The 57,671-nt window shown below is 37.4% G+C and carries 44 protein-coding genes and 1 tRNA gene (2 of these 45 running past the window's edge); 29 read left to right on the top strand and 16 right to left on the bottom strand.

The features are described 5' to 3' along the window. A protein-coding gene (locus tag ASE92_RS12830; protein WP_235527365.1) for a DUF5916 domain-containing protein crosses the window boundary here: on the top strand, positions 1-1,573 show its 3' portion. 608 nt of this gene lie to the left of the window's left edge; only the last 1,573 of its 2,181 coding nucleotides appear in the window; its start codon lies off the left edge, out of view; the stop codon is at positions 1,571-1,573. A 4-nt stretch (positions 1,574-1,577) separates the two neighbouring features. Here the strand turns inward: ASE92_RS12830 and ASE92_RS12825 are convergent, their stop codons facing one another. Then, on the bottom strand, positions 1,578-2,567 hold the full coding sequence (locus ASE92_RS12825) for a helix-turn-helix transcriptional regulator (protein ID WP_056850514.1): 990 nt from the start codon (positions 2,565-2,567) through the stop codon (positions 1,578-1,580). A gap of 99 nt (positions 2,568-2,666) precedes the next feature. Here ASE92_RS12825 and ASE92_RS12820 point away from each other — a divergent pair, with 99 nt between their 5' ends. After that, complete coding sequence (locus ASE92_RS12820; RefSeq protein ID WP_056850513.1) at positions 2,667-3,398, top strand: siderophore-interacting protein; 732 nt, start codon at positions 2,667-2,669, stop codon at positions 3,396-3,398. Here ASE92_RS12820 and ASE92_RS12815 read toward each other — a convergent pair whose 3' ends face one another. From ASE92_RS12815 to ruvX, 7 genes are all read right to left on the bottom strand, one after another. Further along, positions 3,399-4,400 (bottom strand): DUF3078 domain-containing protein, encoded by a 1,002-nt coding sequence (locus ASE92_RS12815; protein ID WP_056850512.1) that lies wholly within the window; start codon positions 4,398-4,400, stop codon positions 3,399-3,401. 96 nt (positions 4,401-4,496) lie between these two features. After that, entirely contained in the window at positions 4,497-4,817 is a 321-nt protein-coding gene (locus tag ASE92_RS12810) for a hypothetical protein (RefSeq protein WP_200926416.1), read from the bottom strand. Beyond that, on the bottom strand, positions 4,814-5,566 hold the full coding sequence (locus tag ASE92_RS12805; RefSeq protein ID WP_056850511.1) for a hypothetical protein: 753 nt from the start codon (positions 5,564-5,566) through the stop codon (positions 4,814-4,816). Before ASE92_RS12805 ends, ASE92_RS12810 begins: the two co-directional genes overlap by 4 nt. 48 nt (positions 5,567-5,614) lie before the next feature. Beyond that, positions 5,615-6,457: a glucosaminidase domain-containing protein gene (locus ASE92_RS12800; RefSeq protein ID WP_056850510.1), complete on the bottom strand. Its 843-nt coding sequence runs from the start codon at positions 6,455-6,457 to the stop codon at positions 5,615-5,617. Positions 6,458-6,522: 65 nt separating this feature from the next. After that, positions 6,523-7,194, bottom strand: coding sequence for a glucosaminidase domain-containing protein (locus ASE92_RS12795; RefSeq protein ID WP_056850886.1), 672 nt, complete (start codon positions 7,192-7,194; stop codon positions 6,523-6,525). A 162-nt stretch (positions 7,195-7,356) separates the two neighbouring features. Continuing rightward, entirely contained in the window at positions 7,357-7,992 is a 636-nt protein-coding gene (locus ASE92_RS12790; protein ID WP_056850509.1) for an O-methyltransferase, read from the bottom strand. Between the two features lie 8 nt (positions 7,993-8,000). Beyond that, on the bottom strand, positions 8,001-8,417 hold the full coding sequence (gene ruvX / locus ASE92_RS12785; protein ID WP_056850508.1) for a Holliday junction resolvase RuvX: 417 nt from the start codon (positions 8,415-8,417) through the stop codon (positions 8,001-8,003). A 313-nt stretch (positions 8,418-8,730) separates the two neighbouring features. On the opposite strand from ruvX, the gene ASE92_RS12775 reads away from it, so the two are divergent. Genes ASE92_RS12775 through ASE92_RS12765 form a run of 3 tightly spaced genes read left to right on the top strand, consistent with a single transcriptional unit; the run spans position 8,731 to position 11,863 of the window. After that, a complete protein-coding gene (locus ASE92_RS12775; RefSeq protein WP_056850506.1) occupies positions 8,731-9,879 on the top strand; it encodes a DNA polymerase III subunit gamma/tau in 1,149 nt (382 codons plus the stop codon). Positions 9,880-9,882: 3 nt separating this feature from the next. Continuing rightward, entirely contained in the window at positions 9,883-11,403 is a 1,521-nt protein-coding gene (gene ricT / locus ASE92_RS12770; protein WP_082455058.1) for a regulatory iron-sulfur-containing complex subunit RicT, read from the top strand. Further along, entirely contained in the window at positions 11,372-11,863 is a 492-nt protein-coding gene (locus ASE92_RS12765) for a gliding motility lipoprotein GldH (RefSeq protein ID WP_056850505.1), read from the top strand. The genes ricT and ASE92_RS12765 overlap by 32 nt, the downstream gene beginning before the upstream one ends. Before the next feature lie 371 nt (positions 11,864-12,234). Here ASE92_RS12765 and murF read toward each other — a convergent pair whose 3' ends face one another. Further along, complete coding sequence (murF, locus tag ASE92_RS12760; protein WP_200926415.1) at positions 12,235-13,536, bottom strand: UDP-N-acetylmuramoyl-tripeptide--D-alanyl-D-alanine ligase; 1,302 nt, start codon at positions 13,534-13,536, stop codon at positions 12,235-12,237. A gap of 87 nt (positions 13,537-13,623) precedes the next feature. Here murF and ASE92_RS12755 point away from each other — a divergent pair, with 87 nt between their 5' ends. From ASE92_RS12755 to ASE92_RS12715, 9 genes are all read left to right on the top strand, one after another. After that, entirely contained in the window at positions 13,624-16,119 is a 2,496-nt protein-coding gene (locus ASE92_RS12755; RefSeq protein WP_235527364.1) for a M14 family metallopeptidase, read from the top strand. A 354-nt stretch (positions 16,120-16,473) separates the two neighbouring features. Next, positions 16,474-19,638, top strand: coding sequence for a SusC/RagA family TonB-linked outer membrane protein (locus ASE92_RS12750; protein WP_082455057.1), 3,165 nt, complete (start codon positions 16,474-16,476; stop codon positions 19,636-19,638). 20 nt (positions 19,639-19,658) lie between these two features. After that, positions 19,659-21,212 carry a SusD/RagB family nutrient-binding outer membrane lipoprotein gene (locus ASE92_RS12745; protein WP_056850502.1) on the top strand — a complete coding sequence of 518 codons (1,554 nt, stop codon included), beginning with the start codon at positions 19,659-19,661 and terminating at the stop codon, positions 21,210-21,212. 469 nt (positions 21,213-21,681) lie between these two features. Beyond that, positions 21,682-24,654 carry a TonB-dependent receptor gene (locus tag ASE92_RS12740; protein WP_056850501.1) on the top strand — a complete coding sequence of 991 codons (2,973 nt, stop codon included), beginning with the start codon at positions 21,682-21,684 and terminating at the stop codon, positions 24,652-24,654. A 10-nt stretch (positions 24,655-24,664) separates the two neighbouring features. Further along, positions 24,665-26,077 (top strand): RagB/SusD family nutrient uptake outer membrane protein, encoded by a 1,413-nt coding sequence (locus ASE92_RS12735; protein WP_157255741.1) that lies wholly within the window; start codon positions 24,665-24,667, stop codon positions 26,075-26,077. A 207-nt stretch (positions 26,078-26,284) separates the two neighbouring features. Then, on the top strand, positions 26,285-29,458 hold the full coding sequence (locus tag ASE92_RS12730; RefSeq protein WP_056850499.1) for a SusC/RagA family TonB-linked outer membrane protein: 3,174 nt from the start codon (positions 26,285-26,287) through the stop codon (positions 29,456-29,458). A gap of 25 nt (positions 29,459-29,483) precedes the next feature. Beyond that, positions 29,484-30,995 carry a RagB/SusD family nutrient uptake outer membrane protein gene (locus ASE92_RS12725; RefSeq protein WP_082455056.1) on the top strand — a complete coding sequence of 504 codons (1,512 nt, stop codon included), beginning with the start codon at positions 29,484-29,486 and terminating at the stop codon, positions 30,993-30,995. Positions 30,996-31,427: 432 nt separating this feature from the next. Continuing rightward, positions 31,428-34,574, top strand: coding sequence for a TonB-dependent receptor (locus ASE92_RS12720; RefSeq protein WP_056850497.1), 3,147 nt, complete (start codon positions 31,428-31,430; stop codon positions 34,572-34,574). Positions 34,575-34,586: 12 nt separating this feature from the next. Then, positions 34,587-36,038 (top strand): RagB/SusD family nutrient uptake outer membrane protein, encoded by a 1,452-nt coding sequence (locus ASE92_RS12715; RefSeq protein ID WP_056850496.1) that lies wholly within the window; start codon positions 34,587-34,589, stop codon positions 36,036-36,038. Between the two features lie 63 nt (positions 36,039-36,101). On the opposite strand, the gene ASE92_RS12710 is transcribed toward ASE92_RS12715, so the two are convergent. Both ASE92_RS12710 and ASE92_RS12705 read right to left on the bottom strand, forming a co-directional pair. Continuing rightward, the gene (locus tag ASE92_RS12710; protein WP_056850495.1) at positions 36,102-36,509 is read right to left on the bottom strand and encodes a DoxX family protein; all 408 of its coding nucleotides are present in this window, start codon (positions 36,507-36,509) and stop codon (positions 36,102-36,104) included. Position 36,510: 1 nt separating this feature from the next. After that, positions 36,511-37,410, bottom strand: a complete 900-nt coding sequence (locus tag ASE92_RS12705; RefSeq protein ID WP_056850494.1) for an LD-carboxypeptidase — start codon at positions 37,408-37,410, stop codon at positions 36,511-36,513. Positions 37,411-37,450: 40 nt separating this feature from the next. On the opposite strand from ASE92_RS12705, the gene metG reads away from it, so the two are divergent. Beyond that, positions 37,451-39,559, top strand: a complete 2,109-nt coding sequence (gene metG / locus ASE92_RS12700; protein ID WP_157255740.1) for a methionine--tRNA ligase — start codon at positions 37,451-37,453, stop codon at positions 39,557-39,559. A 235-nt stretch (positions 39,560-39,794) separates the two neighbouring features. Further along, the gene (locus tag ASE92_RS12695) at positions 39,795-40,400 is read left to right on the top strand and encodes an FMN-dependent NADH-azoreductase (RefSeq protein WP_056850493.1); all 606 of its coding nucleotides are present in this window, start codon (positions 39,795-39,797) and stop codon (positions 40,398-40,400) included. A gap of 113 nt (positions 40,401-40,513) precedes the next feature. On the opposite strand, the gene ASE92_RS12690 is transcribed toward ASE92_RS12695, so the two are convergent. The 3 genes from ASE92_RS12690 to ASE92_RS12680 form a co-directional block, all read right to left on the bottom strand. Next, complete coding sequence (locus ASE92_RS12690) at positions 40,514-41,665, bottom strand: two-component regulator propeller domain-containing protein (RefSeq protein WP_056850492.1); 1,152 nt, start codon at positions 41,663-41,665, stop codon at positions 40,514-40,516. 15 nt (positions 41,666-41,680) lie between these two features. Continuing rightward, positions 41,681-42,529, bottom strand: coding sequence for a prolyl oligopeptidase family serine peptidase (locus tag ASE92_RS12685; protein ID WP_056850491.1), 849 nt, complete (start codon positions 42,527-42,529; stop codon positions 41,681-41,683). 401 nt (positions 42,530-42,930) lie between these two features. After that, positions 42,931-43,323, bottom strand: coding sequence for a VOC family protein (locus ASE92_RS12680; RefSeq protein ID WP_056850490.1), 393 nt, complete (start codon positions 43,321-43,323; stop codon positions 42,931-42,933). Positions 43,324-43,461: 138 nt separating this feature from the next. On the opposite strand from ASE92_RS12680, the gene ASE92_RS12675 reads away from it, so the two are divergent. The 11 genes from ASE92_RS12675 to ASE92_RS12610 all read left to right on the top strand — a co-directional run bounded on the left by ASE92_RS12675 (position 43,462) and on the right by ASE92_RS12610 (position 53,619). Further along, positions 43,462-43,533 (top strand) — tRNA-Arg (locus ASE92_RS12675). Positions 43,534-43,834: 301 nt separating this feature from the next. Continuing rightward, positions 43,835-44,554 (top strand): AAA family ATPase, encoded by a 720-nt coding sequence (locus ASE92_RS12670; protein WP_235527362.1) that lies wholly within the window; start codon positions 43,835-43,837, stop codon positions 44,552-44,554. Between the two features lie 409 nt (positions 44,555-44,963). Next, positions 44,964-46,328: an O-antigen ligase gene (locus ASE92_RS20955; RefSeq protein ID WP_162237762.1), complete on the top strand. Its 1,365-nt coding sequence runs from the start codon at positions 44,964-44,966 to the stop codon at positions 46,326-46,328. A gap of 11 nt (positions 46,329-46,339) precedes the next feature. Continuing rightward, positions 46,340-46,678 (top strand): hypothetical protein, encoded by a 339-nt coding sequence (locus ASE92_RS12650; protein WP_056850485.1) that lies wholly within the window; start codon positions 46,340-46,342, stop codon positions 46,676-46,678. 169 nt (positions 46,679-46,847) lie between these two features. After that, on the top strand, positions 46,848-48,182 hold the full coding sequence (locus ASE92_RS12645) for a hypothetical protein (RefSeq protein WP_157255739.1): 1,335 nt from the start codon (positions 46,848-46,850) through the stop codon (positions 48,180-48,182). Between the two features lie 862 nt (positions 48,183-49,044). Next, the gene (locus tag ASE92_RS12635; protein ID WP_056850482.1) at positions 49,045-49,344 is read left to right on the top strand and encodes a helix-turn-helix domain-containing protein; all 300 of its coding nucleotides are present in this window, start codon (positions 49,045-49,047) and stop codon (positions 49,342-49,344) included. After that, positions 49,341-50,522 (top strand): AAA family ATPase, encoded by a 1,182-nt coding sequence (locus tag ASE92_RS12630; RefSeq protein ID WP_056850481.1) that lies wholly within the window; start codon positions 49,341-49,343, stop codon positions 50,520-50,522. Before ASE92_RS12635 ends, ASE92_RS12630 begins: the two co-directional genes overlap by 4 nt. Before the next feature lie 98 nt (positions 50,523-50,620). Further along, positions 50,621-51,541: a BT4734/BF3469 family protein gene (locus ASE92_RS12625; RefSeq protein WP_056850480.1), complete on the top strand. Its 921-nt coding sequence runs from the start codon at positions 50,621-50,623 to the stop codon at positions 51,539-51,541. Between the two features lie 147 nt (positions 51,542-51,688). Continuing rightward, entirely contained in the window at positions 51,689-52,048 is a 360-nt protein-coding gene (gene mobC, locus ASE92_RS12620; protein ID WP_157255738.1) for a plasmid mobilization relaxosome protein MobC, read from the top strand. Continuing rightward, positions 52,045-52,989 carry a relaxase/mobilization nuclease domain-containing protein gene (locus ASE92_RS12615; protein WP_056850478.1) on the top strand — a complete coding sequence of 315 codons (945 nt, stop codon included), beginning with the start codon at positions 52,045-52,047 and terminating at the stop codon, positions 52,987-52,989. The genes mobC and ASE92_RS12615 overlap by 4 nt, the downstream gene beginning before the upstream one ends. A 21-nt stretch (positions 52,990-53,010) precedes the next feature. After that, positions 53,011-53,619, top strand: coding sequence for a hypothetical protein (locus ASE92_RS12610; RefSeq protein WP_056850477.1), 609 nt, complete (start codon positions 53,011-53,013; stop codon positions 53,617-53,619). A gap of 131 nt (positions 53,620-53,750) precedes the next feature. Here the strand turns inward: ASE92_RS12610 and ASE92_RS12605 are convergent, their stop codons facing one another. Both ASE92_RS12605 and ASE92_RS21505 read right to left on the bottom strand, forming a co-directional pair. Continuing rightward, a complete protein-coding gene (locus ASE92_RS12605; protein WP_056850476.1) occupies positions 53,751-55,043 on the bottom strand; it encodes a hypothetical protein in 1,293 nt (430 codons plus the stop codon). Further along, positions 55,036-55,725, bottom strand: a complete 690-nt coding sequence (locus tag ASE92_RS21505) for a HEPN domain-containing protein (protein WP_235527361.1) — start codon at positions 55,723-55,725, stop codon at positions 55,036-55,038. Before ASE92_RS21505 ends, ASE92_RS12605 begins: the two co-directional genes overlap by 8 nt. A 313-nt stretch (positions 55,726-56,038) precedes the next feature. On the opposite strand from ASE92_RS21505, the gene ASE92_RS12595 reads away from it, so the two are divergent. Together ASE92_RS12595 and ASE92_RS12585 are read left to right on the top strand one after the other, a co-directional pair. Next, positions 56,039-56,437, top strand: a complete 399-nt coding sequence (locus tag ASE92_RS12595) for a helix-turn-helix domain-containing protein (protein ID WP_056850474.1) — start codon at positions 56,039-56,041, stop codon at positions 56,435-56,437. Between the two features lie 214 nt (positions 56,438-56,651). After that, positions 56,652-57,671: the start of a class I SAM-dependent DNA methyltransferase gene (locus ASE92_RS12585; RefSeq protein ID WP_056850472.1), read on the top strand. The gene runs 1,305 nt beyond the window's last position; 1,020 of the gene's 2,325 nt are visible here — the first part of the coding sequence; it begins with the start codon at positions 56,652-56,654; its stop codon lies off the right edge, out of view.

Below are 57,671 nucleotides of genomic sequence, written 5' to 3'. Positions count from 1 at the left end.
TTTTGGGCAGGTGCAATCTGACAATCGCATTTTAAACCTCACGCCGTTTGAGGTAAAATTTAACGAAAACCGGCAATTTTTTACCGAAGGAACAGAACTTTTTAATAAGGGTGATCTGTTTTATTCCAAACGAATTGGCTCTATTCCCGCCTACTCTAACTATTCTGGCGTAACGGAAAGCGACAAAATTATTAGAGATCAAACCGAAGCAAAAGTATTAAATGCAACCAAAATATCTGGGCGTACGGCAAAGGGTTTAGGCATTGGTATTTTTAACGCCATTACTAACAGTATGCAAACCGAAGTAGAAGATGCAGCAGGAAATGTTCGGAACGTAGAAACACAACCGCTTACCAACTATAACATTTTGGTTTTCGATCAATCGTTAAAAAACAACAGTTCCGCAACATTTATCAACACTAATGTCTTGCGCCGGGGCAGTGCTTATGATGCCAATGTGAGTGCTTTGCTTTTTAACTTAAACAATGAAAACAACAAATATTTTATTAATGGCGGAGCTAAAATGAGCTACTTACGTGGCGAGGAAAGCAGCACAGGCTATAGTTATACTTTGCGTTTGGGGAAACAAAGCGGCAATTTTACCTGGAATTATAATCAGGTTTATGCCGACAATCAATTTGATCCTTCAGATCTGGGTTTCTTTACCAACAATAATTTTTTAGATCAAAAAATAGGGCTTGGTTACAATATCTTTAAGCCGAGTAAGTGGTTTAATGAAATGCAAAGTTGGCTAAATGTTACCTATTCAAGAAGGGTAAATCCCGGCGATTACCAAAATACGATAGCAAATGGAGGTGCTTATGTACGTTTCAAAAATTTATGGTCGGCAGAGATAGATATGAGCTATAATGCGAAGGGTAACGATTTCTATGAAGCACGGAACGGACAAATTTATAAAGCACCAGAAAGTTATGGTATAGGACTATATATTAATCCAAATCGGGCTAAAGCGTATAATTTTGGTGGAAATGTTCGCTTTTTCGAACAACAACTTTTCGGGGGCAAAGAGTATAACTTCTACCTGTTTCAAAATTTCCGTCTAAATGATAAAATCGCCTTTGGTTTGGATTTGAATTTCAACCCAAATTATAACTATGTAAACTGGGTAACATCACAAGGTAGCCAGGCAATTTTTTCTAAATATGATAGACGTACAGTAGAAAACTCTTTTGATGCAAAGTACACCTTTACTAACTTAATGGGGGTTACCGTGGTGTTAAGGCATTATTGGAGCGACAGAAGAAACAAAGAATTTTACTTATTAAAGCCAGATGGTAATTTAACCGATTACCAGGGCCCCGCTTTAACGGGGACGGACAGAAACTATAATGTTTTTAATATCGACTTAATTTATACCTGGCAGTTCGCCCCAGGCAGTACATTATCACTTTCGTATAAAGATGCAGCCGAAACCTACGATTCGTATTTTACGCAACGTTACAACCGCAATTTGGCCGGTATTCTTGCTGCACCTCAAAACAATAGTTTATCTGTTAAAGTATTGTACTTTGTAGATTATCTGGATCTTAAGAAAAAAAGAAAAAAGGTTTAATATATTATCTCGCCTTGCCTGGGCTTACGCCAAATTTTTTACTAAAAGCGTTACTGAAATGTTGAACTGAAGAGTAACCAAGATCATTTGCAATGTGCTTAATATCTTTTGATTTATCCGATAAAAGATCTTTTGCTTTTGATAACCGATAATCGCTTAAATGGCCAAATACAGTATCGTTAAATACTTCTTTAAAGCCCTGCTTCAATTTAAATTCATTTATTCCGGCAACTTTCGCAAGTTCGGGTAGCGATGGGGGGCAACTGGCATGCTGAATCAAATATTCTCTTGCATAGTAAATCCGATCCTGATCATAAACTGTCTTTAGTTTTGGTTTCTCTACTTTTTTCGCCGCAATTTCAAATGCTTGTGCCTGCATAGCCAGCAGTTCCACACATTTAGATTGTAAAAACAGCAATTTCAACCCTCCCGAAAACTGACAGTTCATAATATCCTTAATACAGTTATGCATGGCAAAACTGATTGGTAAATGTTCTTCCGATAACTCTACAGATTTATTGTTCATAATATTCTCTGCAAAGTTTTTCAATAAAGTACTGCTGTCGCTAGTCAAATCTACAAAGCGTTCTTTCTGAAAATGAATTTCAAAAAACTTATACTTACCTGTTTCATCGAAGTCGGCTGTTCCATCAAAATTAGGAGTGTAAAGGATGTTATGATGATTTGATTTTATGCTGATGCTCCTATTTGTAATGTGGTTATTCATAATGCCATTACCACTTATCGAAAAGTGTAATTCTACCAAATCCGGTTCATCCAACGATTTAATCTTTAATCGATTTTCTTTCATCACCATATCACCATAAACAATTGATATCCCAGAAAAAATGATCTGTACCATTTCTGCATCGCCAAATGGAAAACTTAACTTTTCGCGGGTTTCTCTAACTAAGGGTTGGTTGAATTCAATTTCATTGAAGACGTTACCTACAATGTAATGACGATCTGAGCTATCATAAATGTTTAAGGCCATAAAAAAATCCTTTTAATATAAATTTTTCTCCTTTTGATGTAAAAGGAAGCATTTTTTAGACCATTACTTTTGCTCAAAGTTACTAAACAAATTTAAACAATGCCGAAGTTACCATCATGGCTGGCTAATACAGTAGAGAAATTAATCAGCAATAAAATAGTTCAGGTTGAGGTTTTAGAAGCCAAAATGTTAAGCCACAATATCAAAAGCGTAACCTTTAAAGGAGATTTTTATGAAACTGAATTTATTCCGGGAATGGAAATTCTTTTCAGGGTAAATGCCAACGAATACAGGCATTATACGGTCTCAAGATTTAACAGGGAAGATCAAACCTGTGAAGTGATTTTTTATTTAAACAGGCGTGGACCAGGCAATACCTTTGCTGAAAATATACAGTGCGGAGATCAGTTAAAACTAATTATAGATAAAGCGAGGGTGAAGTATAATAATGGTTCAAGTCAGCATTTCTTTTTTGGTGATGAAACCAGCATCGGTTTGTATGAATCGCTCGGAAAAAAAGCAGTTGAAATGGATGAAGAATATTTTGGGATCCTGGAACTTGATGAAGAAAACTTCGAAGCCTTGAATTGCATCAAGCTTTTGATAGACGCTGTGCCAGTAGATAAAAATACCCCTGCCGAAAGAGCCATTCAATGGATGGAAAACATGCATCCGAAATGTTGGGAAATGTGGCAGTATGCAACCTTTTATTTAACTGGCCGGGCAAAATCGGTTCAGCAGTTTAAAAAATACCTGAAACAAAGAGGCGTAGGTTTCAATCAGATTGTTACCATGCCCTACTGGGAAATTGGTAAAATAGGTGGTGCTTAATTACCTTGGGAAAACAAAAGCAAAACCAAGCGCTAAAGTTTGGCTGGCCTGAACTTTAGCATCCGTATCAGTATCATACAAAATTACGCCTGTTAAACTGGTATTCATGAAACGGTTAATTTTTGCGGTTAAAGCTACATCTAATCTATGGTCGATGCGTTTTACTGCAATATCCTCGTAAGGAATAAACATGGCATAACGAGCCTTAAGGTTGGTGTTTTTGAAAATGTCTTTATCAAAAGCACTTACTACCTGAAAAGCAAGTTCGTTTCTGAAATGTTTGCCTTTATCTACCCCGAAAACGTTCGCTTTGTTATCATATACGGCAGTATCTAACACAAAAGTTTGACGGGCTGTACCCGTACCAATTCTAGTTGAAAAATATTTATTTGGCTTGTACTCAAAACCGATTGATTCAGTTAAGTAACCAGGAGACATAAATCTGGAGATTAACACTTGCTGTTCTTCGCCATTTCCATCTCTGAAGTAACGATACCCACTATCAAATTGTGATTCAAAGTTAACAGATCCGAAAAAGAACCAGTTTTTTGATAACTGAAACGAGGCCTTGTTATCCCAGAAAATACGGTCGTTGGTTTTCTTTTGCAGCTGATCTTTATTTTTGATTTTACCGTACTGCAAAATTACCTCACTTACATAACTGTAGTTGTTTTTATTGTATTCGGCTTTCCAGTTCAGTAATCCGCCTACGGCTACGGAATTTACACCCCCACCTTTCCAGTTATCACTAAATTGCGCCTGATTTACGTTAATACCAACAGCTGTTTTGGTTTTCCAATAATTAACCTTTGCATTTACAATAAATGGAGGAATTTTTACGGGCTCGAAATTTAACGGTCCCTGTCTGCTAGGTAGCGGACTACGTTTAAGCTTAATGTTCAGGTCTTTGGTATTGATCGGAACGGTATCAATTACCTGTGCAAATAATTTTGTAGAGCAGATACTTAGAATAAGGATTAGGGCGGCTAAACAATTCTTCATGGGTTACAAAGAAAAACAAAAATTCTATAGATAAAAAGGTTTTACCAAAATGAATGTCTGGTAGACAATTATGAAACGACTAAAAATGAAGCGTTATTACCATTTAATCCAACCATACCAGCTATTGTTTTTAAGGTATTTTAAATCTGCATCATGCCGGTAGGCTTCCTGTTCAAATATGATTTTGCGGTAAGCCAAATCATGCTTTTTATAAATAATTAAATTAAACAGGTAATTGATTAAATAAAGAATGTAAAACGGTAAAATCAATAGTTCCAGCTGTTGCCTTAAATGAATTTTCTCATGGTTGATGATTTCCATATCGGACTTAAGTTTTTCCGACTTCAGCAAAATGAAGGGAAAAATTGCCATTCCTGCTGCAGGCAAATGCTTAACAATCAAGATTGGTGCTTTCACAATTTCTCGATAGTTAATTTAGGCAGTGGTGGTAACTGTAATGCTTTGGGGTTCATCCGATAGCTTCTGTAAGCATTGCGGATGAAGATGTTAAACGCATAGTCATCCGCATCGAGCACGAATTGATAAGTTGGGCGATATTGTTGCATAAACTCTTCCAATTCCGTATCCTTTATGCCTAGAACCTGTTGAACCAGAGATGCTTTAAAACGATAATCTATTAAATCTTCCCGATAATCTTTTTCCAGTATTTTTTGTAGATGGCGGGCATTTCTTCCTTGCCGGCTCAATAAATTATAAATCGCATCAATGCCCAAACCAACTCCGCCGGTGCCTAAATTCAAAAGGTCTTTACTACTGCCCTTCATGGTTTGGTAGCGGAATTCTTTTATCGATTTTTCGTATTGCTGCTGAGGGGTTAATCTCTTTTGGGCAATTACCACATCTCGAAGTCTGATTCCCAGCGATTTCAGCTGAAAGTAAGCTGCAGTTTGCCCTTTGAAGATAATTGTATCTACTCCGTAGCCCGAAAGTGCAGCTACTAGTGTATCGCCGGGATTGGCATAGGTGCTAAATTCACCTTTAGTGTTGTTATACAAACCCTCTTTACTGCGCACATTGTAAATGTAAACTTTGGCTAATCGCTGCTTGGTTTCCTTATCAATAACAATACCCTGCACCGGTTTAGTTTGTGCATGTAGTACAATTGTGAAGCAAAAAAGAAAAGCAAGCGTTGCAAAAAGTTTCATGTGTTTACAAAACTACAAATATCTGTTGCGCAATGTTTAGTATTAACATTATTTAACCTTAAGCACCTGACCAAGTTTAATGCCATCTGTAGTCATTTCGTTCAGCATTTTCAGTTCATCAACCGATAGATTGAAACGTTTAGCAATATTATAAAGCGTATCGCCTTTTACAACCGTGTAAGTTCCGTCGGCAATAATTGGTTTCGCTCCTGGCGGCGGGGTATCAACAGGTGTAAATTTCTTTTTTTCCTGCGGGATATTTTGGTTGATTTCTGCAAAAACGCGATCCTCACGAGCTATTTTCTGCTTCTCGCTTTCTGATTGATCGTATTGATAAAGCTGATATTTTTCGATCATGTTAATCAGCAGGTCAGGATATTTTGGATTGGTGGCGTAGCCAGCAGTCTTTAAACCTTGAGCCCAGCTTTTGTAATCATTTTTATCCAGTTGGAACAAGAAACTATAACGCTTACGCTTCAAAAATTCAGAGTGATCTCTGAAAGATTCGCGGGCATCTTTATAAACTCTGAAACAATCATTTTTTTGATCGTCATCACGAAAATAATTTTTTCCTCTCCAGTCTGAAGTGCATTTTATCCCGAAGTGATTATTTGCATATTTCGCTAAATCGCTGTTTCCGCTACCCGATTCCAGAATTCCCTGTGCTAAAGTAATACTCGCTGGAATACCGTCCGAATTCATTTCCTCAATGGCTACTGCTTTAAACTCATCGATATAGCTTAAAGTGTTGTAGCTTTTGTAACTATTGTTATTGGCTTTGTTAGCGGCTTTTTCAATTTGCTTGTTGTTTTTCGAAAACTTCCGCGAACTGCAAGAACTAGCCAAAACGATGAGGAGAAATAGAAACGATAAGCGATAGGATGAATGCATTATATGGTAAATTGTTGAAATTATTTAATCGATTAATTGAAATGGAATTATTGGCATCTAAATACTTAAAACTTAATTCGCTGCCCGGGTTTTAAGTTCGCTCTTTTCATCCCATTTTTTTTCATCAGTGTTTTTACTGTTGTACCTTTCTTTTTTGCAATGGCACCAAGGTTGTCGCCGGCTTTTACAATATAAATTCTTGAGGTAGATCTTTTTTTGCGATGATAAACTGGTGCTTTATATACAGGCGCTACATAATCTTCAGGTCGTTCATCATATTGATAAAGATCGTATTTATCTACCATGGCAATAACCTGGCTTGCCCAAGTTCGGCTTTGGGCATAGCCCGATCTCTGTATTCCTCTAGCCCAGCCTTTATAATCGTATTGATCGTATTTTCCAAATAAGCCGTTAAAAGGCGCTCGGGTTTCCATCAATTCTACAAAGTGATTATAAGATTCTTCGTCGCTTTCATAATCGCGGTAGGCAGAACGAATATCAGCGTTATTATTTGGCCCTTTAACGCCAAAATGGTTATTTAGATGCTGAGCAATCCGGCTGTTTCCAGCAGCAGATTCATGGATGGCAACCGCTAAAATAATGCTCGCCGGAATTTTATGATCACGCATTAACTCTTGCGCAACTTCTACATGTTCGGCAATATAATCTTCCGTGTCTTGTGCTTTGGTGGTAATTACACTTAAAAGTAAAAGGCAAAAAGTAAATATATTTTTCATCAGTGTATAATTTGTTTTTATGGGCGATGAAGCTATCATGATTTTATTCATTTGATCTGATTTGGAAAAATCATAATGGTTTCAATTTTTTCATTTTTTCGTCATTGCGAGGCACGAAGCAATCTCATTCAACGGATTGCTTCGTGCCTCGCAATGACGAGTTTATTTTTTCCGAATCACAAACAATCCATCTCTAACCGGTAAAATTAATTTCTCAACCCGTTCATCTGCAGCAATTTTATCATTAAAACTAGTAATATTCCTGGTGTCTTTGTCTTGTTTCTCCTGAAGTACTTTTCCACTCCATAGCACATTATCAACAATGATAATTCCGCCTAGGCGAACGCGATCGAAAATCAAATCGTAATAGGTACCGTTGTTTTTCTTATCCGCATCAATAAAAACGATATCAAAAACTTCATCCAGTTGATTTACTGTTTCGGTTGCATCACCTATAATATATTGGATCTTATCATTTAGCGGCGATTTGGCAAAATTGTTTCTAACCAGATCTTCCAATTCGGCATTAATATCCAGGGTGTAAATCAAGCCTTCGGGCGTTAATCCTTCTGCCAAACAAAGCGTAGCATAACCCGTAAAAGTTCCTATTTCTAAAATACTTTTTGGAGATACCATTTTACTCAACATACTCAAAACCCGGCCTTGGTAGTGGCCAGAAAGCATTCTTGGCATTAAAACTTTAAGATTGGTTTCGCGATCAATGTGTTGAAGCAACTCACTTTCGGGTTCGCAATAATTAAAAAGTAGTTGTTGTAAATCGTCGTTTATTAAGCTCATGTATTCGGTTATAAACGGTTGGTTTCCATAAAATATTGTAAAATAATGGTGGCGGCGATGGTATCAACCCGATCCTTATCTCTCCGGTCCATCTTTTTTAAGCCGCTTTGCATAATGGCTTGTTGTGCCATTTTGGAAGTAAAACGCTCATCAACCCAATGCTGGGGTACAGTTGGAAAAGATTTCTTAAGTAGCGTAGAAAAGCCTTTAACATATTGTTTTGATTCAGAGTCTGACCCGTCCATTTGCTTTGGATCTCCTAAAACAAATGCCTCCACCTGCTCTGCTAACATATATTTTTTGATATAGTTGATAATGTCTTTTGGATGAACGGTGTCCAAGCCTGTAGCAATAATCTGAAAGGGATCGGTTACGGCAATGCCGATACGTTTGGTTCCATAATCAAAAGCGAGAATTCTTGCCATATAGTGTTTTGCCTGTGGCGCAATGCTTTCACCATTGCGAAAATTAAAAGCCCCAAAGGTAAGGTTTTTTGGTAAATGGGTTTTTGGGGCGAAAAAGCGACCTCACTTGCTCTCTAAACCCTATTGCAGCGGCATTACCAAATTGGTACAATTTGGGAGAAAGCGGAAAGAGGGACCGAACGGAACAAAAGCGTTACCGGAGCTTGCTTTTCTAATCAAAAAAATGTCGTTTTAATTTAAAAAATGCAGCTCCTGAAAGAAGATCAGAATAACAAAGCTTCAATTCTCATATCTATTTCTTATTTTGCACCAAATGCAGTTTAAAGAAATCATCGGACAAGGCAAAATTAAGCAACAATTGGTGCAAACGGTTAAGGAAAACCGGGTGAGCCATGCGCAGCTTTTTTTATCGCCGGTTGGTTCTGGCGCTGTGCCACTGGCAATTGCCTATGCGCAATATATTAACTGCCAAAATAAAATGGAAAATGATAGCTGCGGAGAATGCTCAAGCTGTCGAAAGTATGAGCGGCTGATTCACCCCGACTTACATTTTTCTTATCCATTTTTTGCATCTGCCAGTACAAAAACCGCCGTAGATGTGCTGGAAGAATGGCGCAGTATGGTGGTGCATGATCCGTATTTTGATATGGATATCTGGCGATCGAAACTCGATGCTGCCAACAAACAAGCCAACATTCCAATTGCTGAATGCCACGATATTATTAAAAAACTAAGCTATAAAGCTTTCGAAGCCGAAACAAAGGTTTTGATTATGTGGCTGCCCGAGTATTTGGATAAAGCTGGAAATGCTTTGCTGAAACTGATTGAAGAACCGCCTGCAAATACACTGTTTATTTTGATTGCACAAAGTCAGGATCAAATTTTAACTACCATATTATCGAGAACGCAAATTGTTAAAATACCAAAACTTACCGGAACAGAAGTTACTGGTTATTTGCTGAATTCAGGAAGTTTAACTGAACATCAGGCGATAGACTACGCTTTTTTGGCGGATGGAAATTTAATTGAGGCTAAAGCCTTAGCCGCCGATACGCAAAATGATAGCTCGGGTACGTTTACCAGTTGGCTTAGAAATGGTTTTAGTAACAAAGTGCCCGAATTGATAGATTTCACCGACGAAGCGGCCAAGTGGGGAAGGGAAAATCAAAAGAATTTTTTAAAGTACGGTGTAAATTATTTACGCGAATGTTGCCTAATTTTAAGTGGAGCGGAAGACCTGGTAAAACTGCCTCCGTTAACGCTTGAAACCGCAAAAAAGCTCAGCACACATGTACTTACGTTACCAATGGCCGAAGCAATAATTGGTGAGTTGGAGAAAGCACATTACCATATCGAAAGGAATGCAAATCCTAAAATTCTGTTTTTAGATGTATCTTTACAGTTGGTAAAAATTATAAAGTTTAAAACGCTCCCTCAGGGGACTCAATATATATACAATTAGATTATGGGATGTGGAAGTTGTTCAACAGGTGGTGGTTGCACCCCTAATGGATGCAAAAGTAATGGCTCATGCGGTACCGGTGGGTGCCAGACAATGGAAGTTCACGATTGGCTATCCAACCTGGATATGCCCTCAAGTTATAAACCTTTTCAGGTTACAGAAATAAAATTTAAAGGTTCAAGAAAAGAATTTTTCCTTAATACGGATAATATTTATTTGGAAATTGGCGAGCTTGTTGCCGTTGAAGGACCAACCGGAGGTTTTGATGTTGGTCATGTTTCATTAACAGGCGAATTGGTTCGTGTGCAAATGAAACGACGAAAAACTTCGTTAGATCAGGTAGTCAAAAAAATCTATCGCAAAGCAACTGAAGCGGATGTAGAAAAATGGAATGCCGCCAAAGAGATGGAATGGGAAACCATGCACAAAGCCCGTAAACTGGCTTTAGATCTTCGTTTGCAAATGAAAATTAGTGATGTGGATTACCAGGCGGATAAAACAAAAGCAACTTTCTTTTATACTGCTGATGGTCGTGTTGATTTTCGCGAGCTGATTAAAAAAATGGCTGAGAGTTTCCGGATTCGGATTGAAATGCGCCAAATTGGAATGCGCCAGGAAGCGGGTCGTTTAGGTGGAATTGGTTCATGCGGACGCGAATTGTGCTGTTCTACCTGGTTAACCAATTTTAAAACGGTTTCTACAGCTGCTGCCCGTTATCAAAACCTTTCTTTAAATACATTGAAACTTGCCGGCCAGTGCGGCAAATTGAAATGTTGTTTAAATTATGAGCTGGATACTTATTTAGATGCGCTGAAGGATATTCCTGATCGCATTGAGAATTTAGATACTGAAGCGGGTTATGCCCGTCACCAGAAAACCGATATTTTCAAAAAAATAATGTGGTTTAGTTATCAGGGTGATGAAAACTGGATTCCGGTTAAAGCCGCTCGTGTTAAAGAAATCATGGTGATGAACAAGGCTGGTAAAAAAGCGCCAAACCTTAAAGAAGAAGCTGTTCAAATTGCGGCTCCGGTAGTGGTTGAAAAATCATTCGATTACGAAAACGTGGTTGGCCAGGATAGTTTAACCCGTTTGGATGAACGTTCGAGAGGGAAAAACAATCCAAATAGAAATTCGAAAAACCGCAATAATAAAAACGATAACAGAAGAGAGCGTGTTCCGGTTGGCGAAAAAAGTAATGAACCTAGCAATAGGTCGCAGCAGAATGCTCAGAAACCTCAGCAAGGTGCTAGGCCTCAAAATGCGGGTGCAAAACCTCAGCATGCCAATCAAAAAAACCAACAGCAAGCGGTGCCAAAACCTGCTCATGTTAACGGACCAAAACCCCAAAATGCCGGGCCGAAACCTCAGCAGCAGAAACCCGTAGTGAAGGCAGAAGGGACTCAAAGTGTTGAAGGTGCAAAGCCTGAGCAAAGTAAAAACAAGAACAGAAATAACCGTAGAAAAAATAATAACCGCCGAAACAATACAAATGGCTCAGAGAATAAACCTGCTTCTGAATAAAACAGCTTTTTTATTGAGCTTTCTTTTGGTCGCATCGTTTTTTACAGGATGTACGTCGAGTGTTATTGATAGCAATGTAGAAATTCCTGATCGCAAATGGACTTATCGCAATCATATTACTACAGCATTTGAAATAAAAGATAATACAAAAGCCTATAATGTTTATTTTAAGTTGAGGCATACCGCTGAGTATAAATATTCGAACATTTTTATTTTGGCTCATTTTAAAGATGGAAAAGCAATGGTCAATCAACGGTTTGAATTTCAATTGGCTAAAAAAGATGGCGAATGGTTAGGTAGTGGATCGGGAAATCTATTCAATTACACTTTACCATTGCTAGAAAACCATCGTTTCCCGAGAAATGGAAAGTTTGAAATTGAAATCGAACAAAATATGCGTGATAACCCCTTAGTGGAAGTTAGCGACGTTGGGATTTTGGTGGAGGAGGCTCAGAAATAAAAAACATCTGTAAGCTTATTGCCTAATGGTAAGCTAAGTGATTAATATACGCTAGGCGAAGCCTTATGTTTTAGCATTAATTTAATTCGAAGTTGAGACGGACTTTAGTCGGCTCCAATTGTCACAGGTCCGAACAAAGTCCGAAGCAAATGCGTCTTACGTCCATCGCAATAGTTAGCATTTCAACATCTTTTCTTCTCTCCAATATGAGTATCTACTAAATTATATTCGGATGGTTTCCTAAATAAATAATCTGCCGGCCAACGACGTTATTTGATGAGTTTGGCAGAAGTTTAGTCAATTTTGTGGAACTGCGAATGTGATTACTTAAAATATTATCCTTAGACAAAAAATTCTTCCCGGGCTTTAATCTAAAAATATTGTAATAAGCTTTCTAGTTTCATTCCTCTTGAACCTTTTAATAATACGAGATTATCCTCAATTGCGTTTTCCTGTAAATAAAGAGATGCTTCAACTGGAGTTTCAAAGAAGATTCCTTTAAACTGATCTTTGAAAGCATAAAAATGGCGGCCTATAAAAATAACCTTGTTTAAACCGCTTTGAGTAGCTTGTTTTGCAACTAATTCGTGTTGTATAGCAGATTCTGGCCCAAGCTCAAACATATCTCCTAAAATAGCTGTCTTCTGATCAGCAGATAATACAGAAATATTATTTAAAGCCGCCATCATACTGCTTGGGTTTGCATTGTAAAAATCACAAATCACGGTATTGCTATCGGTTTTCGTTAACTGAGAGCGGTTATTTTTCGGCTGATAGTTGGCAAGCCCACAATTAATATCTTCAGGACTCATGTCAAAAAAATCGCCAATGCAAATTGCAGCCAGAATGTTCTCAAAATTATAACTGCCGGTTAAATTGGTTTTTACTGCCGTTGATACATCGTGATTGGTCCATTCCACTTCAATTAAAGGATCACTGCTTTTTAAGATTCCTTTTATGGTGTTGCCATTTTCAGTGCCATAATAAATCAGTTTGCTTAAGCCTGCTTGAGCACTCATTTCTAGTAAATAAGTATTATCTCTATTAATAAAAGTGTAGCCATTGTTTTCTTTAAGGTAAGCATAAAGTTCTGCTTTGCCTTTCTTTACGCCTTCAAAACCGCCAAACCCATCTAAATGCGCCATGCCTACGTTAGTAATAATGCCGTGAGTAGGTTGGGCAATGGTACAAAGCAATTCTATTTCTTTTTGATGGTTTGCACCCATTTCTATCACCGCAATTTCAACGTCGTTGGTAATGGCTAAGATGGAAAGTGGAACGCCAATGTGGTTATTTAGATTGCCATATGTTGCAAAAGTTTTATATTGCTCTGCTAAAACAGCATTAACCAACTCCTTACTTGTTGTTTTTCCGTTGCTCCCAGTTAAACCAATTACTGGAATGTTTAATTGTTTGCGGTGATACCGAGCTAAATCCTGTAAGGTGAGAAGAACATCATCAACTAATAAGCAGCTTTGATTTACAGCAAACTCTTTCTCGTCTACTACAGCAAAAGAAGCACCTTTCTCAATAGCTTGTGCTGAAAAAGTATTGGCATTAAAATTATCGCCTTTCAAAGCAAAGAAGATGCAGCCATCAGAAATATTTCTGGTATCAGTTGAGATAAGCGGATTGTTAAGGAAGTGCTGGTATAATTCGGCTGTTGTAATCATCTTTATTGTTAATAATTATGCTGTAAAATTAAGGTTTAGCAATAACAAAAAGCAAAATTACTACATTAGATAAAATTTAATTGTTTTATGAAAAAAAGCATAACATTCTGTCTGGTTTTTATGGCTTCTGTTTTGGTTTTGAATGCCCAAATCAAATCACCTGATGAGTTTTTAGGATATGAGCTTGGTACGCATTTTACACCACATTATAAAGTAGCCGATTACTTTAAACAGACTGCTGTTGCTTCTCCAAAAAACATTAAATTAATCGAATACGGAAAAACAAATGAAGGTAGACCGCTATTGGTTGCCATAATATCGGCGCCTGAAAACATTGCCCGATTAGAGCAAATTAGAACCAACAACTTAAAGTTGGGTACGGGTGCAGATCAAACAGTTGATATAAAAGCACAACCTGCCATCGTTTGGCTGAGCTACAATGTGCATGGAAATGAAGCAAATTCTACTGAAACTTCGATGAAAATGCTTTATACGCTTTCATCGGGCAAAAATGTGGAAGCCAATAATTGGCTAAAAAATACAGTTGTAGTGATAGATCCGTGCTTAAATCCTGATGGGAGAGACCGTTATGTAAATTACTTTAATAGTGTAGTTGGCAAAACGCCTAATTCCGATCCCGCTTCCCGAGAGCACATTGAGCCATGGCCAGGTGGAAGGCCAAATCATTATTACTTTGACTTAAACCGAGATTGGGCCTGGCAAACCCAACTGGAAAGTAAACAGCGTTTAGCACTTTACAATGAGTGGATGCCTCAGGTTCATGTCGATTTTCATGAACAGAGCTATAACGAACCTTACTATTTTGCGCCAGCGGCCGAACCCGTTCATCAGGATATTACCCCCTGGCAAAGAAGTTTTCAGGTAGTTGTAGGAAAAAATAATGCTAAGTACTTCGATGCTGAAGGTTGGCAGTATTTTACCAAAGAGCGGTTCGACTTACTTTACCCATCTTACGGCGATACTTACCCCTTGTATAACGGCTCAATCGGTATGACTTATGAGCAAGGCGGGATTAGGGCGGGTTTATCTGTGGTTACAAATGATGGTGATACGCTTACATTGAAAGACAGAATTGCCCATCATTTCGCAACTGGCATGTCAACAGTCGAAGTATCTTCTCAAAATCAGGCGAAGTTAATGGAGGAATATAAAAAATACTTCCAGCAAGAATTGATAGCAGCTCCGGGAGCTTACAAAACCTATATCATTAAGGCAAGTAATGTTTCCAGATTAAAAAAATTGGCGGAACTGTTAAGTAAAAATAAAATTCAGTTTGCTTATGGCGCAGACAAATCGGGTAGAGGATATGACTACGATACCCAAAAAGAGGAGAATTTCTCGATCGATCGAAACGACTTAATCGTAAATATTCAACAGCCTAGAGCAGTACTGGCCAATGTGTTGCTGGAGCCCCAAACTTTTGTTACCGACTCAAACACCTATGATATAACAGCCTGGGCGCTTCCCTATGTATACGGTTTAAAGGCTTATGCCAGTAAAGAAAGTTTTAAGGGGAAATATGCTGATCTATCTGTCGCCGACCCAACATCTAACGACATAGACAAACCCCTAGCTTGGTTATTTTCCTGGGGATCAGCCGAAGATGCTGGTGTTTTAATTAATTTACAGAAAGAAAATATAAAAGTGAGGCAATCAGATCAAGGCTTCACGGTAGCTGGTAGAGATTATCCTGCCGGAACATTAATTGTTTTAAGAACTGAAAACGAAAAGACGGTTAAAGGTTTAAAAGATAAGGTCGTAGCGGTGGCAAAGCAGTTTGATAAACCCATAAGAGGCATAACCAGTGGTTTTGTAGAAAAAGGTAAAGACTTTGGTTCGAATGTTTATCCTATTTTAAAACAGCCTAAAATTGCAATTGCATCAGGAAATGAAGTTTCCTCTTTAGCTTTTGGCGAGGCATGGTTTTATTTGGAGCATGATTTAAATCTTTCGCCAAGTATTATTAACGCGAAGGATATCAATAATTTAGATATTAATAAGGTAAATACTTTGATTCTTCCTGATGGAAGTTATGGTTCTTTTATAGGGGACGGCTTAACCGCCTGGTTAAATAAAGGAGGAAAATTGATTTTAATGGAAGATGCGATAGAGAGCGTTCTGGAGAAAAAAGGTTTTGATATCAAAAAGAAGGAAGCGGTGGTTAAAAAGGATGAAAAGCCGGAACCAAGTAAACTTCTGTTTAAAAACAAAGACAAAGATGATTTTGAATTTGCCATTCCAGGGGCAATCTATAAAGTAAATTTAGATGCATCTCACCCCTTCTCCTACGGTTTGGGTAAATTTTACTATACGCTAAAAACAGATCGCAGAATTTATGAGCCTTTTACAAAAGGCTGGAATGTTGGCCAGGTAAATGATAAAAGTTTAATGGCGGGTGTAGTCGGTAAAAAGGTAAGAGAGGAGTTAAAATCAGGTTTGCTGATTGGCGTTCAGGATTTTGGTAAAGGCCAGGTAGTTTATTTAGCAAACGATCCGCTTTTTAGAAACTTTTGGGAAGGTGGCAAGACACTTTTCGGTAATATTCTATTTTGTAGTTATTAGTAATATGATCAATTGCAGTTAGTTACATTCTTATCTAATTACTAGTGTTCTTATCTTGATTTTTATCAACGATAGGGAAAAATTCGCTCATAATTGACTGCTAAATTCTGATAATACTGGTTTATTTTGATCCCATAAGTGAAATTAGCCAACACAAAACTCGTAAATCTATTCATTGATTACAGGTGGGTCAAATTGTAATATCTTGATTATTAATTTCTTATGATTGTTTCGGTTCTTTTATTAGAGCAAGATTAATACTATGTTAAAATATGTTAAGAAAAATTTTCTAACGTGCTCAACAACTCTTAAATTAGGCCAATCATTAATCATTAACTAACTTATTTCGTAAAAATGAAAAAACTTCTACAAAGTTTGTTCATCTTGATGTTCATTTCAGTAACTGCAATGGCTCAAGACCGAACAATCACAGGAACAGTTACTTCCTCGGATGACAAGCAGCCTATCCCAGGGGTAAGTGTAAAAATCCTAGGTGCAGCCGGTGGCACGGTAACAGGTGCTGATGGTAAGTACTCTCTAAGAGTTCCAAGTACTGCGACTTCGCTTGAATTCAGCTATATTGGCTATGTAAAGCAGACAAAATCACTTGGTTCGGCTTCAATAATTAATATTAGTCTGATTTCAGACGCCAAAGTTCTTAATGAAGTGGTTGTAACCGCTGTCGGTATAGAAAAAGATAGAGCGTCACTAGGTTATTCTGCTGATGTTGTTAAGGCACAGGACTTAACAAATGGTAGACAGACCAACTTAATAAATGGATTAACCGGTAAAACTGCTGGAGTTCAAATTGGTCGTTCGAGTGGTGGTGTTAACACTGCAACACGTATTACTATGAGAGGTATCAGGTCTTTACAGGGCGAACAACAGCCATTATTTGTGATTGACGGAGTTCCTATTGATAACGGTGCTAGACAGCCTTCTTCAACATCAGCAAATCAAGTTGACGTTGGAAACCGGGTAGGTGATATTAATCCTGATGACATTGAATCTGTGACGGTTTTAAAAGGAGCGAATGCTGCCGCATTATACGGTTCTCAAGGTGTAAATGGAGCGATAATCATAACAACAAAAACAGGAAAGGATGCAGCTTCTAGAAATAAAAAAATGGAAATCAATGTTGTTTCAACTTTCCAAATAGATAACGTTCAAAAATTACCAAAAGTTCAAAACGAGTACGGTTCTGGTTATGAAACGGGTATTGTTAATGGTGTGTCTGTTACAGAATATGATCCAATCGAGAACACAAACTGGGGCCCAAAATTAGACGGTTCTATCGTTCAGTCTGGTCCTACTCTTGCTAATGGTAATAAACTAATGATTCCTTACAGTGCTGTTGAAGATAACATCAAAAACTTCTTCGATACAGGAACAAATTTTCAGAATTCAGTTTCATTTCAAGGTGGAAGTGAAAAAGGCTCATTTTATGCCTCACTTTCTGACAACGAAGTTAAAGGTGTTGTTCCTGGCGACAAGTTTAGAAGAAACACATTCAAATTATCTGGAGCTACTAAGTTGGCTAATAATTTCAACGTAAGTGCTAACATCAGTTACAATAAGAACCTAACTAATACCTCTTTCGTTGGTGGTGGAAATAATAGTGTTATGGATGCTGTTTTGAATACCAGTCGTCAGATCAATCTTGAAGACTTCAAAGATTGGAAAAACTATGAGTTTGCTACTACACAGGGATATTTCAATGGATATCAGCCTAACCCTTACTACAATATAGCTAACAATAGATATGCTGATAATCTAGATCGTTTTCTAGGTAGTTTCCAAGTAGGTTACGATCCAACTAAATGGTTGAATGTTACCTGGAGATTGGGAACTGATTATGCTTCTAGCAGAACGAAATCAACATTTGAAAAAACAACCTTTGGTGCAGGACAACGTCCAACTGCAACTCCAGGCGCAATAACTGAAAATGCATTTTCAAACAGGATTATGAACTCAGACTTATTGCTAACATTTAAAAAGGATTTGAATAAAGATTTCAATGCTACATTAATTCTATTGAACAACGTTCGCCAGGTAGATACTCGGAATTTAACTGCTTCAGCAAGTGCGCTTTCTACACCAGGTTTTTTCAATCTCTCTAATAGAGTAGGAGAATTAGGAGGTAGTGAAAGCATTAATAAGAAGCGTTTAATCGGATGGGCAGGAGATTTAACCGTAGGATATAGGAATTATTTATTCTTAAACGGAACTTTAAGAAATGATATTTCTTCTACTCTTCCTGAAGATAATAATTCATATTTCTATCCTTCTGTAAATTTAAGTTTCATTCCTACTTCAGCAATAGAGTCATTAAAAGATAATGACGTGTTATCTTATGCGAAAATTAGAGCAAGTTATTCTAAAGTAGGGTCTGATGCCGCTGCATATAGCTTGCAGCCAACATTTGGTCCAGCTACCAACTTCCCTTATAGCTCACTTGCAGCTTTCTCGTTATCTAATACAACGCCAAATCCAAACTTGAAACCTGAATTTACAAAGGCATTTGAGGTTGGAGCTGAATTGTCATTTTTGAAAGATAAGTTAGGTTTAGACTTTACTTATTACAATACTAAAACGGATGGTCAAATCATTAACATTGGTGTGGCATCATCAACAGGTTTCACCGCTGCAACTGTTAATGCTGGTTTAGTTACAAACAAAGGTATTGAGGTGGCGTTGAAAGGTAACCCTTTCGCAAACCGCGATGGTTTTTCTTGGAATTTTAGTTTTACTTATACAAACAATAAAAATATAGTTGAGTCATTATATCAGGATTCTAAGCAGTTATCGCTTGGTGGTGGTGATCCTGTTCCTACAGCAATTGTTGGACAACCAATCTCGTTGGTTGGGGGAGCATATTTAAGAGATTCAGAAGGTAGGGTTGTTGTAGATGCAACCACTGGTTTTATTAGAAAAGATCCAACGTTGAGAAATTTAGGACAAGTTAATCCTAAACATATTTTAGGATTTAACAATACAATCTCTTATAAAGCGTTTTCTCTTTCCACAACTTTGGATTTTCGTTCAGGAAATGTACTTTTTTCAGGAACAAAAAGCCAACTTACCTTTACAGGCTCGAGCTTAGAAACTGTTGAATATGGCCGTCAGCCATTTGTTTACCCTAATTCAGTAATAGAATCTCCGTTAAATTCTGGTAATTTTATCCCGAATACTTCAGTAAAAACACGTAGCGGTAGTTATGATTTTTGGTACGGAAATTATGCCCAAATTGCAGAATCCAATATTATCGACGCAGCATTCTTGAAGTTAAGAGATATCTCTTTAACATATAGACTACCTGCTAATTTATTAAATAAAACTCCTTTTGGAAGAGTAAGCGTTGCTGTATCTGGTGCAAATATTTTATTATGGACTCCAAAATCAAATATTTATGTAGATCCTGAGGCAAGTATTTTCGGTACCAACAATTCACAAGGAAGAGAATTTACTAGTATACCTTCTACACGTACCTTTGGTATTACCTTAAGTGCTAGTTTTTAGTTATAATAAAATCTAAGAAAATGAAAATCAAAAATATCATAAAGGGAGTAGCCTTTTTATCATTAGCAGTCTCGCTAAGTGGTTGTGAAAAAAACTTTTTGGATATTAATAGTAATCCAAATACACCAACAACTACTACTCCAGAACTTGTACTGCCTGCGGCCTTAGCTTCGACAGGGACTGTTGTAAACAACAACTTTAATATACTGGGTAATTTGTTAGCTGGGAATTGGGCTCAGTCTCCTGACTTTGCATTCTACCAACCACAGGAAACGTATGCCTTCACATCATCTACATATGATGGAGTATGGACAACACTTTACGCAGACGCATTAAACGACCTAAAATATGTAGAGACTCAATCAACAATTAACGGAAAAGTAAATGCCCAGGCAATTGCAAAAATTATGCAGGCTTATAATTTTCAATTGTTAGTTGATACTTGGGGAGATGTTCCTTACAAGGACGCTTTGAAGGGTACAGATTTATTATCTGCAAAATATGATAAAGCTGAAGATATATATGATGGAATACTTTCTACTATTGATGCAAGTATTGCCATTATCAATACTACAGCAACAGGCGATAATCCTTCTACATCAAGTGACATCATTTTTGGTAATGGTTCAATCACAACAGCTCCAACCGTTGCAATGAATAAATGGATAAGATTTGCTAATACATTAAAGCTTCGTGTTCTTTTAAGACAATCTTTGATTCAGTCTAGAGCAACCAAGGTAGCTGCGGGATTTGCGACTTTAGCAGGTAAGTCTTTTCTGGCTGCGGGAGAGAATGTAGGCGTTAATCCGGGCTATTTTAATCAGGCCGGGAAGTATAATCCATTATATGGTGCAATTGGCTTCCAAGTTAATGGTGCAGAAACATCAAGTTATCAAGCAACCAGAGGTAATAAGTACGCAGTTGACTTTTTGTTAGCTAATAATGATCCACGTGTAGGCTTGCTTTACAGACCTGCAGTTACACCGGTAGCACCAGGAGCTATCTATGTTGGAGTATATCCAGGAACAACAGCAACAACGACCACTAAAAAAGATAACTATTCGGCGGTTGGTGCTGGGGTATTACCTTCAAGTGCTAATAGCGGCTTTTCTAAACCAGCGTATTTAATGACTGCAGCGGAAGGCTTTTTTCTACAAGCTGAAGCTATGTTGAAAGGCTACCTTCCAGGAGGAAACGCAGGTGCTCAAGCAGCATATCAAGCCGGAATTCAAGAGTCTTTCAAGATTTTAGGCTCTACAGCGGCAGCAGCTACAACCTATTACACCACTTCTACACAGCCGTTAGTTAATTGGGCTGTTGCTGGAACTCCAGATAAACAATTTGAAGCGATTATCACTCAAAAGTGGATTGCAAACAATGGCTTCAATGGCCACGAGGCATGGACAGAATATCGTCGGACTGGGTTTCCTTCCAACTTGCCTGTTGGTATTAATAATGCTAGTGGAGGTAAATTACCGTTACGTATCCCCTATCCTCAAAATGAGCTAGCAAACAACGGTGCCAATGTGCCTATTATTGACATTTTTACCAATAAGATTTTTTGGGAAAAATAATGTTATAAAATTCTAGTACAATGTAATGCCTCTATAAAGTTATCAGCTTTTTAGAGGCATTTTTTTTAACTTCCAAAATTTAAGGTAAATGATTCACCAACTCTGATAGGTGAAACTTCCCGTTCTCTTCGAAAAGCGGATTGATGTAGCTAACTAATCTCAGAAAAAGTGCTACATAATATCAAATATCACTCTAGATTTCTAGTTATCCATACACAATTTTAATATCAGGAAACTGTAATTAATATGTTATACCTTTTCCCATAGCAACGTCCCCTGAACGGCTCAAAGCAATATATAACTCACTCTTTATGTAGTTGACTAATACGGTTTTAATGTAAGCGTTTTTTAAATGTCATAATTATATTGTAGATCTAAGCAGTCACAATTCTATGGGGTTTATGTTACATTATATATATTGTTTTTTTAACTTAGCCTCTTAAATATTTTATTCTTTAACAAAAATTTTATGAAAAAACTTCTACAAAGTTTGTTCTTATTGATGTTATTTGCATTGTCTGCAATGGCGCAAAATAGAACGATCACTGGTACAGTTACGTCTCAGGAAGACAAGTTGCCTATACCTGGGGTCACAATCAAAGTGAAAGGTACACAATTTGGAACAGTAACTGATTCCAATGGAAAGTATTCTTTAAACGTGCCTTCGGGTTCAAACACTTTGGAATTTAGTTTTATCGGCTATCTTTTAAAAGAGCAGGTTTTAGGCGCAAGCAATTCAATTAATGTCTCTTTAGTTACAGATGCAAAAACACTTACTGATGTTGTTGTTGTTGGCTATGGTCAACAAAGCAAAGCTTTAACAACTCAAATCACAACAACGGTAAATGCAGATGCGTTCAAGAATATGCCTATCCAAACTCCACAGCAGGCACTTCAAGGCCAAGCAGCAGGGGTTAATATGGTAAATTCTTCAGGTGTACTTGGTTCTGAAGCACAAATTACGGTGAGGGGCGGTTCTTCACTAAGTGCTGGCGGTAGGCCACTATATGTTGTTGATGGTGTTCCGCTTAACTCAGCAGGTGCTGAGTACACCCAAACACAAGGAGCTTCATCGGGATTGAATCCTTTACTAAACATTAGTGCGAACGATATAGAAAGCATGACAGTTTTGAAGGATGCGTCGGCAGTTGCTATTTACGGTTCTCGTGGATCAAACGGAGTAATACTTATTACTACCAAAAAAGGAGCTTCTGGCAAAACAAGAATAACTGCTGATTATCAAAATGGATTCTCGTCTCCAACATCTCTAGAGCAAATGATGAATGCGGATCAATTTAGACAATTTAGGTCTGATTATCTTCGTGCTAACAATGGAACTGTGCCAGCTTATCCTACAGATAGTTATGACTGGATTGATGCAGTTGTAAAAACGGGAAAGATCAACACTGCTAATTTAAGCGCAGCTGGTGGAGATGCGAAAACACAATTCTTTGTTGGCGGAACTTATGGCGATGAAAGTAGCTATACTCTTGGTAACGATTTGCAACGTTTATCAGGCCGATTAAATTTAACGCATAAATTATCTGATAAAATCAATTTCGGTTTAAACTATAGTCTGTCAAGAGTAGATATGAACCGAATTGGCGCTGAAAATAGTACTTCTGCTCCATTAACAGCTGCCTATCTTCAAATTCCTTATATAACCCCCTACGGTCCAGATGGGCAATTCCAAAGTACTGGTTTTGTAGCCAATGTTGTTGCAATGAATGCTACTGGAATAAATAAGAATTTTTCTAACAGAAGCGTTGGTAATGCATTTGCAGAATGGAAGATATTAGACGGCTTAAAGTTGAAAACGGATTTTGGTATTGACAACTTTAGTATTGATGAGAAATATAGAGATGCCGACATTATTACTCCTGGAGGATATGGATATAGAACCCACAATACTGATGAGAAATGGCTAACTACAAATACCTTAAACTACAATAAGGTCTTCGGAAAACATTCATTTGGTGCATTATTAGGATATAGTTTTGAAACCGCCACACTTACACAAATGTTAGTAGAAGGTTCTGGCTTTGCGAGTGATGCGTTGCCAAATGTTGGGTCAGCTTCAACTCCTATAACAGCTTCTGAGGAAGTATATGATTGGGCATTAGAGTCTCAGTTTGCGAGATTGAATTATGATTTCGATAAAAAATATGTTTTTGAAGGATCATTCAGAAGAGATGGATCATCAAGATTCGGCCCAAATAAAAAGTATGGTAATTTCTATGCTATTTCTGGAGGATGGTTGATTTCCAACGAAAGCTTCTTCAACAAAGAAAATAAAATTGCGCAAAATCTAAAACTAACGGCAAGTTATGGTACGGCTGGTAATGACAATATTGGTTTTTACCAGTATGTTGGAACATTTGTTTCAGGTGCTAATTATCTTGGTGAAGCAGGATTATCTCCCAGCGTTGTGCCTAATCCCAATTTGAGTTGGGAAGAAACAGCACAACTAGACATTGGCGTTTCTGCACGTTTTTTTAATGCCATAGATTTGCAAGTAAACTACTACAATAAAAATACTACTGGATTATTGGTAAATGTTCCATTTCCATTTACAACCGGATTTCCGTCTAGCTCACAAAATGTCGGAGAAGTAAGAAATAGAGGGATTGAAATTTCAATCAATTCTGATAACATCACTTCACGCGACTTTACCTGGAAGACCTCATTTAATATAGCGTTTAATAAAAATAAGGTTTTAGCTCTTCCTAAAAATCCTGATGAAGAAGGACGGGACTTTTTACAAGGTGGAGCAGTTCAGCGAGCGATAACTGGTTATTCTAAAAACTCATTCTATCTAATCAGGTATAATGGTATCAATCCGCAAACAGGAAATGCGGAGTGGTTGAAAAAAGATGGTACTGTAACGACTACCCCTACAGCTGCCGACCGTGTAATTGCCGGGAAAGGTGACCCTGATTTTCAGGGTGGTATCACTAATACCTTTACATACAAAAATTTTGACCTATCAGCATTCTTTAACTTTACGTACGGAAACGACGTTTATCTTGACGGATTGACTTTCACTGATAATTTCGCATCAGCATCTTATAACAAGAGTATTAAAATGCTAGATTATTGGAAGCAACCAGGGCAAAATGCTTTTGCGCCGGCTTTAAATAGCCCTACCAGAACAACTTATGCGCAAGCTTCTACAGCTCAGTTACAGGATGGCTCGTACCTCCGATTAAAGAACCTAACTGTCGGCTATAGTTTACCAAAAGCATTCTTAGATAAAACCAAAATTTTTTCTAGTGCAAGAGTATATTTCCTTGCTCAGAACATTTGGACAATCAAAAACAAAGACTTTAGAGGAGATCCTGAAATTTCGGCAAATGGCGCTTCTAACTTAGTTGTTGGTCAAAGCTTCTTCGCTTTACCACAAGCTAAATCATTCATATTTGGTGTCAATATTGGCCTTTAAACTTAAAGAAATGAAATTAAAATATTATATCTTAGTCTCAGCCTTTGCCTTTACGGTAATAGGTTGTCAAAAAAAATTGGAATTGCTTCCTCAGCAAGCATTATCAGACCAAATCGTATTCAATTCTCCATCAACAGCTCTAAGTGCACTAAGAGGTGTTTACAGTACTGCTCAGGCATTTGATTTCTACGGTAGCTTACCGCAAGTAATCGGTGATTATATGGGTAATAACGTAGATTTTGTTGGTACGTTTCCCACATTACAAGAGTTGAATAACTTCTCTGGTGTATCAACAAATACGAACGTATCGGGTTTGTGGCAAGTTCACTATCAAGTTATCGCCCGGGCAAATACAATCGTTTCTAAAATCGAAAATGTTGAAGGGTTAGGTGCATCTGAAAAATCGCAATATGCAGCGGAAGCGAAATTTTTAAGAGCATTGGCATATTTTCAACTTGCAAATCTTTTCGCTCAGCCTTATCAGGTAAGTTCAGGGTCGAATTTGGCAGTACCACTGGTCACAGCTGATTTTACTGGAGCCATCGAATATCCTTCTAGGAGTACACTTAACCAAATTCATGCACAAATCGTAAGCGATTTAAATGATGCGGCAACTGCGCTTCCGTTACAATATACAGATGCAGCTGAAACACGTGGACGTGCAACAAAAGGTGCTGCATTCGCTTTACTATCAAGATTATATCTGTATAGAGAAGAATGGGCAAAGGCAGAGAGTGCAGCAAGAAGTGTATTGTCTCAGGGTATTTATGCCACAGCAACTGATTACAGCTTCTACAATGGAAATACATCGGAAGATGTATTTACTATACAAAATAGCGCTATAGACAATGGAAGAACAGGTAACGGTGGATGGGCCGCCTATTATAACCCCGCTTCATTAGGAGGGCGTGGAGATGCACCTTTCTCTCAAGACTTGGTCACAGCTTTTGAATCAGAACCTAATGATAAAAGATATAGCGCTAAAATTTCGGGAAGAGCCACTGATGGGTTAACCCATTTCTTTACCACAAAATTCCCAGATGCTGTAAATAACTCTGACAATGCTCCTGTAATAAGAACTACAGAGGTATATTTAAACTTGGCAGAAGCTTTAGCTCATCAAAGTGCTACACCAAGTGCTGAGGCGATCACTATTTTGAATACAAGGATTAGAAATCGTGCTGGATTACTAGCAAAAACTGTCGCTACCCAGCAAGCGCTTATTGCTGCTCTTTTAATTGAAAGACGTAAAGAACTTGCTTTTGAAGGACATAGCAGAATGGATTTGCTTCGTAATAAACAGCCATTAAGAAGTGGAAATGCAGCAGCTGCATTTGGTGGTGTGAAAACCATACTTCCTATTCCTCAACGTGAGATAGATAATAATGTTGGCTTGCAAGGGCAGCAAAATGCCGGTTACTAAGCCGTTTTTTTAAAAAAAGGAACGCCAACTGTATTTAGGTTGGCGTTTTTTATTTTCAATGAAAGCTCTTTATTGTCACATTATAGTAAAAAAATCAGAATTAGATATCTTGTCCGAAATTGAACGTAATAAAGACGTTGCATTATAATAGAATATCTGCTAAATTGCGAGTTAATAAATCTTTAACCAAACAACTAATTTAAATTCATGAAAAAACTTCTACAAAGTTTGTTCGTGCTTTTGTTTTTTGCATTTAATGCAATGGCTCAAGAGCGAACAATTACTGGAACAGTAACGTCTACCGAAGAAGGTATTCCCCTTCCGGGCGTTAGTGTAAAATTAATCGGCTCACAAGGTGTAGTCGCCACAAGTGCTGATGGTAAATATTCTGTTCGCATCACATCGAACACTACTTCGATTCAATTCTCTTATCTGGGATATGTTACCAAAACTGTGAATATTGGCGCCTCAAATGTGATAAATGCAGCCCTTGCAACAGATTCAAAAACCCTAAGTGATGTGGTAGTTGTTGCTTACGGTACACAGAAGAAAGAAGCTATTACGGGATCAGTATCAAACCTTACTTCAAAGGATTTAGAAACAAGAACTGTAACTAACGTAGTTGCTGCGCTTCAAGGCTCAGCTCCTGGTATTAGTGTAGGTGCATCTAATGGTCAACCAGGTGCTACTCCAACTATTAGGATCCGTGGCTTTGGTTCATTTTCTGCATCAAATACACCTTTGTATGTTGTAGACGGATCTGTTTATGATGGTAGTATAGGTGATATTAACCAAAATGACATCGAAAGTATTTCGGTATTAAAAGATGCATCTTCCTCTGCATTATATGGTTCAAGAGGTGCAAACGGTGTAATAATCATAACTACAAAAAAAGGTAAGTCATTGCAGCCCACAGTAAATGCAAGCATAATTCAAGGTTTTTCTGAAAGAGGTATCCCTGAGTATGATCGCGTAAACGCTTATGAGTATTATCCCTTAGTTTGGCAAGGAATTAAGAACAACTTGATGTATAATGCCTCTCCTGGTTTATCTGAAGCTGCTGCATCTACAAGAGCATCCGCTGATGTTTTTACCAACTTAGTGTATAACCCATTTAACGTTCCTGGTGGACAAATCGTGGGTACTGACGGTAAAATCAATCCTAATGCATCACTGTTGTATGATAACTTTGATTGGTATGATGCTATTGCCAGACAAGGAAAAAGAACCGATGCAAATTTAAATTTCTCTGGAAGGACTGAAAAATCTGACTTCTTCGTTTCAATGGGTTATTTGGATGATAAAGGATTTAATATTAAATCTGACTTTCAGCGTTTCAATGCTCGTATAAATGTTAATTCTCAAATTAAATCTTGGTTAAAAACTGGTCTAAACCTTTCCGGTTCAATGACAACAGCCAATACTGCTAACGACTCTTTTACCGGGAATGCAGCCAGTTTTGTTAACGCCTTCAATTTTACAAGGGGTATTGGGCCAATCTATCCAGTACGTGCATTCAATGCAGCTGGTCAACCAATTATGAACAGCTTAACAGGCGAACAGTGGTACGATTATGGAAATCATCCAGGTGCAGTGGCTCGTCCACAAGGTGCATCTCCTGGCAGACACGTTGTTTATGAAACATTATTAAATGAGTATTTAACAAGAAGAAGTCAAGTAAGCGCAAGAAGTTACGTAGAAATTAAGTTTTTAAAAGACTTCACGTTTGTTCCAACTTTTAGTATTGATCTACGGAATAATAATGGTAGTACTTATCAGAATCCAACTGTTGGCGATGGCGCTACACAGAATGGTTATAAATCACAAAGTAATAATACAATCAGATCATATACCTTTAATCAGATACTAAACTACAACAAGTCATTTGGAGATCATAACGTAACGGCTTTAATTGGACATGAAAATTACGATTATAACTATCGTACTTTTAATGCAAGTAGAACGGGTATAATTTTGCAGGGTAATACTGAATTTGCAAACTTTGTAACGGCCAATAGTTCAGGAGGTCAAGCCGATAATGATCGTATAGAGTCATTTTTTTCAAAAGCAGGCTATAACTACAAAGAGAAATATTTCTTTGATGCCTCTTTAAGACGTGACGGTTCATCAAGATTCAGTCCTGATTCTCGCTGGGGGACATTCTTTTCATTGGGTGCTTCATGGTCAATTAATAAAGATTTCTTAACTGACGTAAACTGGATAGATGATTTAAGATTGAAAGCATCTTATGGTCAGGTTGGAAACAATGCTATTCTGTCTGGTGGTAATAGTGAATACTACGCTGATAGAGCTTTTTATGACTTAGGTTGGAATAATGGTACGGAACCAGGAGCATTACTTTCATCAGCTGCAAATCCTTTGCTAAGATGGGAATCTCAAAATACTTTTAATACAGGTCTTAATTTTTCACTGTTCAAAAGAAGACTATACGGTGAAGTAGAGTTCTTTAAAAAAAATGTAAATAACCTTTTATTTAGTGTACCACAGCCAGTATCAGATCCTGTAACATCAATCAATCAGAATGTTGGCGCCATGTACAATGCTGGTGTGGAGATTTTGTTGGGTGCAGACGTTGTAAGGACACAAGATTTTACATGGAACTTAGTGACAAACTGGACCTTCTTAAAAAATCGAGTTACAAAATTACCTGCTGAAACCCCTCAAATTGTAAGTGGTACAAAAAGAAGAGAAGTAGGATATGACTATTACCAATTCTGGTTAAGACAATATGCTGGTGTTGACCCAACTGATGGAGCTGCATTATATATCCCTGATCCAACTCAAACAATTGCAGCAGCAAATAAGAGAATCGTAAATGGTGTAGAATACACCATCAACCAGTCGAATGCAATATTTGATCGTTCTGGATCTGCTATTCCTGATTTGTTAGGCTCTTTTACCAATTCATTTTCTTATAAAAATCTGACTTTGTCAGTCTTGGTTAATTACCAGATAGGCGGTAAGTTTTATGATAGCAACTATCAGGGTTTAATGAGTACCGGTAACTACGGCTCTGCATTGCATAAAGATTTGCTAGGTGCCTGGACACAGTCAAATACAACAAGTAGCATTCCAAGAGCAGATTTTGGTAACTCTGCAAACATTAATGCAACTTCAAGCAGGTGGTTAATTGATGCTTCTTACCTTGCCATTCGTAATGTTAATTTATCTTATAGCTTGCCACAAAACTGGCTTAAGAAAATTGATGTAACTAATGCTAGATTATTCGTAACCGGGGAAAACTTACATTTATTCTCAAAAAGGAAAGGTTTAAATCCATCAGAAGCATTTGACGGGGTTAACACTACAGTATATCCTCAGGCAAGAATACTAAGCGTAGGTTTAAATGCATCTTTCTAAAATCTTAATAAATATCTAAACAGAGATGAAAAAAATAATTTACTCAGCGATATTGGCCTCGATGATTTTAGGCGGGTCGGGCTGTAAAAAAGAATATCTACAAACAACACCAACAGATAGAGTTGATAACACTTCAATATTTTCAACTACAGCTAATGCAAGTGTGGCATTAAATGGTATCTATCGTTATATGTTCGAAAGAACAACTACAACAACAAGTAATGCGCAAGGAAAACCCGGTGTAGCTGGAATTCTTTTAGGCATCGACTTTATGGGCGAGGATTTACATCAGGCAGCAGCAACTTGGTTTACTTCAACAGGTGAAGGTAACTATATTGCCGCTCGTACCGATAATGCAGCAAGTAATCTATATTATTACCGTACGTTTTTTAGAATGATTGGTAATGCAAACTACATTATAGATAACATTGACGCAGCTGAAGGAACTCCTGCTGAAAAATCAAGAATCAAGGCTGAAGCATTAACGTTAAGGGCTTATTCTTATTCTTATCTAGTTCAGTTTTACGGAACCCGATACAATGCAGCAGCCAAACCAAATAATCAATTAGCAGTACCGCTTTTACTTAAATCTACGGATACAAAAATGCCTAGAGTAAGTGTTGAAGCTATCTATGCCGCGATTGTTGCAGATTTGGATGCTGCTATTGCTTTGAATGCGACAACTGTTCCTAACAAAACACATGCAGGAGTATGGGTGTCTAAAGGGTTAAGAGCTAGAGTGGCATTAACGATGCAGGATTATCCAACGGCAATAAAATATGCTAAAGAGGTAATTGATGGCAATTCATTTCCTTTGATGAGTCAGGCTGATTATCAAACAGGATTCAATAATATTAACTTATCAGAGTATATGTGGGGTTCAAATCCTACTACGGAGCAAGGTGATTCATTTGGATCTTTTTATGCTCAAATTGCTTACAATGCAAACTCAAGTTATCAAAGAGGTACGCCAAAAATGATCAATTCAGCTTTGTATGATCAAATTTCTGCAACCGATGTGAGAAAGAAAATGTGGGAGCCAGCTCCAACTGCAGCAAACTTCCCTTTGCCTCTTGCTACATTTGTAAGAAGAGCATATATGACAAGAAAGTTTTCGGTAAAAGCTGTGGGTGATCCCTCGTTAGGTGATGTGCCTTGGATGAGGTCTGCTGAAATGCATTTAATCTTGGCAGAAGCTTATGCAAGAAGTACACAAGATGCTTTAGCGCAAACAGCATTATTTGCTTTAGTTTCCAAAAGAGATTTAAGTGCTGTGAAAAGCACTAAAACAGGAGATGCATTAATTGCTGAAATTATGGTGAACCGCAGAGTTGAGCTTTGGGGTGAAGGTTTTAGGTATTTAGATTTAAAACGCTTGAATTTACCGTTAGATAGAACTGCTGCAAATGTTCCTAACTTTGTTCCAACTTCTGTTGCCAACGTTTTACAAATTCCAGCTGGCGATCCAAGATTCTTATTTTTAATTCCGAGAGATGAATTTAATGGAAATCCAAATATCGGTCCTCAAAACCCATAACTAACATTATTTTTACACTTAACAAGAAGAGGTTGCCATTCGGCAGCCTTTTTTTGTTTACTACTTATCTGTGAAAAGAGTTACTGGTGTCAAAATCCTTATGATGTATTTCAAGTAATGTCGAAATAGATTATAAATTCTATTGAAATCTTTTTTGTAAACCTTAAATATTTAATCTTCTTACACAAGTAAAAAAAATTCAACTCTTATTTGTAGGAAAATTATTGTTACTGTAAGTTTAATTCGATTATAGTATCATTTTTAGATCATATATTAATGGAGTTAGGCTAATTTATGGCTTTCTTGGGCTTTTTACACGGCTTTACGTAGTTTTTTAGGTTTTTAACGCTTATTTTTTATTATGTAATATTTGCATTACAGGTTGTTAAATTTTATATTTAAAAAATCATTAACTAAACCAAACAAAATTTTATGAAAAAACTTCTACAAAGTTTGTTCATTCTATTGTTTATAGCAGGAAGTGCTATAGCTCAAGATAGAACAATCACTGGTACAGTTACAGGAAAGGAAGACGGCTTGCCGCTCCCTGGAGTAAGTGTAAAAATTAAAGGTGCTGCAGGCGGAACCACAACAGCTGCAGATGGTAAATATTCAATCAGAATCACCTCACAAGCCTCAGCATTAGAATTTTCTTTCATCGGCTTTTCAACTCAAACACGACCAATCGGCTCGGGGAACGTGCTTAATGTTACATTATCCGGTGATTCAAAAACGCTATCTGACGTAGTTGTAACAGGCTACACCACGCAGGCAAAAAGAGATGTTACAGGATCTATAGCCAGCATTAGTGCTGAGCAGCTTAAAAATGTTCCGGTGCAGAGTTTTGAACAGGCATTGGCAGGTAAAGCAGCCGGGGTTAACATTATTCAACCAAACGGTGTATTAAACAATCCACCAGTTTTTAGGGTTCGCGGAATCAACTCCATCTCTTTAAGTTCTTATCCTTTGATCATTGTGGATGGTGTTCCTGTTTTTACAGGTGATCAATCGTCAAACAGTGCTGCAGGAAATGCATTAGGTGATATTAATCCTGCTGATATTGAGTCTATCGATGTTTTAAAAGACGCAGCTTCTTCAGCAATTTATGGATCAAGAGCCGCCAATGGCGTTGTGGTAATTACGACTAAAAAAGGTAAGCAAGGTGCCACCAAAGTGAATTACGAAGGATGGGTGGGCTCATCTAAAGCTCAAAATTTGAATCCTTTGTTAAATGCAGCAGAATACGTGTTGATTAAAAATGAAGCAAGAACCAACATCGGTTTAGCACCAGCATTTTTCTTACAAACCAGATCTGATGGCACACAGGTAGAAACCAATTGGTACGATTATGCCTATAGAACGGCTACTTCTCAAAACCATGCTTTAAATTTTTCGGGCGCAAATGAGAAAACCTCTTATTTCGTTTCATTGGGTTACAGTAATCAGGAAGGATTTATTATCAACAACTCTTTTGAAAGAAAAAATGGCCGTGTAAATATCGATCACAAATTATTTAAAGGCGTGAATGTGGGTGCAAATTTTGCTTATAGCAATACATTGAATAGAGCACCAAACACTGGCTCGCTTCCTGGATCAGCATTTAATACGGGTGGTTTAGGTCGACTGGCCTTTGTGTTGCCGCCAAACGTTTCTCCTTATAACGAAGATGGCTCATATAATGTTGCAGGTTCAGCAATAGGCTTAGGTGCAAATTTAATTGCTTCAAATTATCCTAACGCTGCTGCTCTGGTAAACTTAGATAAAAATACTTCTGAGAGTGATCGCTTAATTTCAAATGCTTATGTTTCCGTTCAGCTTTTAAAAGGCTTAACATTTAAAACAAATTACAGCATTGATAATTTAAAACTGGATAACAATGTTTTTGTAAACCGCCTTCAAGGGGATGGATTTTCTTACAATGGCGGTGCAACCAGTAATTTCTTAAAAAATAGCCGTTGGAATTGGTCAAATACCTTAAACTATTCAGCAACATTTGGCGATCACAGTATTGGTGCATTAGTTGGTGTAGAAGATCAATACACTAAAGCTTATGGTTACGGCGCTACCCGTCAAAATGTTATTGATCCGTTCATCGAAGTTTATCAAGGTGCTTTCGGTGCCATTACACCAGCAAACCTAGTTCAGTTTAATAATGCTTTCCGTTCATTCTTTAGTAATGTAACCTACGATTATAAGAAAAAGTACTATGTAACTGGTTCATTCCGTCGTGATGGTTTATCTGCATTATCTGCCGATAATAAATACGGTAATTTTGGTGGAGCATCAGCTGGTTGGGCAATTTCTGAAGAAGGTTTCTATAAAGAAAGCAACTTAAGTAAAATATTAACCAGAGTGAAAATCCATGGTAGTTATGGTTTGGTAGGTAATAGTGCCGTGGGTAACTATCCTGCCTTATACCTTTACAATCCAGGTTTATATGGTTCTGATCCGGCTTTATCATTTTCTCAGGCAGGTAATCCTGATTTGAAATGGGAGACGAGTAAAAAAGCCGATGTTGGAATTAATTTCGAATTCTTAAATGGCCGTTTCTCATTAGATGTTGATTACTACCATAACAATATCGATGGCTTAATCCAAAATGCGCCACAGGCACCATCAAAAGGTATTCCGGGCAACTCAATCTTAGCCAATGTTGGTAAGATGAATAACAAAGGTTTTGAGTTTACCATCAACTCTAAAAACTTCGAAGGTGACGATTTCAGCTGGAACACCAGTTTTACTTTGAGTACTTTGAAAAATACAGTAACTGAATTGGGAAATAATAATGCCGATTTATTTGGTGTTACCCAATTGGAAACGGCCAATATCACTAGAGTTGGTTACCCTATTGGTTCACTTTATACGGTACCGACCGCAGGTGTTGACCCAGCTACAGGTGAAAGAATTTTTATCAACAGATTCGGACAAAAAGTTAGATTTAGTTTCCAAAGAGCAACAGCTGCCCGTTATCAATATTTGGAAGGACCAAATGCCGGGCAGAATGCGCCAGCGATTGATGCCGCACTTGATGCAACAATTACTGGTCAGGCTATTCCAAAATGGTTTGGTGGTTTAGATAATAACTTCCGTTACAAAGCATTCGATTTAACCCTAGGATTAACTTTCTCAGGAGGTAATAAGGTTTATTATGGATCGCTTGCAGGTCTTCGTGATCAACGTTTCTGGAATAACGAGGCCGGAATGATGGATAGATGGACTACTCCAGGTCAGATTACCGATATTCCCCGTTTGGTATATGGCGATAACGTATCCAATGGTTCTGCATTTGCGCAATCACAAAATGTGTTCTCTGGTAACTTCTTAAAAGTTCGTAACCTGGCCTTAGGTTATACATTGCCTAAGGAATTTTTGAATAAATATGGAATTTCGAATGTAAGAGTTTACGCACAATCGAGCAACCTTTGGATTATTTCTAACTACCCAGGGCCAGATCCTGAGGTTTCTGTTAACGGAAACTCTACAGGGGCCTCAAATAGTGGAAACTTAGCTCCTGGAGTAGATAGAAACTCAGTGCCATCGGCAAGAACATTTACTTTCGGTGTTAATGTTGGATTTTAAAATAAGAGAATCATGAAAATTAAAATAAACAATAATATAAAATATCTTTTTGTTGCAGCACCCCTTCTGTTTGCAACATCTTGTAAAAAAGATTTCCTTAATACGGCGCCTGATACCACGCTGCCGATTGAGGCTGCATTTTCTACTCCTGCCCGAATATTGTCGCAGGTTAACGGCGTATATGCGGGTGTAAAGGCAGGCAACTTCTATGGCGGCCGCTACCTGATCTATAACGATATTCGTGGAGAAGAATTCATCGTAAATAAACCGAACGGTGTTACCAATCTCGATACATGGCGTTTTAATGTCACCTCAAACACCAGTGAAGTAAATAACCTATGGGGAGCAGCTTATGCTGCAATTAACAGAGCAAACCTGGTAATTGAAGGTGTAAATGCAAACGCAGCTTTAATTACCCCGGCACTTTCGAAACAGTATATTGCAGAAGCTAAATTTTTAAGAGCACTGTGTTACTACAGTCTTTTGCAACTTTATGCTAAACCATATATTACGGATAACGGCGCCAGTTTAGGTTTGCCATTAAGGTTAAAAGCGGAAAAGGATTTAACAGGTAATGATTTAAAAAGAAGTACTGTTGCAGAAGTTTATACGCAAATTTTAAAAGATTTGAACGAAGCAGAGCCAGATTTGGCTTTAACCCTGGCAGCAACCAGAGCCTCGAGAAATACGGCAATCGCGTTAAAAACACGCGTGTATTTATCAATGGGCAATTTAGCATCAGTGGTAACAGAGGCAAACAAGATTGTAAGTGCAACGGCACCATTTTCGGCAACAACCGGAGTAGCCAACAAATTGGAGACGAGCATTGCAACTGTATTTGGGGGAAGTTATGTAGGCACAGAGGCCTTGTTAAGCTTCCCAATGACAGATTTAGATGCGCCAGGTACGCAGAATCAATTGGCTTATTACTACAATTTAGAAAGTTTAGGTGGAAACCAGGAGTATTTCTTAAATGTATCGGGCATTTTTGGTAATGCTGCATTTGCTGCAGCTTCACCTGATGCCAGAAAAACGCTAACGACAGCGGTAGGTACCAACACTTATTTAACCAAGTTCAAAAAACCATCACCATATACTGATTATGTTCCTGTAATTAGATATGCTGAAGTATTATTAAACTTGGCAGAAGCGACTGTGGTTAGTGATCCAACCCGTTCTATCGCCTTATTAACAGCGGTTAGACAGCGTTCAAATCCTGGGTATGTATTTCCAGCGACAGATTTGTTGCCAGCTAATTTAAAGAATACCATTCTTACCGAAAGAAGAATTGAGTTGTTGGGTGAAGGTTTCAGGTCTCCTGATGTTATGAGATTAGGACTTGGCTTCGTAGCCAAAAGTGGTTCGCAAGGAACAGCTCCAGCAATTCCTTTCAATACAGCAGGTTATATATGGCCAATTTCAGCTACTGAGGTGCAAAATAATAAGCTTATTGTTCAGAATTAACAGCACAGTTTTTAAACGCAAAAAGCCAGCATTCGCTGGCTTTTTGCGTTAATCAAAAATAACCTATTTCTTATCTACACTATATTTTCCAGGGCCGATAAAAATCAAGCTGAAAAATATAATACCCAACTCTATTGCATGGCTTGCACCTTTCAGGCCGTCGCCTTTGCCAAAATGAACCAAAGCAGCAATAGCCATTGTAAAAACCAATAACATACAAGCAGGGCGAAAAAATAACCCCACAATTAGCAAGAAGCCGCCAAAGGTTTCAGCTACAGCAGCCATAAAGCCCCAAAACATGGGTAAGAAATCAATGCCTACAACTTTCATGCTGCCGCCTAAACCTGCCCAGCCAGAAGGACCACCAGCCAATTTTGGGAAACCATGAATAATAAACATCATCCCTAAACCAATGCGGAGAATCAATAGGCCAGTGTTGCGATACTTACCCAAACTATCAAAAATTGCCATGTTATAAATATTTAAATTGAACGTCGTTTTTTTCTACTTTTAATTCTACTTCAGCCCCCAAAACCATACATAAATTATTGTCAATATGTCCGGTGGGGAAATGGAAACAAACAGGATAATCATAATCTTTCACGATATCCCAAATTACCTGCTCTGCCGTTTGTCCGAAAGAGATCTTCTCTTCAGCTATTTCATTAAATGCTCCGATAATTAAGCCTCGAAGGTTTTTTAGCTTTCCGGCACGCTTCAGCATCCTCAACATTCTATCAATACTATACTCTTGCTCACCAACATCTTCAAGAAATAAAATTTTATCATCAAAATCCATCTCCGAAACTGATCCTTGCATCATGACAAGCAATGTTAAATTTCCACCTATTAAAACGCCTGTTCCAACACCCGGTTGGTTATTAAATTCGCTGCTATAATGATAAGTTTGCCGCTCGCCAAAAATTACCTTTTTTAATGACGCCAAAGCTTCAGGAGTAGATTCATCGAAAGTATAAGGCATTTGCGCATGTAAACATTGAATCTGGGTTTGCGCTATAATGTGCGAAAGTAAAATCGTCACATCACTAAATCCAATAAACCATTTCGGGTTCTGCTTAAACTTTGTAAAATCGAGTTCGTCGATAATTCGGATGGTTCCATAACCCCCGCGACCGCAAATAATCGCTTTTATGGTTTCATCATCCAAAAAATGCTGAATATCGTGGGTTCTCAATTCATCTGTACCGGCAAACTGATGGTGACTTGCATATACACTTTCGCCAATAATAACTTCTAAGCCCCAATTTTCCAGAATGGAAATTGCACTATCAATGGATTTAGGTAATTTCTTTGCCGGACAAACGATGGCAATCTTATCTCCTTTTTTTAAATACGGGGGCTGCTTAATCATCTTTAAAACACTTATCTTTGCCAAATTAATAAAAATTGTTTTGGATAATAGTAAAATAAAAAGATATACCGTAACGGCAGCGCTTCCATATACCAATGGACCCGTACATATTGGGCACCTTGCGGGTGTTTACATTCCTGCTGATATATATGCCCGCTACCTTCGGTCGAATAAACGCGATGTGAAGTTCATCTGCGGGTCGGATGAAAACGGTGTGCCCATTACTTTGAAGGCAAAACGCGAAGGAATTACTCCTCAGGAAGTAGTAGATAAATACCATAAAATAATCGGCGATTCCTTTAAAGAGTTTGGGGTTTCTTTCGACATTTATCACCGTACCTCTTCTCAAACCCATCATCAAACGGCTTCAGATTTTTTTAAAACCCTTTATGATAAAGGTGTATTCACCGAAGAAATTACCGAGCAATATTACGATCCTACGGCGAAACAATTTTTAGCCGACCGATATATCACAGGTACTTGCCCAAAATGTGGCAATGAGAACGCCTATGGCGATCAGTGTGAAAACTGCGGTTCTACCTTAAACGCTACCGATTTAATTAATCCAAAATCTACGCTTTCGGGAGATAAACCCATCTTAAAGGAAACTAAAAACTGGTTCTTGCCTTTAGATCAATACGAAGATCGCCTGCGGACTTATATTGAAAGCCATAAAGAGTGGCGACCAAATGTTTACGGGCAGTGCCAAAGCTGGTTGAATGCTGGGTTACAGCCCCGGGCCATGACCCGCGATTTAGATTGGGGCGTACGTGTTCCGCTTCGCGATGCCGAAGGTAAAGTATTATATGTGTGGTTCGATGCTCCAATTGGCTATATCTCTGCCACCAAAGAACTTTGTAACTATGCCAAACTGGATGTTTGGAATCCAAAAGCCGAAGAATATTACATCAGTAATTACGAAGCGGGTAAATGTGGTTGGGAGGAATATTGGAAAAGTGATGAAACCAAATTGGTACATTTCATTGGCAAGGATAATATTGTTTTTCACTGCATCATTTTTCCGGCCATGTTAATGGCGCATGGCGAATACACCCTGGCCGATAATGTACCAGCCAATGAGTTTCTAAACCTCGAAGGACAGAAGATCTCTACCTCTAAAAACTGGGCAGTTTGGTTAAACGAATACCTGCGTGAGTTTGAAGGCAAACAAGATGTGTTGCGTTATGTACTTACCGCAACAGCACCAGAAACAAAGGATAACGATTTTACCTGGAAAGATTTTCAGGCCAGAAATAATAACGAGCTTGTCGCTATACTTGGCAATTTTGTAAACCGCGTAGTGGTACTTACACATAAATATTTCAATGGGATTGTGCCCACCTGCATGGAAATTACTGAAGTTGATCAAGCTGTAATTGATGAGCTGGCGGGTTATCCGGCAAAAATATCGGCATCAATAGAGAATTATCGTTTTAGAGAGGCTTTATCCGAAGTGATGAATGTTGCCCGTTTGGGAAATAAATATTTAGCAGAAACGGAACCCTGGAAGCTGATTAAAACAGATGAAGACCGCGTAAGAACCATTTTGCACTTGTCGCTCCAAATCGCAGCAAATATTCAAATCTTAATTGAGCCTTTTCTACCGTTTACAGCAGAGAAGTTAATGAAGATGCTGGTGAATGGTGGTCACGATTGGGATGATGCGGGAAGTGTGAGTTTGCTTAAACGCGGTCATCAGATTGGAGAAGGCGTATTGCTTTTCGAGAAAATTGAAGATGCTGAAATTGATTTTCAGATTGAAAAACTGAATCAAAGTAAAGCAACCAATGCCGCGAGTGCTGTTGTGGCTACTCCTGCTAAAGAGAATATTAATTTCGATGATTTTTCTGCAATGGATATCCGTGTGGCAACCATCGTAGCGGCCGAAAAGGTAGAAAAAACTAAAAAGTTATTAAAACTAACCGTAAATACCGGTATCGATGAACGAACGGTAGTTTCAGGTATTGCAGAATATTATAAGCCAGAAGATATTATCGGCAAGCAAGTGAGCATGATTGTTAATCTTGCTCCCCGTGAAATTAAAGGGATTTTATCACAGGGAATGATTTTGATGGCCGAGAACTCGGAAGGTAAATTAACCTTTGTTGCTCCGGTTGAAAAGTTTCAAGAAGGTAGTATTATTCGATAATATATCATTAGGATTTGCATCAAGCCCCGGAGTTATTCGGGGCTTTTTTTGTGCCTGATTAATGAGGCTATCCCAAAGGATAGCACTACCCTTTGGGATAGTAGGGAGGTTTGCTCAGGTGTTAAGGCTAAATTTGTCTGGTAAATTTAGAAACAGGAAACCATCACGATTTTTTGAAACCACATAGTGGAATGAATCAATCTGATCGCTTCATCACCCTAAAAAATATATACAGATGAAAAATATCCTTCATATTATGTCAAGTCCTCGTGGAGAGGCCTCTATGAGCATTAAACTAGGTAATGCCATTATCGATAAAATTCAGTCGAAATACCCAGGATCAAAGGTTAAGGAAAGTAATCTTATCAACAAGCATTTCCCTCACCTGGAGGAAGCGCATCTTAATGCTTTTTATACGCCTGTAGAACAGAGAAGTCCTGAAAATCGACTTGCTGTACAACATTCTGATGAGGCGATTCAGGAAATAAAAGATGCTGATATTTTAGTCATTGGTGTACCTTTTTACAATTTCGGCATCCATTCTACGCTTAAAGCATGGATTGATCACATCGCCAGAGCTGGCGTTACCTTTCAATACGGAGCAAGCGGACCTGAAGGTTTAGTTAAAGGAAAAAAAGTTTATCTGGCCATTGCCTCTGGTGGCGTATATTCTGATGGACCGATGCAGGCCTATGATTTTGCCGCACCTTATTTAAAAGCTGTTCTCGGCTTTCTGGGAATGACAGATGTTACTGTTTTCAGAGTAGAAGGCGTAAATATGCCTGATCTAAAAGAAACTGCTTTAGAAAAGGGGATAGAAAATATTGAAATAGCGTATTAATTCTTACACTGAAAAAAATAAAGAGTTTGATTTCAAACTAAACCTGCCTAGCCATAAGCCACAGTAGCAGCTGCGACCGATTGGCTTGGCAGGTTAAATTATAGATGTAAAGGTTAAAATTTCCTTTCAAACCTATCTCCCGTTAACTGGTATACTCCGCTTGGGTTTGCGCCGCCGAACCACAATTCGCCTTGAGGGGTTTTGTAGATTGTCCAGATGTGTTGGCTCTCCAGTCCATCTGCTTTAGTAAAATTCTTCATCAACTTTCCATCATATCGCCATACACCAGATCCTACGGTTCCAAACCATATATTTCCGGACTGATCTTCGGCAAGTGCAAAAACTTTTTCTAACGAATTCCCCCCGGTGTCGGCTTTTCTAAGTTTTTGTTCAACAGTAAAATTAACAACCTTGTTGCCGTCGTATCTCAATACACCTATCCCGTTGTTGCCAATCCAAAGGTTGCCTTTACGATCTTCCATGATGGCTCTGGTGTGGAGATGCCCGGTTTTGTCGCTCAAACCCAGAGTCGAATCGTTCAGAATTTTAAAATTGTTTCCGTTATAGCCCAGTACTGCGCCATAGGAGCTAAACCAAAGTCTGCCATTTTTGCCCTTCGCAAAAGCCGTTGATATCGAATAGTGATTTTCATGCCCTACTCTGGAACGAATGGGAAATGTGCGGTAGGAGAGGTTTTTTCCATCATATTCGTACACGCCGGGGTTGCCTTCAAGCTGATTATAGGCTTCCATCTCATTTCCCTTAAACCAAATACTATTCTTGTTGAGCTTCCAGTCGTTTTTTTTATGGTAATCCTTCTGGGTATAAACCGCCATTTTACCATCTTGATATCGGCTTAAGCCCCTGCCGCACTCAAACCAAACCCCACCATTTTTATCTTCATAAATGTTCCGTACCTGATGATCAATTAAACCATTCGACTTATTAAAATATTCAAATTTCCCTTCATGAAGCAGCGCAACACCCTCCTGGTGACTGCCAAACCAAATATCTCCTTTGCTATCTGCAAAAATAGAGCGGATCCCAGTGGTGTATTTCAACATTAAAGGGTTGATATCTTTTTGGCTGTAACGATTTTTGTCAGTAAATCCGTTAATCCCTTTTCCAGCATTTGGGTCGATCATTGCTACAACGATAAAGGCGACTGATAAGCCGCCAAAAAGTAGCAGGTAAAGCCAAACCGCCTTCGCCTTCATCATCAAATACCGATTAAACAGATACTGGTTTCCTGCAGGTGCGATCATTTGTTCTATCAAAAATTATTTCCGTTTACTAAACAGCCATTTTGGAATCTCCTCAGTTAATAAAAACGGAATTACAATGTTGTTGTGATTTAGATTGGTGAAGGTTGTGAAAACGAGATTTTTGTTGGAAGCCAATCGATCAAATAAAGCCAAACTACTCTGGTATGGGTTTTCGTCGTCTTTTTCGCCATGGATGAGCCAAATGTTTTTTAGCCTTATCTTTTGAAGGTTAGAGAAATCTGAAACGGCTGCGATAGAAACGGTTGCTGCAAATTTATCTGGCGCCAGGTTCAGTAGATTTTGTGCAGTAGAGGCGCCCATGGAGTAGCCGATCAGGTAAATTCTATTTCGATCGATATCAGGATATTCCTCTACCAATTGGGCAATCAATTTCAATAAAGCAGAAACATCCGCAGAGGGTTTTGAAATTGCAGTACCCACCTCATCATTCGCATAGTTGGAAGATCGACTGTTGAATTGTGGTGCCACCACATAGCATGGATAGTCATTATAAATTTCAGGTCGGAGCCAGATTTTTGCCAGTGGCTCCAGTTGCTGCTCATTGTCGGTGCCTATTCTGGTGGAATTATGAAAAGTTATCACCAAAGGGTAACTTTTCTTTACGGATTTAGGCGCTTTAGGTAAAAGCAGGCGATACGGAATTTGGATGCTATCAAGAATGAAATCCCTCTTGAGCCATACATTTGTATTCAAACTATTTACTATCTTTCTGTTTTGGGTAAAAGTCAAACTATCAACAATGGTTTCCTTTACAAGCTTTTTTTGCGCAAAAGCAAGATTTGTATTTACATTTAATAGGAAAAAAAGAGCAATTAAAATAGGGTGGAATATTTGTTGGAGCATGTGTGTGATTAGCTTACTGGAGGCACTTAAATTCGAAACGTTGACAGCAGCAAGTTAGCTTATTTAAGCGATATTCACGTTTGTTCATCCGAAACCAATAAGCGCAATCGAAGCATGCTGAAAATCAATGAATAATATAAATAGGAATATCTTTTTTAAAACTAGCCTTGCTGAGAATTCGTATTTAGCATGTACATCTGGAACTAACTGATGTATAATTTAGGTTAAACACAAGTGAATCGCTCGTGTATTTAAACGTTACCTCAAGCACTTTAGACACACAAGTTAAAAAGTGATCACATCAGCAGATGCACAAATTGCATCTGCTGATTTTTTATACGATAATGTAGGTTAGCCTTTAGAAACTCTGTTCAAAGGTTTTGTCGAAAGTAAACTTCAAGTTAAGATGGCCAATAAAGCACGTTAAACTTATGTCCGTCTGGGTCCGAAAAGCCAAAGGTGTAACCTTTTTGATAATTTTCTTTCCCGGCGTAAATAGCGGCTCCAGCAGCCTTCGTCTTTTCAAACCAGGCATCAACTTCTTCGCGGCTTTCTGCTGAGAGACTAAATATAATTTCAGTTCCGGTGTGAAGCGCCGTGCTTTCTAACTTTGCTGCATTGGTAAATTGCTGTTCCGTAAAGAAATGAATAATAAAATGATTATTGCCAAAAGAAAAGCTCACCAGATCGGCAGTTCGCGCTCCATTTTGTTTAAAGCCAAGCGCATTGTAAAATTCAGCAGTTCGTGCCAGGTCTTTCACGGCAAGATTAGCCCAGATCATTTTCGTTTCCATAACAAAAATATGAGGTGAATATTTAATGCAACAGATAACATCCGCTATTGTTTAGGATAGCCTCTTCGAAGGATATCATCCCAAACATTAAGTTCACACATTTAGCCTCAAAACTTTTATTATATTTGCGGCATAAATGGTCCCGTAGTTCAACGGATAGAATAGAAGTTTCCTAAACTTTAGATATGAGTTCGATTCTCGTCGGGACCACTTTTTAACATTCATTAAAATTCAAAGGGGTTCAAAAAACCCCTTTTTTGTATCTTTAAAGGCGGTTTTTGTTTATAATTGAAAAAATAAGGTACCACGAAATTCAATGAAAATAGAAAAAAGGTACCACGAAAAGTACCACCAAATTTTCCTTTTTTGACATCAGTTTCGTAACTTTCAGTAGGGTGTACAGATCAAACTCCTATGTCTCGATGTGATGATTGTTTATTTTATTGTTTAAACCAGGGATACTGGAATTTCACAGTATGCCCAGGCGTTCGACCTGTTAGATTAGATTGATTTGGAATATAACGGATATATATTATCTCTTGAAATTGAAAAAAAGGATGGTGCTTCGCACTATCCTTTTAATATTCCGAGTTTACAAAATTTAGAATCATTGGAATTCCATCCTGCTGTCACGTTTTTTACTGGAGACAATGGAGTAGGGAAGTCTACGTTAATTGAAGCTATTGCAGTAAACTTAGGCTTTAATGCTGAAGGTGGAAGTAAAAATTTCAATTTTAGTACAAAGGAAACTCACTCTGACCTTCATTCAAGAATGAAAATCACCAAAAGCTTCAAACAAGTAAAAGATGGATTTTTCTTACGTAGTGAAAGCTTTTACAATCTTGCAACCGTAATAGATAGTTACGATCGTGCCTTGTTGAATTCATACGGTGGGGTTTCCCTTCATGAGCAGTCACATGGTGAGTCGTTTTGGGCTATCTTTAAAAATCGGTTTAAAGGGAATGGCTTATATATATTAGATGAACCTGAGTCTGCGTTATCTGCTACTCGACAACTCGCAATGCTTTCTCAGTTAGACAGTTTAGTTCAGAGACAGTCTCAGTTTATTATTGTCACACATTCACCTCTCCTACTCTCTTTCCCAAATGCCGTAATTTATGAGATATCGGAAGATGGTTTAAATAAAGTTGCCTACAAAGAGACTGAAGTTTACAGAGTTTATAAAAGTTTTCTTGATTCCCCTGAAAGAGCGTTCTCATTATTGTTCTAAAGTAATTATGCGTTGCTTTGAAAAAATTTTATCCATTTTAGAGGTGACAATACTATCAGTTTTGTTAATGCTATTTTTATCAACCTTAATCACCCAAAAAAATTCTTTCATAAATTTCGAAGAGTTTACAATTTGTTGCGCCTTACCTTTCATAATTCTGGTTATAATCTGCAACCGATTCGCGTTCAAGCTTAATACAAGTTTTTTTTTTTTGATTGCATGCATAATTTTTGCAATACTTATTACTCGAAGTGGCGATGGCGAAAATTACATTAGGATATTCAATTTGACAATTTGCTTCGTTTTCTTTCTCGCATTTACGAATAAACATGGGCTCGATCAAACCATTAAAGTTTCCAGTATTGCATTTTTAGTTGTAGGTATACTACTCTGTTGTGACAAAATATTTATGAGCGAGTTGTTCTACGGCGATTCGGGCTTGAACATAAACCCAGGCATTCAGGGTATTTTTTCAACTGTATTAATACCATATCTTGTCGGCACTATATTTCGATTAAAGAGTAAATTTTGGAGCACCGTTAATAGTATTAACATTTTTTTATTTCTTTTAGTGCTGATGAACAGTGGTTCTAGAACTGCAATTATAAGTTTAATGCTAGCTTTAAGCATTTTTCTGTTTATTAACATTTACTCCAAAAATTCAATCGTGGCGCCGAAGATTAGAGGTTACTGGAAAATAGTTGTTGTAAGCCTCTCATTAATAATAATATTGTTCTCGTTTGTCTATCTCTATGAAAAAAACCCAACATCCGTTGTCGGCAGGCTGTTGATATATAGGGTTAGCTTAAATATAATATTTGATCATCCTTTTATGGGGGTTGGAATTGGCAATTTTAAGAAAGTTTACAACCTTTATCAATCTGATTATTTTGAAAACAAAAGTTTTGAATTTATTGACCTTTTGGCAAAAGATACATATTATGCATTCAATGATTTTTTACAGTATGCAGTAGAAACAGGCCTAATAATTTTTTCTCTAACGATAGTTGCAATATTATTTCTTTCTAAAAAGCTCATTTTGAAGATTAAGAATTGTAATTGTCAGTTTCTGAATGGAACTGTCTGCGCAATCCTGGCTTTATTAGTATGCAGTCAATTTTCCTACCCTTTACATATTATTTCTATTCAGGTTATCTTTATATTTCTGATTTCAATAATTATATCTCGTACTTTGAAAGTAGTATCGATTAGTTATCAAAATATTGCTGTCAGAACCTCTATTTTAATTTTCTGTTTGTTTTGCTCACTTATACTGTTGCTTGATAGATGCAGAACATTAAAAGCTGAGTATTATTGGAAAAAAGCATCTCTTTTAGCTGTGAAAGGTTATTTTACGGAAGCACAAAAATTTTATGCGAAATGCAAACCTGAATTGATAGAAAATCCAGTATTCTTACAAAATTATGGAACGGAAATGGCTATTCATGGAGACTTTGAAAATGCGCTTATCACATTAAAGGATGCCAGTAGTTATTTTTCAAATAGTGACCTCGCTATGTATACTGCATTTTGTTATGATTTCATAAATGAAAAGCAGTTAGCGGAAAATCAGTATATGTTAGCAATGTACATGGTTCCAAGTTCTTTTGTAAAAAAAGGTGAGCTATTAAGATTTTATATAGCAAAGAAGGAAAATGCAAAAGCGATAAAGTTGGCTGAAATAATTACTAGGCAACCAGTAAAAATCTGGTCTAATGATATAGGAAAGATTCAAAAATATGCTATGTTAGTATTAACCAAATTAAAAAATTAACACTAAAAATTATGATAAATCCATCTTTTGAGATTGCTATTAACGGAGTAAAATTAACTACAGCAAATGTAGATGCGGAATTTGGCGTTTTATCTGCGATGATTACTTGGGTAAAGAGAGCTGACGGCAGTGAAAGTTTACAGCTATCAACAACTGGACTCGATTCTGAACAATCAAAATTGTCACACTGGCCAAAACAAAACTTAAATATGGGAGATGTGGTGACAATATCAATATCCGAAGATAAAGCTGTTACTGAACCATTGAAGACCAAAAAACCTTCTAATTTAGAGAATATGCTACGTACATATAACTACCTCAAAGAAGAGTTAAAAGACCACATAATTTAAGATGCATACTTTCAATAAGTTGATTAGGCTTTCCTCTCTTGTAAGCATAATTATTCTGCTTTGTGGATGTAAGGAGGTGAATAAAGGAAATAGAACCCTTTTGAAGAAATATAGGGGTAATCCTACGGACAGCCTTAAGCTATTGTCGGCTTCATTTCTTTATAAAAATATGTCTGGACTTACTTCACAAACCTCTTTTGTTATTGATCCAAATCTACATGGAACTCGGTTAATTCTATCAAATTTTAAGTCCGAAGAAGGACTTTTTAAAAACTTAGAGCGAAATCATTCATATCTTAAAACAAAATTCATTGCAGATTCCACAGTAATTGATGATAATCGTTTAGAGGATGAGATAAATATAGCAATAGGAGACTGGAAGCAATATCCATGGAACAAAACAGTTGCTAAGGATTTGTTTTTAGACTATGTTTTACCTTATAAAGTACATGGGGAATATCCAGATGAGTGGAGAAAGCTTCTGAGAATGAAGCTGAAAAAAACTTTAACTACTTACGCCAAGAATAATTCTACCACTTCGGAGGACATCTATGATAACTTAATTGTAAATGGTTCAGACAAGTGGTTTAAGTATTCTACTAATTTTACAGCACTAACCGGCTATCCGTCCTTCAATGAAATGAATCTTATAAAAAAAGGTGACTGCTTAAGGTTGGCGTATCTACACGTATATCTACTAAGAACGGCGGGAATACCAGCTACTGTCGATTTGGTTCCATATTGGGGGAATAGAAATGGGGGGCATGCTGTTGATGTTTATCATCATGCTAGCAAGTTGCATAACGGAACAATCCGGTCTTTACTTCCCTCAAAAAATCAATTTCTTGATCACCCACCAAAGGTTTTTAGGATAACTTTTAGAAAGACTAATATGTGGACGGACTCTATTCAACCCCTAATTAAAAAAGACCCATTTTGTATTGAGCATCTATATAAAAACGATAATTTAATCGACGTAACCAGTAATTATACTAATGTAAAGAATATTAGATATACTATGGAAAACGGAACGTCGAAAAAATTGGGATATATATGTGTTTATAATTATTGTGAATGGAAGCCTATTTACTATGGAAAAATTTCTAATCAAACGATATCGTTTCCAAACATGGCCACAAATATGCTCTATAGAATAGCCTTACCTACTGAGAGCGGATTGAAGTTTATTGGAAAGCCTTTTATATTTAATAACGATGGAAGTTGTATGTTCTTCGATAAGCAGTCAAAGTCGAGAAGCGATATAACGCTTGGACGGTCTTCCGATGAGTTTTCATGGATCAGAAAGAAGGAAATCTATACGTTATCTGTATTAAACAATAAAGGCTATTGGACTATGCATTCAAAAGTAGAGGCGAAAAGAGATTCTTCAATCACCTTTCTTAGGGTACGTAAAGATCATTTATACAAACTGACTGGGAATTCAAGGATAGATAAATGTTCAAGACCTTTCATTTATAACAATGGTGTACAGTTATGGTATTAGTAAACACCAGGGATTCTTACTATTCAAACTTTGAGTATCTTAAAACGGGCATATTTTAACTCTGGCCCAATTCAAGCAGACTCAGTATAACATCGCTAAATAGTTTACCCCTGATTAACATCAAATTCTAAACATTCATCTCTCCGTTTTGTTAAATGAAATTTTGACCTGCCATTCCTGATCAATCCAATCTTTAAACTCTTTCACATCATTGTCCTCATCATATATTTTCTGAAATGACGTAATACATTGTTCTGGAAATTCCTTTTTTATTCTCCACAAATTGCTTTGTCGTATGTGAGGAAACGCTGGAATGTCAATACCAAATTTCAAACCGTAATCATAATCTATCATCGAAGTTGGATATTTCAGAAGGTATAATGTAATTAGACTTCCCTTGGAAATCCAGTAACGGCAAAAAAATCATTTACACAATTATTCAGCACGCCAAGGATAGTCCGTATTTTTCTTATGCTCACGATAACTTAATCGGTAGCGTTAAAACAGCTTAATTGATATGATGATCCTGTTTTACCTCTTTTTAAAAATTATATTCCTAAAAATAATTTTCATCCCGCTTTTTCGAGAGCTTCAATCCGCAAATTAAATTTGCTCTTTGGTAGAAACCCTGGCATATCCGATCTTCATTATTGTATCAATAAAGCGTTCTTCTGTAAATTTATTAACTATGTTTTGTGATTGTGATACCATTTTTTTAAAAAATTAGTCCCATTAGACTTAATGTAGTTTCCTACGAATCTAATAATCTCATAGTACCACCAATAAAATGAACTTACTATAAATAATGATAGTATCCCAAAGTTTATCCTAGTGAACATTGTGCAATTCAATTACAGAAGGTATGGCACAAATTTTAACAAGTTATTCGGATTCAGAATTCAAGGAAGTTCTTTCCGAGCAAGTAAGAGAAGTTTTTGGTGAACTCTTTAAAAATACCAGTTCTTCCCGAGAAGACCCAGAAGAAAAAATCCGGTATAAAACGCGAGAGGAAACAAGACGTCTTTTAAATGTGTCCCTTACAACACTCTATTACTGGGAAAAGGCTGGTATTCTCATCCCCAATCGAATTGGTAGGCGAGTATTATATTCTATTGAAGCAGTAGAGGCTGCCGTTGAAAAACAAAAAGGATCTTCTATATGAAAAATTCAGCAGGAATAAACAACCTTTCTGTTCATAGGAACGATATTCTTATTGCTAACAAGAGTCAATTAATAGATAACGCAGAAATAGGCGGTGTTTTCTCCGGTGCTGATCTCTTTCGGCGAAATATTCTGGAATTACCAAAAATGCTTGGTGACTTGTTACCAAAAGTTGGCCTAGTTTTACTCGCAGGTAGTTCAGATACCGGAAAGTCAATTTTCGCAAGGGATCTTATCCTCTCCCTGGTGTTAAACAAAAGTCAGTTTATAGGTTTTCCTTTTTCAGAGCAACTTTCCCGTAAGGCAATTATTGTATGTACTGAAGATGATGATCTTGCCATCAGTTATTTAATACGGAAACAGCTTAAAGGTGAACCAGAGGATTTAATTATCCGGTCTTTGGAAAACCTTTACTTCATTTTCGATGCAGATAACCTCATTGGCAAATTAGAGAATATTTTGGTTTGCCAGCAAATAGACATCATCAAGATTGATACGCTTGGTGATTTGGTTAATGATATCAAAGACAATGGAGAGGTAAGGCATGTACTTAGCTGTATGAAGCGGCTTGCCACAACCTATCAATGTTTGATATTGCTGATGCATCATACCAATAAGCGGACAGAATCTCTTATCCCAAACAAGAGCAATGTGCAGGGAGCAGGTGGACTTGAGCAGAAGTGCAGATTGGTACTGGAATTAAGGAATGATGTCTTCAATGGTAACTTGAAGCACCTCTCCGTACGCAAGGGTAATTATCTTGGATTAGAGTTTAAAGGTTCAAGTTTCGTATTGGAGTGCGACCCTTTAACGCTGACTTTTTCTAATACCGGTAGAAGGGTTTTATTCGATGATCTTATTCATTCACGGGATAGCCAGGTAAGCGAATCAAAGAAAGTCCTTCAAAATTATGATGCAATAGATAAGGATTTGCTGAAAGCTATTCTCAAATCCATCTTTGTGAAATTTGGTAATGGACTCCTCCGCTCACAACTAAAACCCTTGCTGGCGAAAGGACTTAGAAATTCATTTGATCTGGATCAGAGTCCAGGCCTGAATAAGGTCAGTGATTTGATTACCAGATTGCAAATTGACAAGATCCTTTCCAATCCGGAAGAGGAAAGCCTTCGCGGAAAGGCAGCGATAATTAACCTGAATCCAGATACTGAACTAAACTGAATGGCTACCTAAAGGTAGAGCCATTTCAGTTTAGTTCATAAAGTAAACTGGAACGGCAAGTGGAAGGGCCATTCTATTTCAGTTCCAAAACTCTTTTTATGAGAAGTTTGAAAACAGCTTGGTGCAGTATTTTCGAGAATAAATACAGTACCTCCCCAAAATCAATTACATTGTTTGATGCTTTGTCAACCTCTCGGCAAACTGATATTTTAAACGAAATCCGACAATGTGAATACAAGTGTTCTAGGCAGCAATACTTAAAAGGAAAATTGCTTGCAATTACCCCGTGTAGTCAGCAAATCGGTGGACGAGGTGAGCGCTTTCATCAAAGCCATAGTGGTTATCTTGCTTTTGATGTTGACGGTCTTGGCGAGAGGCTCGATAATATATTCAAGAGGATTATTGCAATCCCTTACGTGGCCTATTGCGGTAAATCAGCAAGCGGAAATGGATTATGGGGTTTGATTCCTATTGAGTTTGTTGAATCTCACAAGGAGCATTTTGACGCCATGGTTCAGTATTTTTATAATTGGGATATTTCCCTGGATACTGCGCCGAGAAACGTGGCCTCATATCGTTTTCTGTCCTTTGATCCTGATGCTTTTTTTGATGACGAGGCAGTCCTTTTTAAGGAAAGACTTTTTCTCGAGACTGTAGTTAGTAGGCCATTAACTGGTCAGCTTAGTTCTAGTATGAATGGAAATATTTGGCAAGATTTTAACAGGCAAGCCGATCCGGATATTATCAATACCATCCCATTGAATGCAGGTTGGAAATGCCACAGCCATAAAGGTCCAAGGATTCGGTACACCAGGCCCGGAAAGGAGATTAGGAATGGACTCAGTGCAGAATACCATACCATTTTAAGAACATTTTTTGTATTCAGTAGTGAAGCTCCTGCTGCACAATTTTTCATCAATAAAAAAGGTGGATCTCCCTGCGATATTCTTATTCATTATGCTGCTTATGGAGATCGGAAAAGGGCATATCAGATTTTAAAATTATTAATTAAACAGTAGAATTTTAGGCGGCGATCGACTGGGCATTATGAGGGAGCAAGTTTATGTTTTTGCTATACAAAAACCTTTTTCGCTCTGGCGAAAAAGAACTTGCCTTTTTACTCCCGATGGTCGCAAAAAGTAGGTGAAGAAAAATTAAGGAACATTTTGGAAGAACGATTAAATGCAGGAAAGTCCAAGGGAGGCAGGCCGGTAAAGAAGATAAAACGAGAAAAGATTATTATGGTGAGATTGAGCAAAACAGATCATTTTATGATTGAGGGAAAAGCAAATAAGGCTGGAATTAAAATCAGTGAATGGTTTCGCCAGGCGGCTAAAGCAGGAAAGGTTTCACCAAGAATAAGTCCTGAGGATTTGAAGGTATTCAGGATACTTGCAGGAATGGCAAACAACCTGAACCAGCTTACCAAGCTTTCTCATGAGCAAGGACTACTGGTGTTCCAGAAAAAGTGCAGGGAGTTGATAGGTGAGATACATGAATTGATTGCTAAGTATTTCAGGGAATGATAGGAAAAGTTGTAATTGGAAAAAGCTTCGGTGGTTGTGTTCGCTATGTGGTAAATAAGAAGGATGCAGAGATTCTTCATGGGGATGGGATCAGGATGGATAATCCATCCCTCATTGTAAGGGATTTTGATTTCCAAAGAAAGATGAATCCGGAACTTTCAAAAGCGGTAGCCCACATTTCCCTTAGCTGGAGTGAACTTGATAGAGATAAATTGAGTAGTGAAAATATGTTGGCAATGGCAATGGAATATTTGAAACTCATGGTCATAAAAAATACGCAGTTGCTTGTTGTCCGGCATAATGATAACCATCACCCCCATTTACACATAATTTATAATCGGGTGGACAATGATGGTAAGACAATCTCTGACCAGTTCCAGTTTAAAAAAAATGTTTCGGCCTGCAAAGAAATAACCGTAAAGCATGGGTTATTTATGGCAAAGGATCGAGACAAAGTTAACAGAAAGGCCCTCAAAGGGAGCGATAAGATCCGTTACCAGCTTTTTGACCAAATCAAATCAGCACAAAATAGCAGTAAAGACTGGGACAGCTTTGGAAATAAACTATCCAATGCCGGCATTGAAATGTTTTTCAAATATAAGAATGGTAAAAACGAAATACAGGGCGTTTCATTTAAGAGCGAAGAATATACTTTTAAAGGTTCGGAAATTGACAGGTCGCTAAGTTATGGTAAACTCAATGCCTTTTTCGAGGATATATCTGTTCAACAGGATTCTACCAAAACAGGCTTGCCAGAAAAGGAATTTGGTGAAAGTTCTCCTGGCAAGGGGACGTTTAGTGAATCCTCTAAATTGGCTGAAGTATTGGAGATTCTGTTTACGCCGACGTTCTCGCCGATTCAAGCTGAACCGGAGCCCAGAAAAAAGAAAAAAAGAGGAACCGGTTATGATGAAGAACAAAGTCAGGGAAGAGGCAGGTAATTACAAATTAAATACAATCTAATGGAAAAGATAAATGAAAAATTAGAAAATATAGAAGAGATCATGGATCTGCTTATTGGTCAGATGAGATCCCAGGATGAAAAGCTATCGATTATTATTGAGCAGCAGCATTCGCAGGCGGATGAGGAGATTGCAATAACTACGTTAGATGGAGGAATCATGCCTTCTATTGAGGAGCTTAATAGATTTGCCGTTTCGATGAATGAGTTAAAGAAAAAAATAGAGCAGTTACCTGAAGCGTTTAAGGTAAAGCACCAACATCACTATGAGATAAGATCAAAGTTCTATTTTGTTGGTGCAATAATTATTTTTCTTGTTGTTGCAATTTCTTTGGGGAGTTCCATTTCTTTAATCTTAAGGAACAGTGAGCTCAAAACCGAATCAGATAAATTTAAGGTCATACGCGGTGCCTACCCTGAGCTAGCCATTGAAATTGACGGGCATTACCTGAAAGACAAAGAAAACCTGATGAAAAATGCTGATCTCCAAATCCATCAGCATCAGTTATTAATCGAGGCAAGCTTAAAGGAAGCCAAGGCAAAGAAAGATTATGAAACCGCACGGAAATCAAAAAAGAATTTAAAGGATAAGCAGAAAAAAGCTAATTGATAATTACCCACTACGCATTTGTGGCCTGCAAACCTTGCCGCTCAATATCCACCCCAGGCTTGCTTTTTACATCCGCGAAAAAAATCCTGCCCATTCTAAAATTCCAGAATGGACAGGCATTTGGTGTAGGACTATCTTTGGGTTATGCTATATGTTTGCTCAATCTGTAGGACAAAGGTCTTCAAGTGGGTATCATAATGTTTCTTTAGTACCGGCAACCGAAAACTTATTTTTGAGAAATAAGATACGATTTCAGCATCAGCCAGCGAGCCTAACAAGTAAAACTTCATCGGCTCCTTTTCTGCAGCAGCAAAAAAGAACATGTTAAAGATTGGCGGAAAATTGAAGAGCCTGCCATTCACCATAAATTTCAGGTCAAGAAAATAGTATTCTCCTTTGTCAATAAGAAAAAATTTCAGTTGAGGTATATCACTGGCAACCTGACAGAATCGAATATCTTTTTTTGTCGGCTTTCCTTTTATATATCTTAATCCATAAATCCATTGATAGCACATGAACCGTTCATTCACAAGTTGTGGAAGTGCACTTTTCCAAAGATCAAACTGTAATTTTTTCCTTTCGGAAAAAGTTCTGCTATGATTGTCGTCTTTATGGTTTTTCATTTTAAAATAGTAAGAATTCTCCCACATTTCTTCACAAATGTCGTTCAGATTAAGCTGCGCTGAATTTAGCTCCGGATCGTCTGATATTGTTTTACTGTTTAAGTATGTCAATAATGATTTAAAATTTATTTTGTCATTATTTAGGGTTGCTGTAAAAGGAATGAGTAAAGGCAATTCTTTTTCTTCATTGTATTTCTCGTGTAGGTTTAAGGGATCTAAAATACAATATGCGATAACTGGTGTGTCATTTTCTGATGAATCCGATAATTGTGGTTCAAGAAAAATATTTATTCTTGCCTCATTTTTTAGCGGAATAATGGGAAGCGAAACGCCTGGTTTAAAAAGATTCCTAAATGATTCTTTGAGTTTAATGGATAGCCCTTTACTATTGCTCACGATTTTCAAATATTTTGATGTCCCTTTATAAGCATCAAAGAAATCCGGATAGTAATAATCTTCAAAACTTTTTTCATGATAAAACCATAAATATTTATTTAGAAAAAAGTAGGCATATCTGCTTAAATAAAATTCATCTGTATCGACGCTGCAACTGATAAGTAAATGATCCTGCGTTACTTTCAGGTATACCATTTCGATATCTTCTTTTTCGATACTTATAGAGGCGATAAGTATCTCGTTAACAAAACCCAAATTTTTTACGCTAACAGATAGGTAGCTGCGTTTTGGTGACCTAAATTCTGATAATGAATCCAGTGTTTTCCGTTCCAGCAATCGCGTTCCATTTTTGAAGGGAAGTTTAAAAAACCTGTAGAAAGGTATATCGGGAGTTAAATTATTCAAAACCTACCTCCATTTCTATTTGCTTTTCGTTTTGCAGTTTAAACTCAGATATTTTATTAGTGCAAATTTCTTTAGTGAGTTCAAAGAATTTATATGCTTTTGATACAAGTTTATCGGCGTCATCCGAATCAACTTTAAAAGTATCCTTATATCTTGCCTGGGAATAGCTTCGTAGTAAAATTTCAAATAATGAAAGATCATCTTTTGTAGTTCTAAAAAGCTTAGAAGGCTCTTCTGAAAAGCAACAGCAGAGATCAAGTTGACGGCCTAAGTGATGAATATCCGACCTGTAAGCGAGATTTACCCTGATCAATGCAATGGTACATTGTTCGATGACCTGGTGGGTCAAAAAAACGGCAATGGCATAATGTTGATTAGCATAACTATCTGCTGCCGCGTCCAAAAAACCTTGAGCCAATTTTATCCGATGTTCAAAATGCTTTTTTGCCTTTTCAAAGTTTTGGCTGGGGTCAAATTTGATTTCGGTTTCCTGCGCCAGGATTCCAGTATTATTATAGAGAAGCCTCCCTTGGTTTAATATCGTAATGAAAAACCTATTGTTTTTTTGGATACACTCCTTGATCGTTTCAAAGCCATGCGAAAGAATAGTGATTTTAACTTCATTAAAATGTGAACGACAAAAGTCTTGGGCTTCATGTTCATTCCTGGTTGAGCTTTCCATTATCATTAGCAGAAAGTAGTGTGGCTCGTCTTTCTCTATACAAGTTATAAAGCAACCTGTTCGATTATTGGATTTTATAATTCTGCAAAATGAATAAATTTTGAGGGGCTCAAATTTCTTTACCAGTATTTCAATAAATACATTTAGTCCATCAGAAATTGATAGTGCGGGTGTTAAGGTTATTCCTCTCATGGCTTATATGATTTGTTTTCCCTAATGTCAAGATTGATATGACAGTACCGAACCATACCAAACTGTTTAATACAACAGACTGATTGTTTTTTACCAAAGAAAATTTAGATATATTTGGAATATGGAAACCTCAGAAAAAACAACTCGCATGCATTTAGGACGGAAAATTTCTAGAATTCGCGAATTGCGAGGAATGAAACAGGAAATGCTTGCAACTGAATTAGGTATTAGTCAACAATCAATAAGTAAGCTGGAGCAAAGTGAGGAAATTGAAGAGTCTACCCTGAATAAAATTGCTGAAGTTTTAGGCGTTTCGGCTGACGCGATAAAAAATTATTCTGATGAAGCCACAATTAGTTTCATAGCTAATGTTTATAACGATCAATCAGCGTCATATGGACATTACTATAACTTTAGTCCCATTGAAAAAATAGTGAATCTTTACGATGAAAAGATCGCTTTACTTGAAAGATTACTAGCAAGTGAAAAGGAAAAAGTAGAAATGCTGAAGTCAAAATAATACCTAAAATCATTTAAAGCCAAAATTTCTCATTTGCAAGTGTTTGTCCATGTCTAAATGTTAAGGTCTATTTTATTTGTTTTATTTTCTAAATCTAGACGAAATATAATTTTGGCAATTCCAATATAAGTATCGTACCCACTGAAACAGCTCATTGTATAATATTTGAGTTTTTTGTATTGAGAATCTTTAAAAAAATGCATTTTTGTTCTAAATGATAAATCTATCTGAGATATTAACATGGAAGAAGAAATTTGGTCTTCTACCTATTAAACTTAAACCAACTGATGAGACTACTTATATTCTTCTAAATGGAGGATATGGTGATTTCTGCCTTCAAACTATAGATGAGGAAAAAGAACTAGGAGATTATTTTTCGAAATCTTGGTCGAGCAGTACCAAAAATTTTGTTGTATTAGATGATAATAAATTAAAAATATTCAACTGGTCTAAACAAAACAGCATTCCTGAAGAGATATCCTTAAAGAATGTTTTAGAAAACTTTGATAAATTCTATACATATTTACTTTCCAAAAGCTACAAATCTGAAAAAGATGTCGTACCATTTATAATTGACATATTTCGGCAATTACGAAATTTAACGCAAGAAAGGACCAATCCTGTTGAAGCACTTAACCTACTTTTCGTTTTGTTGACAAGCATAGAAGAAGATTCCACGAAGCTTGATACTGAAAAATGGAATCTTCAACAAATTAATATTCCAGATAATTTCAACTTCTTTAGTGATAAAATGAGAAACGGGATTGATTCTATTAAGCCTGAACTTGAATTAATTCTGCGACACTCTGCAGGTATACTATTCCAAGAAGCCCAAAAAGAGGTGCTATTTTTCAATCCTCAGAGAGATCTTTTCGGAGGAGTCTCTAGCTTACTCGAGACGAAAGTAAATCTTTACTCAAGTATTCATTACACACCACCGTATTTGGCAAGAACCATAGTCGAGAATGCATTACGAAAAGTCGACCTTAATTTATCAAGTATAAAAATTTTTGACCCAGCATGTGGATCATGCGAATTTCTTATCGAAGTATTAAAACAACTTAAAGAGTTAAATTATGCGGGAGAAATTAGGTTAGTTGGATGGGATTCTTCAGAAACAGCTATTAACACATCAAACTTTTTGCTTAAGTATGAGCAGAGAACGGTGTGGAATGATAAACTAGATTTTCAAGTTAAATTAGTCAATGACTCATTATCAGAAATATGGGATAAC

It is taken from the genome of Pedobacter sp. Leaf41, from assembly GCF_001422545.1.
In the GTDB taxonomy this organism is placed as follows: domain Bacteria; phylum Bacteroidota; class Bacteroidia; order Sphingobacteriales; family Sphingobacteriaceae; genus Pedobacter.
Note: the sequence above shows the minus strand (reverse complement) of the source record. Positions and strands in the feature narration are given on the sequence as shown.

Excerpts from the sequence above, each read along its gene's own strand:
- ASE92_RS12825 (WP_056850514.1), bottom strand. The coding sequence starts at position 2,567 with ATGGCCTTAAACATTTATGATAGCTCAGATCGTCATTACATTGTAGGT.
- ASE92_RS12820 (WP_056850513.1), top strand. The coding sequence starts at position 2,667 with ATGCCGAAGTTACCATCATGGCTGGCTAATACAGTAGAGAAATTAATC.
- ASE92_RS12815 (WP_056850512.1), bottom strand. The coding sequence starts at position 4,400 with ATGAAGAATTGTTTAGCCGCCCTAATCCTTATTCTAAGTATCTGCTCT.
- ASE92_RS12805 (WP_056850511.1), bottom strand. The coding sequence starts at position 5,566 with ATGAAACTTTTTGCAACGCTTGCTTTTCTTTTTTGCTTCACAATTGTA.
- ASE92_RS12800 (WP_056850510.1), bottom strand. The coding sequence starts at position 6,457 with ATGCATTCATCCTATCGCTTATCGTTTCTATTTCTCCTCATCGTTTTG.
- ASE92_RS12795 (WP_056850886.1), bottom strand. The coding sequence starts at position 7,194 with ATGAAAAATATATTTACTTTTTGCCTTTTACTTTTAAGTGTAATTACC.
- ASE92_RS12790 (WP_056850509.1), bottom strand. The coding sequence starts at position 7,992 with ATGAGCTTAATAAACGACGATTTACAACAACTACTTTTTAATTATTGC.
- ruvX (WP_056850508.1), bottom strand. The coding sequence starts at position 8,417 with ATGGCAAGAATTCTCGCTTTTGATTATGGAACCAAACGTATCGGCATT.
- ASE92_RS12775 (WP_056850506.1), top strand. The coding sequence starts at position 8,731 with ATGCAGTTTAAAGAAATCATCGGACAAGGCAAAATTAAGCAACAATTG.
- ricT (WP_082455058.1), top strand. The coding sequence starts at position 9,883 with ATGGGATGTGGAAGTTGTTCAACAGGTGGTGGTTGCACCCCTAATGGA.
- ASE92_RS12765 (WP_056850505.1), top strand. The coding sequence starts at position 11,372 with ATGGCTCAGAGAATAAACCTGCTTCTGAATAAAACAGCTTTTTTATTG.
- murF (WP_200926415.1), bottom strand. The coding sequence starts at position 13,536 with ATGATTACAACAGCCGAATTATACCAGCACTTCCTTAACAATCCGCTT.
- ASE92_RS12755 (WP_235527364.1), top strand. The coding sequence starts at position 13,624 with ATGAAAAAAAGCATAACATTCTGTCTGGTTTTTATGGCTTCTGTTTTG.
- ASE92_RS12750 (WP_082455057.1), top strand. The coding sequence starts at position 16,474 with ATGAAAAAACTTCTACAAAGTTTGTTCATCTTGATGTTCATTTCAGTA.
- ASE92_RS12745 (WP_056850502.1), top strand. The coding sequence starts at position 19,659 with ATGAAAATCAAAAATATCATAAAGGGAGTAGCCTTTTTATCATTAGCA.
- ASE92_RS12740 (WP_056850501.1), top strand. The coding sequence starts at position 21,682 with ATGAAAAAACTTCTACAAAGTTTGTTCTTATTGATGTTATTTGCATTG.
- ASE92_RS12735 (WP_157255741.1), top strand. The coding sequence starts at position 24,665 with ATGAAATTAAAATATTATATCTTAGTCTCAGCCTTTGCCTTTACGGTA.
- ASE92_RS12730 (WP_056850499.1), top strand. The coding sequence starts at position 26,285 with ATGAAAAAACTTCTACAAAGTTTGTTCGTGCTTTTGTTTTTTGCATTT.
- ASE92_RS12725 (WP_082455056.1), top strand. The coding sequence starts at position 29,484 with ATGAAAAAAATAATTTACTCAGCGATATTGGCCTCGATGATTTTAGGC.
- ASE92_RS12720 (WP_056850497.1), top strand. The coding sequence starts at position 31,428 with ATGAAAAAACTTCTACAAAGTTTGTTCATTCTATTGTTTATAGCAGGA.
- ASE92_RS12715 (WP_056850496.1), top strand. The coding sequence starts at position 34,587 with ATGAAAATTAAAATAAACAATAATATAAAATATCTTTTTGTTGCAGCA.
- ASE92_RS12710 (WP_056850495.1), bottom strand. The coding sequence starts at position 36,509 with ATGGCAATTTTTGATAGTTTGGGTAAGTATCGCAACACTGGCCTATTG.
- ASE92_RS12705 (WP_056850494.1), bottom strand. The coding sequence starts at position 37,410 with ATGATTAAGCAGCCCCCGTATTTAAAAAAAGGAGATAAGATTGCCATC.
- ASE92_RS12695 (WP_056850493.1), top strand. The coding sequence starts at position 39,795 with ATGAAAAATATCCTTCATATTATGTCAAGTCCTCGTGGAGAGGCCTCT.
- ASE92_RS12690 (WP_056850492.1), bottom strand. The coding sequence starts at position 41,665 with ATGATCGCACCTGCAGGAAACCAGTATCTGTTTAATCGGTATTTGATG.
- ASE92_RS12685 (WP_056850491.1), bottom strand. The coding sequence starts at position 42,529 with ATGCTCCAACAAATATTCCACCCTATTTTAATTGCTCTTTTTTTCCTA.
- ASE92_RS12680 (WP_056850490.1), bottom strand. The coding sequence starts at position 43,323 with ATGGAAACGAAAATGATCTGGGCTAATCTTGCCGTGAAAGACCTGGCA.
- ASE92_RS20955 (WP_162237762.1), top strand. The coding sequence starts at position 44,964 with ATGAGCGAGTTGTTCTACGGCGATTCGGGCTTGAACATAAACCCAGGC.
- ASE92_RS12650 (WP_056850485.1), top strand. The coding sequence starts at position 46,340 with ATGATAAATCCATCTTTTGAGATTGCTATTAACGGAGTAAAATTAACT.
- ASE92_RS12645 (WP_157255739.1), top strand. The coding sequence starts at position 46,848 with ATGTCTGGACTTACTTCACAAACCTCTTTTGTTATTGATCCAAATCTA.
- ASE92_RS12635 (WP_056850482.1), top strand. The coding sequence starts at position 49,045 with ATGGCACAAATTTTAACAAGTTATTCGGATTCAGAATTCAAGGAAGTT.
- ASE92_RS12630 (WP_056850481.1), top strand. The coding sequence starts at position 49,341 with ATGAAAAATTCAGCAGGAATAAACAACCTTTCTGTTCATAGGAACGAT.
- ASE92_RS12625 (WP_056850480.1), top strand. The coding sequence starts at position 50,621 with ATGAGAAGTTTGAAAACAGCTTGGTGCAGTATTTTCGAGAATAAATAC.
- ASE92_RS12615 (WP_056850478.1), top strand. The coding sequence starts at position 52,045 with ATGATAGGAAAAGTTGTAATTGGAAAAAGCTTCGGTGGTTGTGTTCGC.
- ASE92_RS12610 (WP_056850477.1), top strand. The coding sequence starts at position 53,011 with ATGGAAAAGATAAATGAAAAATTAGAAAATATAGAAGAGATCATGGAT.
- ASE92_RS21505 (WP_235527361.1), bottom strand. The coding sequence starts at position 55,725 with ATGGAAAGCTCAACCAGGAATGAACATGAAGCCCAAGACTTTTGTCGT.
- ASE92_RS12595 (WP_056850474.1), top strand. The coding sequence starts at position 56,039 with ATGGAAACCTCAGAAAAAACAACTCGCATGCATTTAGGACGGAAAATT.